The organism is Pseudomonas sp. MPR-R2A5 (assembly GCF_058793055.1).
In genome coordinates, this window is sequence record NZ_JBXAFK010000043.1 from 1 (window position 1) to 57671 (window position 57671).

Consider the following 57671-nt stretch of genomic DNA (forward strand, 5'->3'; position numbering starts at 1 on the left):
AGTGCTGACTCGCTCATGATGATGGCCTCCAAAAACAAAACACCCTGCGAAAGCGTAGCCCTCGCAGGGTGTGGGGGGGACCATCTCATTAGCCCGCAGTGTGGGCGGGCGAAAAACCAACGAAGAGCGTTAGGCGAGGTGACGCTCAGCTACCGCGATAGGTGGAGTAGCTGTAAGGCGAAATCAACAAGGGCACATGGTAGTGATCCTGTTCGGCGTTGATGCCGAAGCGCAACACCACCACGTCGAGGAAAGCCGGCTCCGGCAGTTGCACGCCCCGGGCGCGGTAATAATCGCCGGCACTGAATTGCAGCTGGTACACGCCGCTGCGGTAGTCATCACCTTGCAGCAGCGGCGCGTCGCAACGACCGTCGCTGCTGGTCAGGGCGGTGGCGAGCCGTTCAAGCTTCTCGCCCTCGACGCGGTACAGCTCAACCTTGATTGCGCTGCCGGGGCAGCCATGTGCGGCGTCCAAAACGTGTGTGGTCAAGCGTCCCATGGCGTTTGTGCGCCTCCCGAAGTCAGTAGAAGAGGAAACCGCACTTTTTCAGGGCATCAAAAAAGTCGGCGACGGCTGATTAAGACACTTTTTAAAAAAATTGTACACAATAAATATCACAACGCTTTTGATCCCCCCGCCGACATTGCTCGACGAGTCGATTCGTCAGTAATCCTTGCTTTTAAACGACCTTTTGTCCATTAGCTGACCAGTCAGGCAAGTTTCTTGCTACACCCTTGAAGGAGAGCGATGCGGAAAAAATGCAGAAATGCAGGCTTACAAAGTTGGCAATAAGTTGTATACAATCACTCATCGCTGTGACGCCACCCAGTCTTTTCACTGCCCGGCCGCCACACCTATTGCTACCACGAACAAGAAGGAAGACTGCAGTGAGCGCTGACTACCCACGCGACCTGATCGGTTACGGCAGTAACCCTCCTCACCCCCACTGGCCGGGCAAGGCACGCATTGCGTTGTCTTTCGTACTCAACTACGAAGAAGGCGGCGAGCGCAACATCTTGCATGGCGACAAAGAGTCAGAAGCCTTCCTCTCGGAAATGGTCTCGGCCCAGCCGCTGCAGGGCGAGCGCAACATGAGCATGGAGTCGCTGTACGAATACGGCAGCCGTGCCGGCGTGTGGCGCATCCTCAAGCTGTTCAAGGCGTTCGACATTCCGCTGACCATCTTCGCCGTGGCCATGGCCGCCCAGCGCCACCCGGATGTGATCCGCGCCATGGTCGAAGCCGGCCACGAGATCTGCAGCCACGGCTACCGCTGGATCGACTACCAGTACATGGACGAGGCGCAGGAACGCGAGCATATGCTCGAAGCTATCCGCATCCTCACCGAACTGACCGGCGAACGCCCCCTGGGCTGGTACACCGGGCGCACCGGCCCGAACACACGGCGGCTGGTGATGGAGGAAGGCGGCTTCCTGTACGACTGCGACACCTACGACGACGACCTGCCCTACTGGGAACCGAACAACCCCACCGGCAAGCCGCACCTGGTGATCCCCTATACCCTGGACACCAACGACATGCGCTTCACCCAGGTGCAGGGGTTCAACAAGGGCGATGACTTTTTCGAGTACCTCAAGGACGCCTTCGACGTGCTGTATGCCGAAGGTGCCGACGCGCCGAAGATGCTTTCCATCGGCCTGCATTGCCGCCTGATCGGCCGCCCTGCCCGTCTGGCCGCCTTGAAGCGTTTTCTCGAATACGCCAAGGGTCATGAGCAGGTGTGGTTCGCCCGCCGTGTCGACATTGCCCGCCACTGGCAGGAAACCCACCCCTATACGGGAGTGGCGAAATGACCACGTTCCAGACCCTGAAACCTTCGACCTTGAGCCGCGACGCATTCGTCAAAGCCTTCGCCGATATCTACGAACACTCGCCATGGGTGGCCGAAAAAGCCTATGACCTGGGCCTGGATGCGTCGATCGACCAGATCGAAACCCTGCACCAGCGCATGAGCGATATCCTGTTGAGTGCTGATCACCAGAGCCAATTGGCGTTGATCAACGCTCACCCGGACCTGGCAGGCCGTGCGGCCGTCCAGGGCCAGTTGACCGAAGCCAGCACGAATGAACAAGCTGGCGCCGGTATTCACCAATGCACGGCCGAAGAGTTCTCGCGCTTCACCGAGCTGAACGATGCCTACAAGGCCAAGTTCAAGTTTCCCTTCATCATGGCGGTAAAAGGCAGCAACCGGCACCAGATCCTGGCCGCGTTCGAAACGCGCATCCACCACTCGGCAGACACCGAGTTCAACTGCGCACTGGCCGAGATCAACAAGATCGCGCTGTTCCGTTTACTGACCCTCTAAACGACCATCCCCAGCCACTCTATCTAAGGCAGACAAGAAGAATGAAAGCTTACGCTGTACCTTTCGAGAAGTTCGTCAACCTGGCCGACGCCCGCCTGGGCACCAAGATCATCTCCGTCACCGATGACTGGTTCGCCGACGCCAACCGCCTGTTCCAGCCGACCCCGGCCGTGTGGAAGGAGGGCGTTTTCGATGACAACGGCAAGTGGATGGACGGCTGGGAGTCGCGCCGCAAGCGCTTCGAAGGCTACGACAGCGCAGTGATCCGCCTGGGCGTACCGGGTTCGATCAAGGGCGTGGACATCGACACTTCATTCTTCACCGGCAACTACCCGCCGTCGGCGTCCCTGGAAGCCTGCTTCCTGGCCTCGGGCGAGCCTGACGACAACACCCAGTGGGTAGAAGTACTGTCGGCCGTCGAGCTGCAAGGCAACAGCCACCACTACCACGAAATCAGCAACGACCAGGCGTTCAGCCACCTGCGTTTCAACATCTACCCGGATGGCGGCGTGGCCCGCCTGCGTGTGTACGGCGTGCCGTTCCGCGACTGGTCCGCAGTGGGCGATAACGAACAGGTCGACCTGGCTGCCGCCTTGAATGGTGGTCGCGCCCTGGCCTGCTCCGACGAACATTTCGGCCGCATGAGCAACATCCTCAACCCGGGCCGTGGCATCAACATGGGCGATGGTTGGGAAACCGCGCGTCGTCGCACGCCAGGCAATGACTGGGTGATCGTCGCGCTGGGCCACCCCGGCGAGATCGAGAAAATCATCGTCGACACCCTGCACTTCAAGGGCAACTACCCGGACACCTGTTCGATCCAGGGCGCGTTCGTCAAGGGCGGTACCGACAGCCAGATCGAAACCCAATCGCTGTTCTGGCGCGAACTGCTGCCGTCTCAAAAGCTGGAAATGCACGCCGAACACACCTTCGCCGAGCAGATCAAGGCGCTGGGGCCAATCACCCATATCCGCCTGAACGTGTTCCCGGATGGGGGCGTAAGCCGCCTGCGTGTGCTGGGTAAAGTTTCGAAGTAAGCAGTGAACCTCTGTGGCGAGCGGGCTTGCCCCGCGTTGGGCTGCGAAGCAGCCCTGAAACCAGGCACCGCGTTGTATCGGTAGAAACGCGCTGACTTGATGGGGGCTGCTTCGCAGCCCAACGCGGGGCAAGCCCGCTCGCCACATGAACTGAATGACACAACACAGAATCCGGATAAGAAGACAGCCATGCGCACACTGATGATCGAACCGCTGACCAAAGAAGCCTTCGCCCCTTTCGGAGACGTTATCGAAACCGACGGCAGCGATCACTTCATGATCAACAACGGCTCGACCATGCGCTTTCACAAGCTGGCAACGGTAGAAACCGCACAGCCTGAAGACCACGCAATCATCAGCATCTTCCGCGCCGACGCGCTGGATATGCCGCTGACCGTGTGCATGCTGGAGAGACACCCGCTGGGCAGCCAGGCCTTCATTCCGCTGCTCGGCAACCCCTTTCTGATCGTGGTCGCGCCACTTGGCGATGCACCTGTATCAGGCTTGGTCCGCGCCTTCGTCACCAACGGCAGGCAGGGCATTAATTACCATCGCGGCGTCTGGCACCACCCGGTGCTGACGATCGAAAAGCGGGATGACTTCCTGGTGGTTGATCGCAGTGGCACAGGCAATAACTGCGATGAGCATTTTTTCAAAGAGGATGAGCGGTTGATCCTCGCCCCCCACCAATAAGAGAAGGCCGGATCACCCGACAACAAGGGTGACAGGCGAGAGGTAAAGACTGTGGAAGCACATCTGTTGGAATGGCTGAACCTTAGCGTGCGCTGGGTTCACATGATCACTGGCGTCGCCTGGATCGGCGCTTCGTTCTACTTTGTCTGGCTGGAAAACAACCTCAACCGCGTCAACCCCAAGAGCGGCCTGGCCGGCGACTTGTGGGCGATCCACGGTGGCGGTATCTACCACCTGGAAAAATACAAACTGGCCCCGCCAACCATGCCGGACAACCTGCACTGGTTCAAATGGGAAGCCTATTTCACCTGGATGTCGGGCGTCGCGCTGTTGTGCGTGGTGTTCTACCTCAACCCGACGCTGTACCTGCTCGCCCCCGGCAGCAGCCTGAGCGGCACCGAAGGCGTATTGCTGGGCATTGGCTCGCTGTTCGCCGGCTGGTTCATCTACTCCTTCCTCTGCGACTCGGCCCTGGGCAAGCGCCCTGCCCTGCTCGGTTTCATCCTGTTCGTGCTGTTGATTGGCGCCGCGTACGGTTTCAGCAAAGTGTTCAGCGGCCGTGGCGCGTACCTGCACGTGGGTGCGGTGATCGGCACCATCATGGTCGGTAACGTATTCCGCATCATCATGCCGGCCCAGCGTGCGTTGGTGGCAGCGATCGCGGAGAACCGCACGCCCGACCCGGCCCTGCCGGCCAAGGGTTTGCTGCGCTCACGGCACAACAACTACTTCACCCTGCCGGTGCTGTTCATCATGATCAGCAACCACTTCCCGAGCACCTACGGCAGCCAATACAACTGGCTGATCCTCGCGGGTATCGCGGTGGCAGCGGTGTTGGTGCGGCACTATTTCAACACCCGGCATAACAGCCAGAAGTATGCCTGGACCTTGCCGGTGGGGGCGTTGGCGATGATCTCCCTGGCCTACGTGACCGGGCCCAAGCCCGTGGCAGAAGTGGCCAAGGCACCCGCCGCGATCGAGTACCAACCGTTGCCGGAAACCGCCTTGGGCGGCGGCGTGAAATCCTCCGCGCCAGCCGCCCCCGTCGCGGCACCCGCCCCCGCCCAGGCGACGATTGATTTCGACAAGGTGCATGGGGTGATCCAGGAACGCTGTGCGGTATGCCATTCGGCCAAGCCCACCAGCCCGCTGTTCAGCACCGCACCGGCAGGCGTGATGTTCGATACACCGGCGCAGATCCAGCAACAGGCGGCGCGTATCCAGGCGCAGGCCGTGGCGAGCCAGATCATGCCGCTGGGCAACATCACCCAGATGACCCAGCAGGAGCGCGATTTGATCGGCACCTGGATCAACCAGGGGGCGCGCACCAACTGACGGATTCACATAGTTCCAATGTGGGAGGGGGCTTGCCCCCGATGGCGGTGCATCAGTCACAGATACGTTGAATGACACACCGCTATCGGGGGCAAGCCCCCTCCCACATTTGGACATGCCGTGTTTTGAAGATTGCGTTCCACACAACACAACAATAAAAAGATCCGAGGTGTTGCATGACCGAGTTAGTCGAACCGCAGATTCCTGCCGCACCCGCCATGGTGCGGCTGCCCCTCTTGCAACTGATTCTGGTAGGCCTGCAACACGTCTTGCTGATGTACGGCGGCGCCGTCGCGGTCCCCCTGATCATTGGCCAGGCCGCCGGCCTGAGCCGTGAAGAAATCGCCTTCCTGATCAACGCCGACCTGCTGGTGGCGGGTGTCGCGACCATGGTCCAGTCGTTCGGCATCGGCCCCCTGGGGATTCGCATGCCGGTGATGATGGGCGCCAGTTTCGCCGCGGTCGGCAGCATGGTCGCCATGGCCGGCATGCCGGGTATCGGCTTGCAGGGGATCTTCGGCGCGACCATCGCCGCCGGGTTCTTCGGCATGCTCATCGCGCCATTCATGTCCAAGGTGGTGCGCTTCTTTCCGCCGTTGGTAACCGGCACCGTGATCACCGCCATCGGCCTGTCGCTGTTCCCTGTGGCAGTGAATTGGGCAGGCGGTGGCAGCGCCGCCGCGACCTTCGGCTCGCCCATCTACCTGGCCATCGCCGCACTGGTGCTGGCCACTATCCTGCTGATCAACCGCTTCATGCGGGGCTTCTGGGTGAATATCTCGGTGTTGATCGGCATGGCGCTCGGCTACGGCTTGTGCGGCCTGCTCGGCATGGTCGATCTCAGCGGCCTGGCCCAGGCGCCATGGGTACAGGTAGTGACACCGTTGCACTTCGGCATGCCCACATTCGAGCTGGCGCCGATCCTGTCAATGTGCCTGGTGGTCGTGATCATCTTTGTCGAATCCACCGGCATGTTCCTCGCCCTGGGCAAGATCACCGGCCAGGACGTGACCCCGAAGATGCTCCGCCGTGGCTTGCTGTGCGATGCCGGCGCATCGTTCTTCGCCGGGTTCTTCAACACCTTTACCCACTCCTCGTTTGCGCAGAACATCGGCCTGGTGCAGATGACGGGCGTGCGCTGCCGTTCGGTGACGATCATGGCCGGCGCCTTTCTGATTGTGCTCAGCCTGTTGCCCAAGGCCGCCTACCTGGTGGCGTCGATTCCGCCAGCAGTACTCGGCGGCGCGGCGATTGCCATGTTCGGCATGGTGGCGGCCACCGGGATCAAGATTCTCCAGGAAGCCGATATCGCCGACCGTCGCAACCAGTTGCTGGTGGCTGTCAGCATCGGCATGGGCCTGATCCCGGTGGTGCGCCCGGAGTTCTTCGCACAACTGCCGTTGTGGATGAGCCCGATCACCCACAGCGGGATTGCCATGGCGACCCTCAGCGCGCTGGCGCTGAACGTGCTGTTCAATATCCTCGGCGGCGCAGAGCGCCCCGCCGTCGCCCATACGCATTGATGCCTTTGTTAGTCCAAAAATAACAACAGACAAGGAACATCCCATGCATACCATTCACCTGGGGCCGGCCATGTGCCGTGCCCCATTCTCGCCCCTTGCGCGCTCTAACAGCGCACTTGAGCCAAGGCTTTGGAGCCAGTATTCTCCGCGCCCGCTCGAATCGACTCAAAAAAAAACAGCGAATGTAAAAGCTGACTGCAAGGCCAACTTATCCCGGCCCTGCAACAGCGACCAATGTGCACAAACATCCCCTGAATTCGACTGCATTCCGTGCAGCCGACGGGGATTTTTTGGTTTTTCAAACACGTTGGCGCAGCTCTTGCTAAAAGCATCAAAGCTGACCGAATAGACGATTTTTGCAGCGAACCAAAAGGCGCCACACCAGAGCGCCTGCGTAGAAGAAAAACCATAAAACTTTAACTCGGGAGCAACCGAATGAAACCTATGTTCAAGGGCCTGATGCTGGCGGGATCGCTGCTGGCCGGTGGCCAAGCCGTGGCCGGTGACTTGTTGCAGTGGCAGAACAACAGCCTGACTTACCTGTGGGGCAAGAGCTTCACGGTTAACCCGCAGATCCAGCAAACCGTCACCTTCGAACATGCCGACGCATGGAAGTACGGCGACAACTTCTTCTTCCTCGACCGCATCTTTTATAACGGCAAGGAAGATGGCAACGTCGGCCCGAGCACTTACTACGGCGAGTTCAGCCCACGCTTGTCGTTCGGCAAGATCCTGGACAAGGACTTGTCCTTCGGCCCGATCAAGGATGTGTTACTGGCCTTCACTTATGAGTTCGGCGAAGGCGATAACGAATCGTACCTGCTCGGCCCTGGCTTCGACCTGAACATCCCAGGCTTCGACTACTTCCAGCTGAACTTCTACCAGCGTCAGACCGAAGGCAATCGCCCGGGTGACGGCGTATGGCAGATCACTCCGGTATGGGCGTACACCCTCCCCGTTGGCAACTCCGACATCCTGATCGACGGTTTCATGGATTGGGTGGTGGACAACGACAAGAACGCCCGTGGCACTTACCACGCCAACCTGCACTTCAACCCACAGGTCAAATACGACCTAGGCAAGGCGCTGCATTGGGGCGATAAGCAGTTGTATGTGGGTTTTGAATACGACTACTGGAAGAACAAGTACGGGATCGAGGATTCCGGGGCGTTCAAGACCAACCAGGACACGGCGAGCTTCCTGGTCAAGTATCACTTCTGACCGAACATCGCAGGTCAAAATGTGTCAGGGGCAAGCCCCAATGCCAGTCAGTTAAGCGTACAGCGCCTTCTGTAGGAGCGATAACTGACTGGTATTTGGGCTTGCCCCTCCCACATTCAGATAGGCGGCAGGCCTAAGAACCGGGTGATTTCTTCACGCTTGGCCAACGCATCTTTCCTGCCCAATTCAATCAACTCGCTGCAATACCCCGCTTCGAACAACAAGTAACTCAGCACCCCTGCCCCACTCGTCTTGGTCGCCCCCGGCCCGCGCAGGAACAGGCGCAATGCCGCGGGCAATTCCTGACGATGCCGCGCCGCGATTTCATCGATCGGCTGGCTCGGCGCAATCACCAGCACGTCCACCGGGGCCAGGCCGCGGGATGCGCTGTCGGCAGGCTGGAAATGGCTGAACTGGTTCAAACGCTCCAGCAACTCGATATCACTTTCCAGGCTGTCGATGAACGTGCTGTTGAGCATATGCCCGCCAATCTGCGCCAGGGTCGGTTGCTGGCCCGTGAAGACGCGCGGTGTCGCCGCCTCGTTGCCCCGTGGGTTGCCACTGACCCCCACCACCAGCACACGGCTGGCCCCCAGGTGCAAGGCCGGACTGATGGGTGCCGACTGTCGCACGGCGCCATCGCCGAAATATTCCTGGTCGAGTTTCACCGGGGCAAACAGCAAGGGGATCGCCGAACTGGCCAGCAGGTGTTCAACCGTCAGTTGGGTCGGCACGCCGATACGGCGGTGGCGCAACCAGGCGTCGATGGTGCCGCCGCCCTGATAGAAGGTCACCGCTTGTCCGGACTCATAGCCGAAGGCAGTCACCGCCACCGCGTGCAGATGCTTCTCGCGGATGGCCTCATCGATGCCCTCCAGGTGCAGCTTGTCGTGGAGCAGCTCGCGCAGCGGCGAGCTGTTGAGCAGCGCCACCGGCACTTGGGCACCCAGGCCCAGCAGGCTGTGAAAACAGAAACGGCTGGCCTGGTGAATCACCCCCGGCCAGTCGCTGCGCAGCACCCGATGGCTGCGAAAGCCCTGCCAGAACGCGGTAAGACGCTGGATCGCCGCCGTGAAGTCCATGGCGCCGCTGGCCAGGCTGACCGCATTGATCGCCCCGGCCGAGGTGCCGACGATGACCGGAAAAGGATTCGGCGCCCCCAGTGGCAGCAACTCGGCAATCGCCGCCAACACCCCCACCTGATACGCCGCTCGCGCTCCGCCGCCGGAAAGAATCAAGCCTGTGACCGGTTCAGCTGGGCGCATTGCATCACTCCATGTGGGGCCAACAGGGGAAGGTCAGGTGTTATCGACGACGTTTTTCGTACAGCTTGGGTTCGCCCGGTGGCCGGCTCTTGAAGCGGCGGTGGGTCCACAGGTATTGCTCGGGGCATTCACGCACCGAGGCTTCGACCCAGCGGTTGATGCGCAGGCAGTCGACTTCGTCGCTTTCGCCCGGGAAGTCGGTCAACGGCGGGTGGATCACCAGGCGGTAACCGCTGCCATCGGCCAGGCGCTCCTGGGTGAACGGCACCACCAGCGCCTTGCCCAGCTTGGCGAACTTGCTGGTGGCGGGCACGGTGGCGGCCTGGATGCCGAACAGCGGCACGAAGATACTTTGCTTGGCGCCGTAGTCCTGGTCCGGCGCGTACCAGATGGCGCGGCCGGCGCGCAGCAGCTTGAGCATGCCGCGCACGTCTTCGCGCTCGACGGCCAGGGAATCGAGATTATGCCGCTCGCGACCACGGCGCTGGATAAAGTCGAATAAGGGGTTGCCGTGCTCGCGGTACATGCCATCGATGGTGTGCTTCTGTCCCAGCAAGGCTGCGCCGATTTCCAGGGTAGTGAAGTGCAGGGCCATGAGGATCACGCCCTTGCCATCCAACTGCGCCTGCTTGAGGTGTTCCAGGCCCTCGACGTGAGCCAGGCGCGCCAGGCGCTGGCGCGACCACCACCAGCTCATGGCCATTTCAAAGAACGCGATGCCGGTGGAAGCAAAGTTTTCCTTGAGCAGCTTTTTGCGCTCCGCGGCGGATTTTTCCGGGAAGCACAGCTCCAGGTTGCGCGCGGCGATGCGGCGACGCTCGCCGGCCACGCGGTACATGCCCGCACCCAGCAGGCGACCAATGGCCAGCAACGCGCGATACGGCAATTGAGTGATCAGCCACAGCAGGCCGAGTCCCAGCCATAACAGCCAAAAACGCGGGTGAAAAAATACAGCACGAAAACGCGGGCGATCCATTACAGATTCCGGTAAAGACAAGGGCCGCGCATTCTACAACGGTTCGACTCGGCTTGCGGCCAGTGGATGTTCTCGTTATAAGTCTCGACACTTTTCGTGACAAGCCGCTTTTGCCGACCATGAGCCAAACCGAACCGCTAGACCAAGATCCCGTGTTCCAGCTGAAAGGCAGCATGCTCGCCATCACCGTGCTGGAACTGGCCCGCAATGACCTCGATGCCCTGGACCGCCAGCTCGCCGCCAAGGTCGCCCTGGCGCCGAACTTCTTCAACAATGCCCCGCTGGTGCTGGCCCTGGACAAGCTGCCGGCCGGCCAAGGCGCGATCGACCTGCCCGGCCTGATGCGCGTATGCCGCTCCCATGGCTTACGCACCCTGGCGATTCGTGCCAGCCGTATCGAAGACATTGCCGCCGCCATCGCCATTGAACTGCCAGTACTGCCACCGTCCGGCGCACGCGAGCGTCCACTCGATCCGACGGAAGGTGAAGTGAAGAAAAAACCGGAAAAACCGGCGGAACCGACGATCAAGCCGACAAAGATCATCACCTCCCCCGTACGCGGCGGGCAGCAGATTTACGCCCAGGGCGGCGACCTGGTGGTGATCTCATCGGTCAGCCCCGGCGCGGAACTTCTGGCCGACGGAAACATCCATGTATACGGCCCGATGCGCGGACGTGCGCTCGCCGGTATCAAGGGTGACACCAAGGCACGTATTTTTTGCCAGCAATTGACCGCTGAACTCGTGTCCATCGCAGGCCAGTACAAGGTTTCAGAAGATTTGCGCCGCGATCCGCTGTGGGGGGCTGGTGTACAGGTCAGCCTGTCGGGCGATGTGTTGAACATCATCCGTCTTTAACGGATACTGCCGCATTTTCCAAGCATCTCTAGACTCTGATAGCACAGCGAAACTGGCAAGACTTGCGTAGGAATAATTGGAAGTTGGCGTTTCCCCTCCGGGAACCCCATCTTTTCCCTACAAAGGCTGTCCGCCTGCAGCGAGTTCCAAGAGATGTTTTTCAGGGGCTGAAAAGTCCTTTTTCCTTAGGGGTGAAACACCTTGGCCAAGATTCTCGTGGTTACATCCGGCAAGGGTGGTGTGGGTAAGACCACCACCAGCGCCGCTATCGGTACCGGCCTCGCACTGCGCGGCCACAAGACAGTCATCGTCGACTTCGACGTCGGTTTGCGTAACCTCGACCTGATCATGGGCTGCGAACGCCGCGTGGTGTACGACTTCGTCAACGTCGTCAATGGTGAAGCCAACCTGCAACAGGCCCTGATCAAGGACAAACGCCTTGAGAACCTGTATGTACTGGCCGCCAGCCAGACCCGTGACAAAGACGCACTGACCAAGGAAGGCGTCGGCAAAGTCCTCGCCGAGCTGAAGGAAACCTTCGAATACGTGGTGTGTGACTCCCCGGCCGGTATCGAAACCGGTGCTCACCTGGCGATGTACTTCGCCGATGAAGCCATCGTGGTGACCAACCCGGAAGTGTCCTCGGTACGTGACTCGGACCGTATGCTGGGCCTGCTGGCCAGCAAGTCCAAGCGCGCCGAAGAGGGTCAGGACCCGATCAAGGAACACCTGCTGCTCACCCGCTACAACCCTGAGCGTGTCAGCAACGGCGAAATGCTCGGCGTTGAAGACGTGAAGGAAATCCTTGCAGTGACCCTGCTGGGCGTGATCCCGGAATCCCAGGCAGTTTTGAAGGCATCCAACCAAGGCGTGCCGGTGATTCTTGACGACCAGAGCGACGCCGGCCAGGCGTACAGCGATGCGGTCGATCGTCTGCTGGGCAAGACCGTGGAACATCGCTTCCTCGATGTTAAGAAGAAGGGATTCTTCGAGCGTATCTTTGGAGGCAACTAAACAATGAAATTTCTCGACTTCTTTCGCGCCAACAAAAAGCCAAGTACCGCGTCGGTAGCGAAAGAGCGTCTACAGATCATCGTGGCGCACGAACGCGGCCAACGCAGTACACCGGACTACCTGCCAGCCTTGCAGAAGGAATTGGTAGAGGTGATCCGCAAGTACGTCAATATCGGCAACGATGACGTGCATGTCGCCCTGGAAAACGACGGCAGCTGCTCGATTCTGGAACTCAATATCACCCTGCCTGATCGTTGATCGAAAGGGCGGTCGCCACGGCGGCTCCGTCACCCTGATGCCTTTGCGGGCATCGGGTGGTCGAGCCGCCGTTGGCGTTTGTTACGAGGCTGTTTAATGCCGTTGTCCAACATCCATATTCTTCATCAGGACGATGCCGTCCTGGTGGTGAACAAGCCGACTTTGCTGCTCTCGGTGCCTGGCCGCGCCGATGACAACAAGGATTGCCTGATCACCCGCCTGCAGGAAAACGGCTACCCCGAAGCCCGCATCGTCCATCGCCTGGACTGGGAAACCTCGGGCATCATCCTGCTGGCCCGGGACGCCGATACTCACCGCGAGCTGTCTCGCCAGTTTCACGATCGCGAAACCGAAAAAGCCTACACTGCCCTGGCCTGGGGCCAGCCGGCACTGGACAGCGGCAGCATCGACCTGCCCCTGCGCTATGACCCGCCGACCAAGCCGCGGCATGTGGTCGACCACGAATTCGGCAAACATGCGCTGACCTTCTGGAAGGTGCTGGAACGTTGCGGCGACTGGTGCCGCGTCGAGTTGACGCCGATCACGGGGCGTTCCCACCAGTTGCGGGTGCACATGCTGTCCATCGGCCACCCCTTGCTCGGCGATGGCCTGTACGCCCATGAACAAGCCCTGGCCGCCTGGCCACGCCTGTGCCTGCACGCGAGCATGCTGAGCTTTACCCACCCGCAAAGCGGCGAGCGTTTGCGCTTCGAGTGCCCAGCCCCGTTCTAAAGCTGCAAACACAGTAAATGTGGGAGGGGGCAGCCCCCGATTGCGGAGTGTCAGTCACTGTATTTGTTGACTGGGCCACGGCAATCGGGGGCAAGCCCCCTCCCACATTTGTGCTGTGCACTTCTTGCCATCGGACGGTAAACTCCGCGCATTGCTGTCTGGAGCTATTTATGCGCGAAGCGTTGAATCAAGGCCTGATCGACTTCCTCAAGGCCTCCCCTACTCCTTTCCATGCCACCGCGGCCCTGGCCCAGCGCCTCGAAGCCGCCGGTTTCCAGCGTCTCGACGAGCGCGAAACCTGGGCCACCGAAGCCAACGGGCGCTATTACGTCACCCGCAACGATTCCTCGATCATCGCCTTCAAGCTCGGCCGTCACGCGCCACTGCAAGGCGGCATCCGCCTGGTTGGCGCCCACACTGACAGCCCGTGCCTGCGGGTCAAGCCGCAGCCTGAGCTGCAACGCCAGGGCTTCTGGCAGTTGGGTGTGGAAGTCTACGGCGGTGCGCTGCTGGCGCCGTGGTTCGACCGCGACCTGTCCCTGGCCGGGCGCGTCACCTTCCGCCGCGACGGCAAGGTCGAAAGCCAACTGATCGACTTCAAGCTGCCCATCGCGATCATCCCCAACCTGGCCATTCACCTGAACCGTGAAGCCAATCAGGGCTGGGCGATCAACGCCCAGACCGAGTTGCCGCCGATCCTCGCGCAGTTTGCCGGCGATGAACGCGTGGACTTCCGCGCCGTGCTCACCGAGCAACTGGCCCGCGAACACGGCTTGAATGCCGATGTGGTGCTCGACTACGAGCTGAGCTTCTACGACACCCAGAGTGCTGCCGTGATCGGCCTGAACGGCGACTTCATCGCCGGCGCGCGCCTGGACAACCTGCTGTCGTGCTACGCCGGCCTGCAAGCCTTGCTCACCAGCGAGACCGATGAAACCTGCGTGCTGGTGTGCAACGACCACGAAGAAGTCGGTTCCTGCTCGGCCTGCGGTGCCGACGGCCCGATGCTGGAACAGACCCTGCGCCGCCTGCTGCCTGAAGGTGATGAATTCGTACGCACCATTCAGAAATCGCTGTTGGTTTCAGCCGACAACGCCCATGGCGTGCACCCGAACTACGCCGAGAAGCATGACGCCAACCACGGGCCCAAGCTGAATGCGGGCCCGGTGATCAAGGTCAACAGCAACCAGCGCTACGCCACCAACAGCGAAACCGCCGGTTTCTTCCGCCACCTGTGCATGGCCGAGGAAGTCCCGGTACAGAGCTTCGTGGTGCGCAGCGACATGGGCTGTGGCTCGACCATCGGCCCGATCACTGCCAGCCACCTGGGCGTGCGCACCGTGGACATCGGCCTGCCGACGTTTGCCATGCATTCCATCCGCGAGCTGTGCGGCAGCCATGACCTGGCGCATTTGGTCAAAGTACTCGGCGCGTTCTACGCCAGCCACGACCTGCCCTGATCCAAAGGCTGAATGCAGTTAAACAGGTGGGAGGGGCGGTGCGATGATTCGACTTGCCCCCTCCCACATTTGGCTTCGCGTACACCTGATCTATATCACCTGCATTTCCCACAATCCCACCTAGACTTGTCACTATTCCCACTCTGACAAGGCCATCGCCTCATGATCACCATGTCCTCCTTCCACGCCATGCTCATCCCTATCCTGATCGGCATGATCATGCTCGCGGTTGGTTTTAACTTTCGTGACAAGCCCCTGGGTGTGTTCGGCATGTGGATCGGCATGCTGTTGATCCTGGGCACCGTGGTCTACAAGATCCTCGCCAAACTGGCCGAATGACAAATGCACTCGCATTGGGCATAGCGGCCTCGTACACTCGGTCAACTCGTCGTTTCCAAGGTTGACCGCCTCCGTGCTTTCCCGTCTGTTCGCTCTGCCCTGCTACCTGCTGATCGCCCTGCTCACGCTGCTGCCGCTCGCACCTGCCCAGGCCGTGAGCTTGCCCGGCTTGCTGAGCAGCACCAACAAGACCCAACCCCAGGCCGATGTGCCCCTGGGGCAGTCGTTGGACGAGGTGATCAAGACCCTGGAAAACGACCAGCAGCGCACCCAACTGCTGAGCGACCTGAAGAAGCTGCGCGAAGCCACGCAAAAAGCCCAGCCGGCCGCCGAACAAGGCGTGCTCGGGTTGATCGGCAGCACGCTGTCGGACCTCGAGCAACAATTTTCCGGGGACGACAGCCCGATCAGCCGCTGGTCCAACGAGGTTGACCTGGCCAAGGATGAACTGAGCGCACTGATACTGCCGGCCAATGAATGGCTCCCCATCATTTTCGGTTTCGCCGTGATCCTGGCGGTGTGGAGCCTGCTCGCCGCCGCGTTGATCTGGCTCAGCCACCGCGTGCGCGAGCGCTTCGGCCTGCCCGAGGAATTGCCACAACACCCGCGCACCTGGGACATGCTGCGCTTCGCCCTGCGCAAGCTGGGGCCTTGGCTGATCGCCCTGGTGATCACCGTGTACCTGAGCTATGCACTGCCGTCGTCCCTGGGCAAATCCCTGGCAATGGTGCTGGCCTACGCACTGGTGGTCGGTACGTGCTTCTCGGCGATCTGCGTGATCGCGTTCTCCCTGCTCGACGGCCCGCACCGCCACCGCGCGTTGTATATCCTGCGGCACCAGGCGTTCCGTCCACTGTGGTGGATCGGTAGCTTTGCCGCCTTTGGCGAAGCGTTGAGCGACCCCAGGCTGGTCACGGCGCTCGGCCAGCATTTGGCTCATACCGCAGCGACCGTGGCCAATGTGATGGCTGCGCTGTCCACCGGTGTGTTTATCCTGCGTTTTCGCCGGCCGATTGCGCACCTGATCCGCAACCAGCCGCTGTCCCGACGCCTGACCCGCCGCGCCCTCAGCGACACGATCGAAATCATCGGCACCTTCTGGTTCATCCCGGCCCTGCTGCTGGTGGGTATCTCGCTGTTCGCCACCTTCGTCTCGGCCGGCGACACCAGCACCGCCCTGCGCCAGTCGCTGCTGTGCACCGTGTTGCTGGTGCTGTGCATGGTGATCAACGGCCTGGTCCGACGCCACGCGCTCAAACCGCAACGCGGGCACAAGCGCCATGCGCTGTACTCCGAGCGCCTGAAAAGCTTCGTCTACACCCTGGCCCACCTGGCGGTATGGCTGGCATTTATCGAGCTGGGGCTGCGAGTCTGGGGCTTGTCGCTGATCCGCTTTACCGAAGGCGATGGTCATGAAGTCGCCGTCAAGCTATTCGGCCTGGCGGGCACCCTGCTGTTCGCGTGGCTGATCTGGATTCTCAGCGACACCGCGATCCTCCACGCCCTCACCCGCTCGCGCAAAGGCCTGGCCAATGCCCGTGCGCAGACCATGATGCCGTTGATCCGCAACGTGCTGTTCGTGACCATCTTTATCATCGCGGCCATCGTTGCCCTGGCGAACATGGGCATGAACGTCACGCCACTGCTGGCCGGTGCCGGTGTAATCGGCCTGGCCATCGGTTTTGGTGCGCAGTCGCTGGTGGCGGACTTGATCACCGGCCTGTTCATCATCATCGAGGATTCCCTGGCCATCGATGACTACGTCGACGTCGGTGGCCACCTCGGTACCGTCGAAGGCCTGACCATCCGCACCGTACGCCTGCGCGATATCGACGGCATCGTCCACACCATCCCATTCAGCGAAATCAAGAGCATCAAGAACTACTCGCGGGAGTTCGGCTACGCGATCTTCCGGGTCGCGATCCCCTACAACATGGACATCGACAGCGCGATCAAGCTGATACGCGACGTCGGCCATAAAATGCGCAACGACCCGCTGCAGCGTCGCAATATCTGGTCGCCCCTTGAGATTCAGGGCGTGGAGAGCTTCGAGTCGGGCAGCGCGATCCTGCGCGCACGCTTCAAAACCGCGCCGATCAAGCAGTGGGAAGTGTCGCGGGCGTTCAACCTGTCACTCAAGCGCCATCTGGACGAAGCCGGGCTCGACCTGGCCACGCCGCGCTTGAGTGTGCAGGTGGTGACAGGGGCTGCGGGTGGGCTGGAAAAAGACAAGAACGTATAAGGGGTACAGGCCTGTTGTGGGAGCAGACCTCTGGTGGGAGCGGGTCTGTTGTGGCGAGCGGGCTTGTTGTGGCGAGCGGGCTTGCCCCGCGTTGGGCTGCGAAGCAGCCCCAATCAAGAAGCACTCGGTGTATCAGGTACAACTCAGCGGCTGGTCTTGGGGCCGCTGCGCAGCCCAACGCGGGGCAAGCCCGCTCGCCACAACAAGCCCGCTCGCCACACATCAAGCCAGCCTTCCACATCAAGCCCGCCTTCCACATCCAGCAGGCTTGCCCCAGGTTTTGTGTCAGCCCAGCGCGGCGCCGTCCATCTTCTGGCGCAGGCTCAGCGGGCGCATGTCGGTCCAGGTTTCCTCGATATAGGCCAGGCACTCTTTCTTCAGGCCGCTCTTGCCCACGGTACGCCAGCCTTCCGGCACAGCCTTGTAGTCGGGCCAGATGGAGTACTGTTCTTCATGGTTGACCACTACTTGGAACAGGATGTCGTCGCGGTCAAATACTGAGGTCATTGCGGTTCTCCGTCGCTCAAAGGCTGGCTGCGCACCACGCGCAGCGCTGATATCTGTAGAAACGTACCAAGACGTTGAAAAATTAGAGGCTGGCGACCGCCGCCGCCAATGCACGCCCGAAGATCTCGGCGACGCGGTCGATTTCCACGGCCGTGATCACCAGCGGCGGCAGGAAGCGCACCACGCCGCCATGTCGGCCACCCAGCTCCAGGATCAGGCCGCGCTTGAGGCATTCACGCTGTACCAGCGGTGCCAGTTGGCGATGCACCGGTGGGTGGCCCTGGATATCGAGGGGGCCGTGCGGGTCCACCAGCTCTACGCCGAGCATCAACCCACGGCCACGGATATCGCCCAACTGCGGGAAGTCGCGCTGCAGGAGGCGCAGGTGCTCGCCGAGGCGCTCGCCCATCGCCGCCGCATGGCCGGCGAGGTCATGGTCCTTGAGGTAGCGCATCACCGCCGACCCCGCCGCCATGGCCATCTGGTTGCCGCGGAAGGTTCCGGCATGGGCGCCGGGCAGCCAGGTGTCGAGCCAGTCGCGGTACACCACCACCGCCAACGGCAGGCTGCCGCCGATGGCCTTGGACATCACCACCACGTCCGGGATGATCCCGGCGTGTTCAAAGGCGAACATTTTGCCGGTGCGGCCGAAACCGCTCTGGATCTCATCGACGATCAACGCCACGCCGGCCTGCTCGGTGATACGGCGCAAACCGCGCAGCCAATCGAGATCGGCCGGGATCACGCCGCCCTCGCCCTGCACCACTTCGACGATCACCGCCGCCGGCAACAACACCCCGGCTTCCGGGTCGGTGAGCAGGTTTTCCAGGTAATGCAAGTTGACCCGAACCCCTTGCGCGCCGCCCAGGCCGAACGGGCAGCGGTAGTCGTAGGGGAACGGCAGGAACTGCACGCCATTACCGAGCAACGCCCCCAGGGGTTTCTTCGGACCCAGGCTGCCCATCAGGCTCAAGGCACCCTGGCTCATGCCGTGGTACCCACCCTGGAACGACAACACCGTGCTCCGGCCGGTCGCGGTGCGCACCAGTTTCAACGCGGCTTCCACCGCATCGGTGCCGGTGGGGCCGCAGAACTGGATCTTCGCTTCACGGGCCAATGCTGGCGGCAACAGACCGAACAGGTCCTGCACGAACTGGTCCTTGACCGGCGTCGTCAGGTCGAGGGTGTGCAACGGCAATTCATCGCTCAGCACTTGCTGGATGGCGGCGATCACCACCGGGTGGTTATGCCCCAACGCCAAGGTGCCGGCGCCCGCCAGGCAGTCGATGAAGCTGCGCCCTTCCACATCCTCCACGTAGATCCCCTTGGCGCGCTTGAGCGCCAGGGGGATACGCCGTGGGTAACTGCGGGCATTGGACTCCTGCTGGCGTTGACGGGCCAGCAGCGGCGTTTCTTCGAACTGGTAGAGCGTTTCTGCGGGTGCCGGGCTGACAAGCGCCTGGGCGTCTTCGATACGGCTGGTAGCGACTGACATCTCTCGATCCCTCAATACGCTGATGATGGTGACCAAACTGCCGATCCGTTGGCGTCTGGCCCAAGGGCATGCGCACGGATTTCCTGTTCTGGAAACGCACCAGCGAGAGGAGGATTTAGGAGAAGTGATTGTTGACTGAGGCATGAGGATCAAAATGTGGGCGGGGCAAGTCGAATCGTCGCCCCGCCCCTCCCACCTTTGAACGGTGCGGGGCTTCAAAGCCCAAGGTACTTTTCATTCAAGGCATACAGAATCGCGCAGGTTTCGACATCCAGGAACCCGCAGTAATCCCGCGGCCGAAAGTGCATCTGAAATGCGCGGGTCCTCAGTTCAAACCCATGGCGGTTCTGCGCCGGCTTATAGCCGTAGCGCTGGAATGCCCGCTCCACCTCCACTTCAGGCGGTAAGCCGAGACAGAACCGGCGCTGGTACATGGCTCGCGTCGACTCGTCAAACCACGCCCCGATTCCCGCCTCGAACAAGCGGCGCCACGGCAGCCGGGGCCCCGGATCGCTCTTGCGCCCATAGGCCACATCAGAATGCCCGAGCACGTCGGTCGGCCCGATCTGTGGGTAACGCTCGAGAATGTCACGCAGCAACTCGATCAACACCTCGACCTGCTCCTCGGCGTAACAGGGAAAGGTAAACCCACTGGCGTCATCCCGCGCCTGATTGACGATTTCGATGCCAATCGAGCGACTGTTGAGGTTATCCCGCCCCCCCCATTGGCTCACCCCGGCATGCCAGGCACGCTTGTCCTCGTCCACCAGGCGAAACACGCGCAATTCGTCATAGCCGGCCGTGCGGTAGCCGGGCTCATCGGGGTCGGGCAGCAAGTAATGCGCACTGACCCCGTTCCGGGTCAGGGTGTGCAAGGAGGAGGCGAAGGGTGCCGCGGTGTAATGCAGGATCACTTGGCGCACAGGTTCGCCATTGCGTTCGTTGAAGTCCCGGGAGGGAAAACTGGTATCGATCACCAACATAAGAGCTGTCCTTTTCAACACAGGCCGAGTCATTCAGCCCGTTCAAGCGCAAAAAAATTACCGCCATCCTGAAGGGTTGAACCTCAGGAGGGCGGTAACTATGTGTGACACTTGAAAAAAGGGTGATCAGCGCCGCAGGGGCATGCCCAGGTCAACTCGCAGGCCATCCGGCTGGCTGTCGAATGTCAACGAGCACGAACAGCGCTGCACGATCGCTTGCACGATCGCCAGGCCCAAGCCGCACCCTTCGCTGTTGCCATTGCGCCAGAAACGCTGGGTCAGGTATTGCAGGTCTTCGGCGGATATCTGCGTGCCATGGTCACGCACACGAAACACCACCTGGTCGGCGGTGGTGGATACATTGAGTTCCACCCGGGTAGCCGCCGGGGTGTGGCGCAGGGCGTTGTCCAACAGGTTGCGCAGGGCCGCAACCGCCAGGCCCACCGGCATTTCCACCGGGGCACTTGAGAGGTTGTCCGGCAGGATCAGGTCGATCCGCGAATTGTCACCGGCATTCGCGTCCTGGATCGCCAGCCGTGCAACCTCCTCGGCACTGGATTGCATGCCATCGTCAAACGACAGGCTGCCCTCCACCCGCGCCAGCAGCAGCAATTGTTCGAGGGTGCGGTGCAGACGGTCGGCGCCCTCCTCGGCGTGGGCCAGGGACTGGTCGCGGGCAGCGCCCTCGGTCATGCGGGCCACTTGCAGGTGGGTCTTGATCGCCGTCAGCGGGCTGCGCAACTCGTGGGCGGCGTCGCCGGTGAGGCGGCGTTCGCGCTCGATGGTCTTGGCGATGCGTTGCAACAGTTGGTTTTGCGTGTCGAGCAGCGGCTTGAGCTCGCTGGGCAGCGGGTGGATCTGCAACGGCTCAAGGGAGTCGGCACTGCGGCGCATCAACGCGTCACGCATGCGGTTGAGCGGCAGCAGGCTCTGGCCGATGCCCAGCCACAGCAGGCACAAGCAGCCCAACAGGGCCACGCCCACCGGCACCGAGGCCGCCAGCAGGATCGACAGGTTCAAGGCTTCCCGCTCCACCTGGCGGTCGGCGGTGGTGATGAACAGGTCGCCACGGGCCAGGGTGAAGCTGCGCCACGCCGCGCCGTCGATGATCTGGTCACGGAAACCACTGCGGTGGGATTCCAGGCCCTGGTCAGGGGTAGTGTGGCTGCGCGCCAGCACCTCACCGCGCAAGGAGCTGACCTGGCATGCCATGCCCCCCGGCACGTTGAGTTGTTCGGCACTGAAATGCTTGCCCTCGGCGGTGCTCGCCAGGCCGGGCATTTGCTCCATCAAACCAGCGACCATGCGCGCGGACGCCACCAGGCGCTGGTCGAGGGAAAACATCATTTGGTTGCGCAGATCATTGAGCATCCAGGCAGCCGCCAGGGCCCAGATCAGCACAAAGGCGGCGCCGAGCTTGAACGTCAGCCGCAGTCGCAGGCTCATCACGAAACCTTCTCTCCCGTCTCGGCCGGGCCGCCATCCGCCGGCCCCAGGCGATAGCCCAGGCCGCGCACGGTCTCAACGATGCCATTGCCCAATTTGCGCCGCAGGTGGTGGATGTGCACGTTGAGCGCGTTGCTCTCCAGCTCGTCGTTGAAACCGTAGACGCTGTCCTTGAGCTGCTCGCTGGAGAGCACTCGGCCTTTGTTGTGCAGCAGGGCTTGCAGCAACGCTTGTTCGCGGCGCGACAAGTCCACAGGCTGCCCGCCCAGGAAGGTCTCGCGGCTGCTGGGGTTGTAGGTCAGTTGGCCATGCTCGATCAGGTTGACGCTACGCCCGGCCACCCGCCGCAGCAGAGTTTGCAGGCGCGCGGCGAGTTCGCGCAGGTCGAAGGGCTTGAGCAGGTAGTCGTCGGCACCGGCCTGCAGGCCGTCGACGCGGTTGGTTACCGAGTCGCGCGCGGTGAGGATCAGCACCGGGATCTCCAGGCCCTGGCTGCGCTGTTGCTGCAACAGCTTGAGGCCGTCTTCGTCGGGCAGGCCGAGGTCGAGCACCATGATGTCGAAGGTAGCCGCCTTGAGCATCGCCCGCGCCGCTGCCGCCGAGGCCACGCGCTCGACCGTAAAGCCCTGGGCGCCGAGGCCGGCCACGATGCCGCTGGCGATCAGTTCGTCGTCTTCACAGACCAGTACGTGCATGCTGAACCCTTCATGAAAGATGGGGGTGATTAAAAGTGCTGCGGATTAAGCAGCGATTATGCCGCGAAAAGAAGCCCCCTCAGACATTCCCTACACTTTAGAATAGCGCCCGGTTAATCATCGGTTAATCAACACCACACATTGTGTGCCTCACTTGCATCGAACTAAGGCTTGACCATGCGGCATTTGTTTATCGTTCTGCTGGCGTTATTCGCAGGGTTCGTCCAGGCCGCGCCGGGCAACCCATTCGAGACCAAACCCGACTTCCTCCCGGTGGGCAAAGCCTTCACTTTTACCTCCGAACGCCTGGAGTCCGGTGAAACCCAGTGGTATTGGCAGATCGCCGACGGCTATTACCTGTACCAGCAGCGCATGAAGTTCGACGGCCTGGCTGAAAAGCCGCCGCTGCCCCAAGGCGAAGCCCATAGCGATGAGTTCTTCGGCGAGCAGCAAGTGTATCGCCAGGGCCTGGAAGTGAAGATCCCCGCCGGGACCACCGGCAAGGTCAAGCTGGGCTGGCAGGGCTGTGCCGATGCCGGCCTGTGCTACCCGCCGCAGTCGATCACCGTGGACCTGGGGGGCAACCCCGCCGTGGCCGCTACCGCCGAAGCCCAGGACCAGAGCCTGGCCAGCGGCCTGCAACAACGCAGCCTGGGCTGGAGCCTGCTGGTGTTCTTTGGCCTGGGCCTGCTGCTGGCGTTTGCCCCTTGTTCATTGCCGATGTTGCCGATTCTCGCCGGGTTGGTGGTCGGCAGCGGTGCCAGCCCGCGTCGTGGCTTTGCCCTGGCCGGCAGTTATGTCGTGTGCATGGCGCTGGTGTATGCCGCGCTGGGCGTAGTCGCCGCCCTGCTCGGCAGTAACCTCGCCGCGCTGCTGCAAACCCCGTGGATTCTGGGCAGCTTCGCTGCGTTGTTTGTGATCCTGGCCCTGCCGATGTTCGGCTTCTTTGAACTGCAACTGCCGGTGGCCCTGCGCGACCGCCTGGACAACGTCAGCCGTAACCAGAGTGGCGGCAGCCTGATCGGCGCCGGAGTACTCGGCGCCCTCTCCGGCCTGCTGGTCGGCCCGTGCATGACCGCGCCCCTGGCCGGTGCGCTGCTGTATATCGCGCAAAGCGGCAATGCCCTGCACGGCGGCCTGATCCTGTTCGCCATGGGCATCGGCATCGGTGTGCCGCTGTTGCTGCTGGTGACCGTGGGCAACCGCTTCCTGCCCAAGCCGGGCACCTGGATGAATGTGCTCAAGGGGATCTTCGGCTTCCTGTTCCTGGCCACCGCCATACTGATGATTCGTCCGGTCGTCGATGAAGCCCTGTGGCTGGGCCTGTGGGGTGTACTGGCCTTGGCCATGGCCTATTGCGGCTGGCGCCTGGCACAGGATTTCGGGCGTGTCGCCATGCTGTCCGGCGCCGGTTCCGTGGTACTGGGGTTGTGGGGCGGCCTGCTGCTGGTGGGCGCGGCAGGTGGCAGCGATGACCTGTGGCAACCGTTGAAGGTCTACAGCGGCTCGCGCGCTGTCGCCGGCCCTACCGCCCACGACGCGTTCATGACCATCAACGACCCAGCCGTGCTGCAAAGCCAGCTCGACAGCGCCAAGGCCCAGGGCCAATGGGTGCTGGTGGACTACTACGCCGACTGGTGCGTGTCGTGCAAGATCATGGAGAAACAGGTATTCGGCAAACCCGAAGTCCTCGACGCCCTGAAGGACGTGCGCCTGCTGCGCCTGGATGTCACCGCCGACAACGCCGCCAGCCGCGAGCTGCTCGGCCGTTACAAGGTGCCAGGGCCGCCGAGCTTCGTGTGGATCGGCCCTGACGGCGAAGAACGGCGTGCCCAGCGCATCACCGGCGAAGTGGATGCCGCGGCCTTCCTGCAACGCTGGACCCAGACCCGGGGCGCCCTCTGATGCTGACCCTGACCATCGGCACCTTCGCTATCGCCCTGAATCACATCCTGCTGATCAGCGCGCTGATTCTCGCCACCCTGGTGGGCTGGCGCGTGGCCAAGCGTGGCGGGGAAAACCCCGAGTCGGTGCTGTTCAGCCTGTTCCTGCTGGGCATGCTCAGCGCGCGGGTCAGCTTCGTACTGATGTATTGGAGTTACTACAGCAACGACCCGCTGCAGATGGTCGACCTGCGCGACGGCGGCTTTCTGGCCTGGCCGGGCGTGATCGCGCTGATCCTCGGCGCGCTGCTGTACGGCTGGCGCCGCCCGGCCCTGCGCAAGCCGCTGAGCGCCGGGGTAATCACCGGCCTGGTGTTCTGGGGCATGACCAGCCTGTCCCTCAGCGTGTATGAAAAAGGCACACGACTGCCAGACATCACCTTGCGCAACGCCAACGGCGAGGTGGTGCAATTGGCCGACTATCAAGGCGGGCCGCTGGTGATCAACCTGTGGGCCACCTGGTGTCCGCCCTGCCGTCGCGAAATGCCGGTACTGGAAAGCGCCCAACGCATGCGCCCCGACGTGACCTTCCTGTTCGTCAACCAGGCCGAGAGCATGCAAAGCGTCAGCACCTACCTGGCCACCCAGGGCCTGAACCTGGACAACGTGCTGTTCGATGCCAGTGGTCGCCTGGGCCAGGCCGTGGGCTCCATGGCCTTGCCGACCACGCTGTTCTACCAAGCCGATGGACGCCTGATCAACAGCCACCTCGGTGAACTGTCCCAGGCCAGCCTGGCCCGTGCCATGGAACCCTTCGACTCCGCCCCCGCCGCCACGGCCCCCTCAAGGAAACCGACATGCCCCGCCTCCGCCACCTGCTGACCCTGCTGCCACTGAGCCTGGCCGCCACCCTGGCCCAGGCCGAAGACTGGCCGGCACCGATCAAACAGATCGAAGCCAAGGGTGCCAAGATCATCGGCAAATTCGATGCACCCAGCGGCCTCACCGGCTACGCCGCGCAGTATCAGAACCGTGGCATGGCCCTGTACCTGACCGCCGACGGCAAAAGTGTGATCGCCGGCAACCTGTACGACGCCCAGGGTAATGACCTGAGCAGCGCGCCCCTGGAAAAACTGGTGTACGCGCCGATGGCCAAGGAAGTCTGGGCGAAGATGGAAAAGAGCCACTGGATCCAGGACGGCGACAAAAACGCCCCCCGCACCGTCTACCTGTTCAGCGACCCCAACTGCCCGTACTGCAACATGTTCTGGGAACAGGCGCGGCCATGGGTGAAAGCCGGCAAGGTGCAGCTGCGACATATCATGGTGGGGATTATTCGCGAGGACAGCCCAGGCAAATCCGCTGCGCTGCTGGCCAGCAAAGACGCGCCCAAGGCCCTGGAAGAACACGAAGCCGCCGGTAAAGGCAGCAAGCTCAAGCCGCTGGAGAAAATCCCGGCGGATATCCAGGCCCAACTCAATGCCAATATGCAGTTGATGGATGACTTGGAGTTGTCGGCAACCCCGGCGATTTTCTACCTGGATGACAAGGGTGGCTTGCAGCAACAGCAAGGCGCGCCGTCGCCGGATAAGTTGGTGAAGATTCTTGGACCGAAATAAGCCGCGCCTGGGCTGACGCCATCGGGAGCAAGCCCCTCCCACACTCGAGCCCCTTCCTTCAGGATGAACCCGGTCACTGTGGGAGGGGGCCTGCTCTCGATGAGGCCCGAGCAGGCTGCGAAAATTACAAGCCTTCCAGCTCCGCCATCAAATCACTCAAGCGATCCACCTTCTGCGCGCTGATCTCATTCGCCGCCAGCCCATCGATGTACTCGGCCAACGCCGCCACCGTGCTGCACTCGAACATCGCCCGCAGCGGCACATCCCGTTGCAGGGTTTTCTGCACCCGCGAGGCAATCTGCGTGGCCAGCAACGAATGCCCGCCCAGTTCGAAGAAGTTGTCCTGTACCCCTACCCTTTCAACTTTCAGCACCTCGGCCCAGATCGCGGCCAAGGTGGCTTCAAGTGCGTTGCGCGGCGCCAGGTAGTCCTGGCTGTGCAATTGGCCGATCTCCAGGGTGGGCAGGGCCTTGCGGTCGAGCTTGCCGTTGGCGTTGAGCGGCAGGCGGTCCAGCCATAGCCAATGCAGCGGCACCATGTACTCCGGCAGTTCGGCGCGCAGGCGTTGCTTGATGCGGTCCAGGCGCTCGCCTGGGTTCAAGGTTTCATCGGCGGCCACCAGGTAGCCGACGAGGTGTTTGCCGTTGCCCCCCTCCTGCACGCCGACGGCCGCGTCGCGCACGTCCGATTGTTCGTGCAGGCGTGCTTCGATTTCCCCCAGCTCGATGCGGTAACCGCGAATCTTCACTTGGTGGTCGATACGCCCGACGTACTCCAGCACGCCATCGCTGCGACGGCGTGCCAGGTCGCCGGTGCGGTACAAACGCTCGCCCGCCGCGCCGAAAGGGTTCGGCACAAACACTGGGGCGGTGCGCAACGGGTCGCCGACATAGCCACGCCCCACACCGGTACCGGCTACGCACAACTCGCCTACCGCGCCTTGGGGCACCAGTTCCAACGCACCGTCCAGCAGGTACAAGCGGTTGTTGTCGGTCGGCGTCCCAATCGGCAGGTAAGTGCCACGGGTCGAGGCCAGGTCGACGCGGAAGAACGCCACGTCGTCCGAGCATTCTGCCGGGCCATAGGCGTTCACCAGCCCGATCTGCGGATAACGCAGCAACCACTGGTGCGCCAGCTCCGGCGGCATGGCCTCGCCGGTGGGCAGCATCCAGCGCAGGCCATCGAGGCTGATGCGCTCCTCGGCCAGCATGCCCTGGATCAGCGACGGCACGCTTTCCAGCACCGTGATGCCTTGAGTCTGAACATGCGCCAGCAAGCCTTGGGGATCGTGGGCGATGGTGTTCGGCACAATATCCACCCGCGCCCCGAACAGCGGCGCGGCAAGGAATTGCCACACGGAAATATCGAAGCTTTGCGAGGCCGTCTGGGCGATCACATCCGTCTCGCTCAGTTGCAGGTAAGGCACTTTGCTCAACTGGTTATTGAGCATGCCGCGCTGCTCGACCATCACCCCTTTGGGCAAACCGGTGGAGCCCGAGGTGTAGATCACGTAGGCGAGGTTGTCCGGTGCGCTGTAGACACCAGGGTTGGCACCCCGGGACGGCACTTCCTCCCATACCAGCAACTGACAGTCAAAACCATCCAGCAACGCGATGGCCTGCTCGCGGCACGCCTCGGTGCACACCAGCAACGGCGTACGGCTCAGGTCGATGATGCTGCGCAAACGCTGGCTCGGCAGGCCGGGGTCCAGCGGCAGGTAACCGGCACCGGCCTTGAAGCTGCCGATGATCATGCCCAGCAAGTCAAGGCTACGCTCGGCCAGCAACGCCACCGGTTGGTCCAGGCCGACACCCGCCGCGATCAGCGCGTGACCGAGCCCGTTACTGCGACGGTTCAATTCGTCATAGGTCCACTGTCGGTCCAGGCAACTGGCGGCAATGCGCTGTGGATGGGCGGCGACCTGCGCTTCGAACAGTTCGACATAACTGCGTTCCAGCGGGTAGTCATGCTCGCTCTGATTGCAGCCGTCCACCAGGAACTCGCGCTCCTGTTCGCCCATCAACGGCAGGTCGGCCATGTCGCCATGGAAACCCTGTACCAGCGCCAGCAGCAGGCGCTTGAACTCACCGAGCATGCCCTGCACGGTGGTTTCGTCGAAGTAGCGCTGGTCGTAGGACAGGTGCAACCCCAGGTCATCACCCGGATAGCACACGGCCGTCAGCGGGAAGTTGGTGTGGGTGCGGCCGGAGTCCGAGGTGGCATTCAGGCTTTGTGCGCGATCCAGTACCGAGACTTCCACCGGGGCATTTTCAAACACGAACAGGCTGTCGAACAGCGGCTGGCCCTTGGGCAACTCGCTGTGTTCCTGGATCGTGACCAGGGGCAGGTATTCGTACTCGCGCAGTTGCATGTTGCTGTCGAGCAGAGCGCTCAACCACTGGCGCACGCTGCAACGCTGGTCGTCCTCGGGCACCTTCACCCGCAGGGCGATGCTGTTGATAAACAGGCCGACGGTGCGTTGCATCTCGGGCATGTCCACCGGGCGCCCAGCCACGGTGACGCCGAACAGCACGTCACGATCGCCGCTCAAGCGGCGCAGCACCAACGCCCATGCAGCCTGGGCGAAGGTGTTGACGGTGAGTTGATGGGCCTGCGCCAACTCGCGCAGCTGCGCACCGTCGCGGGCCTCGAGACGGGTGTAGCAGTCGCCCACCACCATGCCACCGCTATGGCCGGCATGTTCACGCAGGAATGGCCGGTCGCTCGGGATCGGCGTGGTGCGCTCGAAACCTTGCAGGTTCTGCTGCCACCACTGGCGTGCTTCGCTCAGGTTCTGGCGTTGCAGCCAGGCAATGTAGTCGCGATAACGCGGCGGCGTGGCCAGTTGTGCCTCGCGCCCTTCGCCCAGGGCCATGTAGATCTCGAAGAAGTCATTCATCAACAACGAGCGGCACCACGCATCGATGAGGATGTGGTGGTTGCTCATCATGAACCAGTAGCGCTCGGCGCCGACGCGGATCAGGCGCAGGTGGAACGGCGCCTGGTTGAGCAGATCGAAACCGGCTTCGCGCTCCTTCTTGAGCAGCGCTTGCAGACGCGGCTCCTGCTCGCTTTCTGGATCAGCACTCCAATCCAGGTACTCAATCGGCGTACTGCCCGGCTGATGGATCACTTGCAGCATGTCTTCGCCAACGTTCCAACAGAACGAGGCACGCAAGGCTTCATGCCGGGCGATCACCGCCTGCCAGGCCTGGGCGAAACGCTCAGGGTCCAGGGTGCTGTCGATGCGGTAGCGGTCCTGCATATAGTAGAGACCCGTGCCCGGTTCCAGCAGGGTGTGCAGCAGCAAACCCTCCTGCATTGGCGTCAGCGGGTAGACGTCTTCGATGACGCTGGCGGGTACCGGCAAGCTGTCCAGTTGCGCCTGACTCAAGTGCGCCAGGGGGAAGTCCGACGGCGTGAAACCGCCAACATCGTCCCTGAGGCAGTGCGCAATCAGGCTGCGCAGTTCGGCCAGGTAGGCATCGGCCAGAGCCTGGAGAGTCTGCCGATCGAAGCGTTCGCGGCTGAAGGTCCAGCGCAGCACCAGCTCACCGCCGTACACCTGGCTGTCGATGCTCAGTTCGTTGGGCAACGGTGCATCCGGGTCATGGGCCAGGCCGGCCGACTCGTCCAGCGGGTGGAACAGCGCATCGGCGCCAAAGCTCTGGTCGAATTGACCGAGGTAGTTGAAGGTGATGCCGGCGCTGGGCAGCCCGGCCAGGGTCTGCTTGCACAGGTCGTCCGCCAGGTAACGCAGCACGCCATAGCCGAGGCCCTTGTGGGGGATGCCGCGCAGTTGCTCCTTGATCGCCTTGATCGAAGCGCCCTGCTCCGCCAGTGGGGTCAGGCGCAGCGGATAAGCACTGGTGAACCAGCCGACGCTACGGGTCAGGTCGATATCATCGAACAGGGTTTCACGACCATGGCCTTCCAGCTGGATCAGCGCCGAATCATGCCCACTCCAGCGGCACACCACACGGGCCAGCGCGGTCAACAGCAGGTCATTGACCTGGGTGCGGTAGGCGCTGGGGGCCTGTTGCAGCAACTGGCGGGTGTGTTCGGCATCCAGGCGAACGCTGACGGTATCCGCATCCCGATTACGCAGCGCGCCTAGAGGACGCGTCACCGGCAATGCCACGGCCGGGCCGGCCAATTGAGCCTGCCATACCGTCAATTCCTCGCGCAGGGATTCACTGTGGGCATAAGCCTGCAAGCGCGCAGCCCAGTCACGCAGGGCGCTGGTCTTGGCCGGCAGGCTGACGGACTGGCCTTCGCTCAGTTGGCGATAGACGTTTTGCAGATCCTCCAGCAGCACCCGCCACGACACGCCATCGACCACCAGGTGATGGATAGCGATCAGCAGGCGCTGTTGCCCTTGCGGGCCATCCACCAGCAAGGCGCGCAACAGCGGGCCGTGCGCCAGGTCGAGGCTGCGCTGGGTCTCGGTGAACAGCGCGGTGCACTGCGCCATATCGTGCACGTGCGCCTGCATCAGCACGCCGCCCTGGGGCACGGCCAAGTGCTCGGCGTGCCATTGCGCGTCGCGCTGGCTGAAGCTCAGGCGCAGCGCGTCGTGGTGTTCCAGCACCGCCAACAGCGCTTGCTCCAGGCGATGGGGCTCGAGCAGTTGCAGGGGCTTGAGGACAAGCGCCTGGTTCCAATGCTGACGTTCGGGAATCGGGGTATCGAAGAACCACTGCTGGATGGGCGTCAGGCCCGAGCTGCCGGTGAGCACGCCCTGCTCGGCCGTCACTTGCTCGACGAGCGTGGCAACCGCCGCCAGGGTTTGCACGGTCTGGTGCTGGAACAGGTCGCGGGGGCTGAAGTGAATCCCCGCCTGCCGCGCACGGCTGACCACCTGGATCGACAGGATCGAGTCGCCGCCCAGTTCAAAGAAGTTATCGTCCAGGCCGACTTGCGGCACGTTCAACACGGCGCACCAGATCGCGGCCAGGGTGCTTTCCAACGGGTTGCGCGGGGCCACGTACTGTTGGCGATTGGCCTCAGGGTCCGGTTGCGGCAAGGCACGCCGGTCAAGTTTGCCGTTGGCGGTCAACGGCATGCTGTCCAGCACGATCAGGTGCGCGGGCACCATGTAGTCCGGCAGTTGCGCCTTGAGATGCGCCTTGAGCGCATCGCGTAATGCGCCGTGCTCGGCATCGCTGACCAGGTAGGCCACCAGCTGTTTGCCGCTGGGCGAATCCAGCGCCAGCACCACGGCCTCGCGTACGGCGTGGTACTCCAGCAGGCGGGTTTCGATCTCGCCCAGTTCGATACGGAAGCCACGAATCTTCACTTGATGGTCGATCCGCCCCAGGTACTCCACCAGACCATCGGCGCGTTGGCGCACCAGGTCGCCGGTGCGGTAAAGACGCCCGCCGTCACGCGCGAAGGGATCGGCCACGAAGCGTTCGGCGGTCATGCCCGGACGCTGGTGATACCCCTGGGCCAGGCCGGCGCCACCGACGTACAACTCACCGGTCGCACCTTGCGGCACCAAGGCCAGGTCGGCGTCGAGAATGTACGCCACGCGGTCCCCGATGATGCTGCCGATCGGTACGCTGCCGGCGCCCTCCTCCAACTGCTCGGGCGCGAGGCTGGCCAGCGGCATCACCACGGTTTCGGTCGGCCCATAGGCGTTGAAAAACACCTGCGGCTGAAACGCCGCACGGATGCGCTGCAAGTGTTCGCCGGTCAACGCCTCGCCACCGGTGATGCACATGCGCACCGGCAACGTCTGCTGCTGGGTCGCCAGCCATTGCGCCAACTGGCTGCCGTAGCTCGGCGTAAAGCCGAGGATATTGATGCGATGGGTACGGATCAGCGCGCAGATCTCTTCTGCATCCCACTGGCCCTGGGCCCGCAATACCACCCGCGCACCGCAGAGCAACGGCACCAGCAAACGTTCGGTAGCGGCGTCGAAGTTGATCGAATAGAAGTGCAGTTCGCAGTCGTCCGGGCGCATGCCGAAGCGCTCGATCACGGCCTGGCAGTGCATGGCGATTTCGCCGTGCGACACCACCACGCCCTTGGGCTTGCCGGTGGAACCGGAGGTGTAGATCAGGTAGGCCTGGTGCTGCGCCAGGCTGATAAAGGGCAGTTCATCGGCCGGGTAATTCTCCAGCACCGGAAGGTCATCTTCCAGGCACCAGCAGGCCACGGTCGCCGGCAGTTCACCCAGGGCTTCGAACATCGCTGCATCGCTGAGCAGCAGGCCAATGCCGCTGTCTTCGATCATGTAGTGCAGGCGGTCCAGCGGGTATTCCGGGTCGAGCGGCACATAGGCACCGCCCGCCTTGAGGATCGCCAGCAGGCCGATGATCATTTCCAGGGAGCGCGGCAACGCCAGGCCGACGCGTACCTGCGGGCCGACACCACGCTCGCGCAGCATCCAGGCCAGGCGATTGGCGCGGGCGTCCAGCTCGCGGTAGCTGAGGGTAACGCCGGCGAAGGTCAGCGCGGGCGCATCGCCACGGGCTTTTACCTGTTGGCTGAACAGCGTGTGAATGCACTGATCAAGGCGGTGCTCGCCCGCTTCGACGCCCAGGCTGTCCTGCAACGCGCGCTGTTCCGTGGCGCTGAGCAACGGCAATTCGCTCAGACGCTGCTCGGGGCTGGCGATCAGCGCTTGCAACAGATTGCGCCAATGCTCGGCCATCCGCGCAATGCGCGGCTCATCGAACAAGTCGGTGCTGTAGGTCAGGCAGCACCCCAGGCGATGGTCAAGGTCGGTGACTTCCAGGTTGAGGTCGAACTTGGTCGCGCGCGCATCGTTGGCCAGGTACTCGACCGTCATGCCGGCCAGTTGGCGGCTCTGCTGGAACTCCCAACGCTGCACGTTGCACATCACCTGGAACAACGGGTTGTACGCCGCACTGCGCGGCGGTTGCAAGGCTTCGACCAGATGGTCGAACGGCAGGTCCTGATGGGACTGGCCCTCGATCACGGTGTGACGCACCTGTTCGAACAACTCACCCACGGTCATCTGCCCATTGAGCTGGCAACGCAGCACCTGGGTATTGAGGAACGCGCCGATCAGCCCTTCGCTTTCCGGGCGGATGCGGTTGGCCACGGGGGCGCCGATGCGCAAGTCGGTCTGGCCGCTGTAGCGGTAGAGCAACACGGCCAGGGTGGCGGTCATGGTCATGAACAGGGTCAGGCCGCGTTCGGCGTTGAAGGCGCGCACGCGGGCCGCCAGGTCATCGCTCAATTCGAAACGGTACAGCTCGCCACGATGGCTTTGTACCGGTGGCCGTGGGCGGTCGCCGGGCAGTTCCAGCAGCGGGTGCTCATGACCCAGTTGCGCGGTCCAGTAATCCAGCTGGCGTTGGCGTTCGCCGGCTTCCAGCCATTGGCGTTGCCACACGCTGTAGTCGAGGTATTGCACGGGCAACGGCGCCAGCGGCGAGTAGCGCTCGTCGATAAAGGCTTCGTACAACGCGCTGAGTTCACGGGCAAAGATGTCCATGGCCCAGCCTTCGGTGACGATATGGTGCAGGGTCAGCACCAGGTAGTGCTCCTGCTCACCGGCCTTGACCAGGCACGCGCGCAGCAGCGGGCCGGTTTCCAGGTTGAACGGTGTGTGGGCTTCATGGTCGGCCAGCTGCTGCAAGCGTTGCTGGCGCTCGGTTTCGCAGAGCGCCGAGATGTCCTGCCAGCCCATGCGCACGCCGGACTGCGGCGCGACCTTCTGATAGGCCACGCCATCGACACTCGGGAAGGTGGTGCGCAAGGTTTCATGGCGCATGATCAAGGCTTGCAACGCCGCCTCGAAACGCCCCACATCCAGCACCCCGCGCAGGCGCGCCATGCCGCCGACGTTGTAGGCCGGGCTGTCCGGCTCCATCTGCCAGAGGAACCACATGCGCTGCTGGGAGTAGGACAACGGCACCGGTTCGCTGCGGTCGACCTTGGCGATGGTGGTTTGTTGGTTGCGTTGCCCCGACGCCTGGATCAGCCCGACCTGTTCAGCAAAAGCGCCCAACTCGCTGGCTTCGAACAACGTGCGCAACGGCAGCTCGACGTCACAGGCCTGGCGGGTACGGGAGATGATTTGCGTGGCCAGCAGCGAGTGGCCGCCCAGGGCGAAGAAGTCATCGTGCAGGCCGATCTTCGGCAGGCCAAGGACCTCGCGCCAGATCGCGGCGATCTGCTGTTGCAGCGGCGTTTCAGGCTCGACGTGCTCACGGGTTTGCCACACCGGCTCCGGCAAAGCGCGGCGGTCGAGCTTGCCGCTCGGGCTCAGAGGCATGGCGTCCAGACGCATCAGCAGGGCGGGCACCATGTACTCCGGCAGCTCGGCGGCCAGGGCATTTTTGACCTGCTGTTCGTCCAGCTCGGCATGGGCGGTGTAGTAGCCGATCAACTGTGCGTCACGCACCAGCACCACGGCCTGGGCGATGCCGTCCAGGGCGAGCAGGCGCGCTTCGATTTCTTCCGGCTCCACCCGGAAACCGCGGAGCTTGACCTGTTGGTCGAGACGGCCGAGGTACTCAAGCACACCGTCGGCGCTCCATCGGGCGCGGTCACCGGTGCGGTACAGGCGCGCACCTTGGTGGTCGGCGACAAAGCGCTCAGCGGTCAACCCAGGACGACCGAGGTAACCCCGCGCCAGGCCAATGCCACCGATGCACAGCTCACCCGGCACGCCAACGGGCACGGGGTTGAGCTGCTTATCCAGCACGCGACAGATCACATTGCCCAGCGGGCGGCCAATCGGCGAGCGCTCGCCATCCTCCACGCGGCAGTGCCAGTGCGTCACGTTGATCGCGGTCTCGGTCGGGCCATAACGATTGTGCAATTGCACCGCCGGCAACTGCGCCAATACGCGGTTGCGCAGCTCGGCGGGCAAGGCTTCACCACCGGAGAACAGGCGGCGCAGGCTGGTGCATTCGGCCACCAAGGGTTCATCGATAAACAGCTGCAACAGCGGCGGCACGAAGTGCAGCGTGGTCACGCCGTGTTCCTGGACCAACTGCGCGATACGGTGCGGATCACGATGCTCGCCAGGTCCAGCCAGCACCAGGCGGCAGCCGGTGATCAGCGGCCAGAAGCATTCCCACACCGACACGTCGAAACTGATCGGCGCCTTTTGCATCAGCACATCCGTGTGGTTGAGCTGATAGGTGGCTTGCATCCATTGCAAGCGTTCGGCCAGGGCCGCATGGGTGTTGCCCACGCCCTTGGGCTGGCCGGTGGAGCCGGAGGTGTAGATCACGTAGGCGAGGTTGTCACCCTCCAGGTGCAGGCCCGGGGGCTGGGTCGGCCAACTGTCGAGGTGCAGGCTGTCCATGGCGATCACGCACACGCCATCGGCCGTCGGCAGGTGTTCGAGCAAGGCGGTCTGGGTCAACAGCAGGTGCGCGCGGCTGTCCCGGAGCATGTAGGCCAGGCGCTCGGCGGGGTAGTCCGGGTCCAGCGGCACATAGGCACCGCCGGCCTTGATGATCGCCAGCAGGCCGATCAGCAACTGCGGCGACCGCTCGGCAGCGATGGCCACGCACACGTCCGGGCCAACGCCTTTGTCGCGCAGGTAATGGGCCAGGCGGTTGGCCTGGGTATGCAGTTGGGCGAACGTCAGGCTGCCGTCCTGCCAGACCAGCGCGGTGTTATCAGAGACAGAGGGGTTGAGCAGTTCGGGCAGCCATTGTTGAGCGGGGGCACACGGCGCCTGGCTCCACGCTTGCTGTTCGTCCTGCTGCATCAGCTTGAGGTCGCCGAGGGCACGCTGCGGATGCTCGCAGATCGCGTGCAGCAGGTGGATGAAGTGTTCGGCCAGGCGCTGGATCGTCGCAGGCTCGAACAGTTCATCGGCGTAGTCGAACGACAGGCCCAGGCGCCCATTGCGGTCTTCTTCAGTGTGCAGTTGCAGGTCGAACTTGGCTTCGCGGCTGTGCCACGGCAGCTCGTCGGCAAGCATGCCCGGCAGGCGGCGCAAGACACTCAGGTCGCGTTGCTGGTGGTTGAACATCACTTGGAACAAACCCTGTTCGCGGGCCTGCGGGAACGCCTCCAGCAGTTGTTCAAAGGGCAAGTCCTGATGCGCCTGGGCGCCCAAGGCGGCCTGGCGTGTCGCGGCCAATAGCTGGTTGAACGGCAAACGCCCGTCCAGTTCGGCGCGCAGCACCAGCGTGTTGATAAAGAAACCGACCAGGCCCTGGGTTTCCTGGCGTGGGCGGTTGGCGTTGGGCACGCCAATGCGGATATCGCGCTGGCCACTGTAGCGATAGAGCAAGGTCTGGAACGCCGCCAGCAACAGCATGAATGGCGTGGACTCATGGGACTGGGCAGTCTGGCGAATCGCTTCGCTGAGGCTGGCGCCCAGGCGCACGCTGTGGCGTGAAGCAGTGTGGCGTTGCTGCGCCGAGCGCGGGTGGTCGGTGGCCAGGCTCAAGGCCGGATGCTCCTCCCCCAGTTGCGCTTTCCAGTACGCCAGTTGGCGCTGGCCTTCGCCTTCGGCCAGCCATTGGCGTTGCCAGCTTGCGTAGTCGGCGTACTGCAAAGCCAGGGGTGGCAACGCCAGGGTTTGGCCCTGGGCAGCGGCGGCATACAGTCGCGAGAACTCGTCGATGAGCAGATTCAGCGACCAGCCGTCAGCAATGATGTGGTGCAGCGTCACCAGCAGTTGATGATCTTCATCCTCCAGGCGTACCAGGGTCACCCGCAGCAGCGGGCCGTTTTCCAGGTCGAACTGGGTACGCGCTTCGTCCTCGCGGATCTGTTGCGCGCGGGCGTCACGTTCGGCGGCGGGCAGGTGGCTGAGGTCGATGACGTGCAGATCGAAATCGCTGTTGGCGTCCACACGCTGGAAGGCTTGGCCATCGCGCTCATAGAAACGTGTGCGCAGGGCTTCGTGGCGCTGGATCAAGTGCTGGAAGCTGGCACGTACCGCGTCCTCATCCAGCTCGCCACGCAAACGCAGGGCGCCGGGGATGGTGTAGGCGCTGCTCAGGGGATCCAGTTGCCAGGTGATCCACAAGCGATTCTGGGCCAGGGATTGGGGCAGGTCTTCGTCGCGCGATAGGGTGTGGATCGCGCCTTGGGCAACGCCACCGTCCTGTTGCAATTGCGCGATATGCGCGGCAAAGCCTTCCAGGGTCGGGGCTTCGAACAGCATGCGCAGGTTCAGCTCCAGGCCGAGGTCTTCGCGCAGGCGCGCGACCACCTGGGTGGCGGTGATGGAGTTGCCGCCGAGCAGGAAGAAGTGATCGTCGGCCGCCACGCTCGCCACGTGCAACTGTTCGCACCAGATCGCCGCGATCCGGCGTTGCAACTCCGCCCCCTGCGCCGCATTAGGCGCCGGCGCATGCAGGTCGGGGAACTGCGCATAGCTATCGAGGCTGCCATCGGCATGACGCACCGCGCAGGCCGCGCGTTGCAGCTTGCCGCTGGAGGTCTTGGGCAAGGCACCGGGGTTGAGCAGCAGCACCACGCACGGCGCCTCTTGGTAGGCCTCGGCCACGGCCTGGCGGATGGCTTTGATCAGCGCTTCAGGCGGCAAGATCTTCTGCACGCTGCGGCTGATTTCCGCCGCAATGCCAATACCTTCCTGGCCCTGATCATTCACCGCGAACGCCGCAACGCGACCCTTGCGCACCACTTCCACTTCGCGCTCGATGGTCTGCTCGATGTCCTGGGGATACAGGTTGTGCCCGCGCACGATCAGCAGGTCTTTCAGGCGGCCGGTGATGTACAGCTCGCCCTCGCGGATAAAGCCCAGGTCACCGGTGCGCAGCCAGGTGCGGCCGGCGTGCTGTACGAAGGTCTTGGCGCTGGCTTCGGGGTTGCGCCAGTAGCCATGGGCGATGCTCGGCCCGCTGGCCCAGATTTCGCCGACGCCGTTGTCGGCCAGTTCGCTCAAGGTGTGCGGGTCGACGATCAGCACCCCATGGTCCGGCTGGCTCGTGCCGCAACTCATGATCGCACTGCCCTGCCCTGGTTCGGCGCGGTTGGCGGCCAACGCCTGTTCGTCGACACGCAGCGCGGGGATGCCATGGCCACGGCGGCCACCGGCGACAAAGAGGGTCGCTTCGGCCAGGCCGTAGGAGGCGAAGAAGCTGTTCGCGGTGAAACCGCAACGGGCGAATTTCTCGGCGAAGCGTTCCAGGGTGTCGAGGCGGATCGGCTCGGAGCCGGAATAGGCCACGCGCCACTGGCTCAGGTCGAGACGCGCCAACGCCGACTCACTGACCCGCTCACTGCATAAACGGTAGGCGAAATCCGGGCCGCCGCTGATGGTACCGCCGTACTCGCTGATCGCTTCCAGCCAGCGCAGCGGACGGCCAAGGAAGTACGCCGGCGACATCAGTACGCAGGGCACGCCGCTGAAAACCGGTTGCAGCAGGCCGCCGATCAGGCCCATGTCGTGGTACAGCGGCAGCCAGCTGACGATCACATCGTCCGGGTTCACGTCGATGCCGAAGCCTCGGCGGATCAGCACTTCATTGGCAACCAGATTGCCGTGGCTGACTTGTACACCCTTCGGCAACGCGGTGGAGCCAGAGGTGTATTGCAGGAAGGCAATGTCGTCGGGTTGCAGGTCGGGGGCGCGCCAGCTGTCCGCGATTTGTGCGTCCAGGGTGTCGACACTCAACACCGGCGGCGCGTTTTCGAGCTGCGCCAAGCCATCGCCGAGGCTGGCGATGGTCAGCAGCAGGCGCGGCTCGGCGTCGGCGATGATCGACAGCAGGCGCGCCTGGTGATGCCGGCGGGTGGACTCCGGCGGGTAGGCCGGCACTGCAATGATGCCGGCGTACAGGCATCCGAAGAACGCCGCGACATAGTCCGGGCCGCTGGGGAACAGCAGCACCGCACGCTCGCCCAACGTTGCGTTGGCCTGGAGGGCGGCGGCGATGGTGCGGGCGCGCAGGTCCAGGTCGCGGTAACTGAGCACGATGCTCTGTTCGGCGGACTCGGCGAGAAAGCGCAGGGCCACTTGGTCCGGGGTCTGCTCGGCACGCTGTTGAAGGGACTGGACCAGGGTGCGGGGAAGTTCGAAGGCGTCCATCTTGGGGTTCCTGCCTGAAATCGGCTTACGGGAAATTCGGGAATGGGAGGGGGCGTTCAGCCGGCGGCCAGTTGCCGCGCCGTGCCATTGCGCCAGCGGGCCAGGTGCTCGTCGGCATAACGCCGCAGGCAGCGCAGCACGGCGCTTTCGTGCTGCACGAGAAAGAAGTGGTGGCCGTCGAACATATCCAGGGAAAAGCCACTGGCGGCGTCGGCCTGCCAATCGAGCAATTGGTCGGCGCGCACACTGTCCTGCTTGCCGCCGAACACATGGATCGGCATGTCCAGCGGCGTGCGCTGGCCATAGGTGAAACTGCCGCACAGCAGGAAATCGGCGCGCAGGATCGGCAGCATCAATTTCATCAACTCGGGATTGGCCAGGGCTTCTTCGGCGGTGCCTTGCAGTTCGCGCAGGCGGGCGATCAGTTGCTCATCGGTCTTTTCAATGGCGTATTCACTGACATCACGGCGCGCGGGCCCGGCGGTGCCGGAGGCGAACAATGCCAGCGGCGCAGGCACATGGCGCTCGTTCAGCGCATGCGCCAGCTCGAAGGCCAGCAGGCCACCCAGGCTGTGACCGAACAGCGCGTAGGGGCCGTCCAGGTCGCGACTGATTTCATCCGCCAACTGCGCGGCCAATACCTTGATATCACGCTGCAACGGCTCGTCCATGCGCATGCCACGCCCGGGCAACTCCAGCGGGCACACTTGCAACCACTCCGGCAGGGCGCGGCGCCAGCGCACGTAGACCATGGCGCTGGCCCCTGAATAAGGCAGGCAAAACAGGCGCAGTCGAGTCGGCGCACTCATCGCCGGTGGCCCCCACACTGAATCACGCTGTATGCACGATAGAAACCCATCTCGCCCTCCTGCGGGTGCTGATCCTTGGCCGTTTTACTAACGGACCTGTCACCCAGAAGAACGGACGGCACCGGCAAATAATTAGTCGCCGGGGGCGAGCGAGACGTGGCTCACACCTTCCGCAAAGGCATAAGATTAGTTCGCCTTCTCATTTGACAATCATTATCATTAAGCATAATTTGTTGCCCGATGTGTAGGAGGCCTCAGCAAGGACGCCCTCCCCTAACCTCTTTAGCGACAAGGTGATTTCCATGACGGAACAAGTATCCACAGGCAGGTGCGACTCACCGCTGCTCCAGGCATTCGTCGACAATCGGCTGATCCTGGTAAAGATCGCAGCACGAATTACCGGGTGCCGCTCCCGGGCCGAAGATGTGGTGCAGGACGCCTACTTCCGGCTGCAATCGGCACCGACGATCACCTCATCGTTCAAGGCCCAGTTGAGTTACCTGTTCCAGATCGTGCGCAACCTGGCGATCGATCACTACCGCAAGCAAGCCCTGGAGCTCAAGTACTCGGGCACGGAAGAGGAAGGCTTGAATGTGGTGATTCATGGCGCATCACCGGAAACCACCCACATCAATTTCAACACCCTGGAAAACATCGCCGACGCCCTGACGGAGCTGCCCCAGCGCACCCGCTACGCATTCGAGATGTACCGCCTGCACGGCGTGCCGCAAAAGGACATCGCCAAGGAACTGGGTGTGTCGCCAACCCTGGTGAACTTCATGATCCGTGATGCGCTGGTGCATTGCCGCAAAGTGTCGGGCAACCATAGCGATACGTTTGCGCGGCGGGTCTGACTGAGGCCACCCCCACCCTGGCCAAGGTCAGGGCACGGCCATCACATCAATGCGATACGGCTCGAAAATCTTCAACATCTCGCCGTTATCGCGTAAACGTTTGAGCAGTTCGGCAAACGCCGGCCCGCTGATCGGCGCCTTGGGTCGCAGCAAGGCGTAATGGTGGTACACCTGATCAATGCGCTCCGACACCATCAACTGCCCCGCCATCTCGGCATTGCGCACCATGAAGTCACTCAGGTATGAGCGCGTGACCAGCGCGATATCGGCACGGCCACGGGCGACCATCAGCAGGTTGCTGTCATGGGAGTAGGTCAGCGTCGCGTTGAAGTGCTCGGCCATGTACCTGGGGTCGGCGTTGAAGTTGGCGAAGGCGTAGTGATAACCGCTGAACACCGCCAGGCGCTTGCCGGTCAGGTCGTTGAAATAGCTTTGATCGCGGTCGGGTTCATGCTGGGCGACGAACACTTCGGCATCTTCAAGCCCCATGTCGACACTGGTGTGGGGAATCTTCTGCCAGCCCCAGTCCGGGTTTTCGAAGATCGCCATGTCCACCCGGCCTTGCTCGAAATCCCGGAAACGCCGGGGGATGGAGGTGGGGACCAGCACAAATTGGTAGTCCGCCTGCGCGGCGTTCAGCGCTTCCACCAGTTGCGGCAGCAAACCGGTGTCTGCGCCCTGCTCAGGACGTACGGTGTAGGGCGGGAAATGCGCGGCGCCAATCCTCACCAATTGCGCGGCCGAAGCTGGCATCCACCCTGCGGTGCCCAGTGCCCATAAAGAAAGTCCTGCAGCCAGCCGCCATGGCGAAAACATCGAGGCACACACCGTTCACTATTCTGATGGCGATAAGCTAGGCGTTTTTGTCTGGCGAGACAACTTTTCCACCGCCAAATTAACAGCTTGCGCCTTAATCGGCCTTCAACACCATCAACAAAGCCTCTTCGGCCAATTGTTCAAGGGTCAGGCTGCCCTCGGCACGGAACCAGGTGGTGGTCCAGGACAAGGCTCCCGTGAGAAAGCGCCGGGCAATAAACACATCGCCCTTGATATAGCCGGCGGCCTTGGCCTCGCCCAGCACCTGCAACCAGAGTTGCTCATACACATCACGCAGGGCCAGCACCTGGGCCTGGCCTTCGGCCGACAGCGAGCGCCATTCGTATACCAGCACCGCCATCGCCTCGCCGCTGCCGCCCATGATCGACTGCAATTCGCAGCGAATCAGCGCCAACACACGCTCGCGCACGTTCGTCGCCTCTTCCAGCGACGCCCGCATCAACGCGGTGTTGTAGTGGATGGTTTCCTCCATCACCGCGCGCAGGATCTCATCCTTGCTCTTGAAGTGATGAAAGATGCTGCCGGACTGAATGCCCACGGCGCTGGCCAGGTCGCGCACGGTGGTGCGTTCGAAGCCCTTGTTGCGAAACAGGTGAGCCGCGGTTTGCAGCAACTTGCCCCGGGCACTGTCGGGGTCGGTCAATTGGCCGCCGTCGACCATGGTGCGCATCACCCGCAGGGCTTTGTGCTCATCCATGCTGCTCTCCTCTACTTCTTTGACGTCTTGGGCGGCAATTTAGGCCGTGGCCGCCACCCAAGCAAGCGCTTGGCTAAAACTTGTATCCGAAGTTTACAAACCAAGCGCTTGCTTGGTAGGATCGAAGCCAGCCATTCGAGGAAGGATTTCTCATGAGCAAGACGGTTCGTATCGGCTGCGCCAGTGCCTTCTGGGGCGACACCTGCACTGCCGCTGCCCAGTTGGTGCACGGCGGCAAGCTGGATTACCTGGTGTTCGACTACCTCGCGGAAGTCACGATGTCGATCCTGGCCAGCGCCCGGATGAAAGATCCCCAGGCCGGCTACGCCACGGACTTTGTCGAGGTCCTCGCGCCGTTGCTGGGCGATATCCAGCGCCAGGGCATCCGCGTGATCAGCAATGCCGGCGGGATCAACCCGCACGCCTGCGCCGCCGCCCTGCAAGCGGCCTGTGACAAGGCCCACGTGCCACTGAAAATCGCGGTGCTGCTGGGCGATGACCTGCACGCCCAACTCCCGCACCTGCAAGGCATCACTGACATGTTCAACGGCGCGCCCCTGCCGCCCCTGTGCGTGTCTGCCAACGCCTATCTGGGCGCACCGGGCATTGCCCAGGCGCTGAAGCTGGGCGCCGATATCGTCATCACCGGCCGGGTGGTCGACAGCGCGGTGGTCAGTGCGGCATTGGTGCATGAATTCAACTGGTCCTGGCAGGATTACGACCGCCTCGCCCAGGCCGCCCTGGCCGGGCATATCATCGAATGCGGCGCCCAGTGCACCGGCGGCAACTTCACCGACTGGCGCGACGTGCCGGACTACGAACACATCGGTTTCCCCATTGTTGAAGTCAGCGCCGACGGCCAGTTCACCGTCAATAAAGTCGAAGGCAGCGGCGGGCTGATCAGCGAACTGAGCGTGGCCGAACAACTGCTCTACGAAATCGGCGACCCCCGCGCTTACCTATTGCCTGACGTGATCTGCGATTTCAGCCAGGTCAAATTGCAACAGCAAGGCAAGCACAGCGTGCGCCTGCATGGCGCCAAGGGCTTGCCGCCCACCGATCACTACAAAGTCAGCGCCACCTACCCCGATGGTTTTCGCTGCACCGCCAGTTGCCTGATCGCCGGGATCGACGCGGTGGCCAAGGCCGAGCGGGTCAGCCAGGCGATCATCCACAAGACCTCGGAGCTGTTCAGCCAACAAGGCTGGGCGCCCTACACCGAGGTGAATATCGAATTGCTCGGCAGTGAAGCCACCTACGGCGCCCACGCCCAGCGCCATGACTGCCGCGAAGTGGTGGTGAAGATCGCGGTGCGGCACCCGAGCAAGCAGGCACTGGCGCTGTTCGCCCGCGAGATCGCCCAGGCGGCCACCGGCATGGCGCCGGGGCTGACCGGCATCGTCGGTGGGCGGCCGACGGTGTATCCGCTGATTCGACTGTTTTCATTCCTGGTCGATAAGTCTGCGTGTGCGTTGCTCATCGACGTCCAGGGCCAGCGTCACACCTGCGAACTGCCCACCCGCGATGCGCTGGGCACGCCCTCCGCCCCCGTCGACCCGCCCATGCCCGAGGGCCGTGCCGACGCCAGCGTGCCCCTGGTGAAACTCGCCGTGGCGCGCTCTGGCGACAAGGGCAACCACAGCAATATCGGGGTGATCGCCCGCGACCCGGCGTACCTGCCGTGGATCGCCGAGACCCTGACCCCAGCCGTGGTCGTCGACTGGATGAGCCACGTGCTCGACCCGCTCCACGGCCGTGTCGAACGCTGGTACCTGCCGGGCAGCCACAGCCTCAACTTCCTGCTGGAAAATGCCCTGGGCGGCGGCGGTATCGCCAGCCTGCGCATTGACCCGCAAGGCAAGGCCTTTGCCCAGCAACTGCTGGAAATCCCCATCGCCGTGCCGCAACACATCGCCGATCAATGCCAATAAAAGGAATGTCGCCGTGGCCTTCGACTCGATCTTCAAAGCCAACCTGTTCCAGGGTCACACCGTGATTGTCACCGGCGGCGGCAGCGGCATTGGCCGCTGCACCGCCCATGAACTGGCAGCCCTCGGTGCCCAGGTGATCCTGGTCGGGCGCAAGCCGGAAAAACTGCAAAAGGTCGCGGCGGAAATTGCCGAAGACGGCGGCAGCGCCCACGGGCTGGCCTGCGATATTCGCGATGAAGAGGCGGTGAAAGCGCTGGTCACGCAGGTCCTCAATGACCACGGCCCGATCCATGGGCTGGTCAACAACGCCGGCGGCCAGTACCCGTCGCCGCTCGCGTCGATCAATCAAAAAGGCTTCGAAACCGTACTGCGCACCAACCTGGTCGGCGGCTTCCTGATGGCGCGCGAGGTGTTCAACCAGTCGATGAGCAAACACGGCGGCGCCATCGTCAACATGCTCGCGGACATGTGGGGCGGCATGCCCGGCATGGGCCATTCGGGTGCGGCGCGTGCGGGCATGGACAACTTCACCAAGACCGCAGCATTCGAATGGGGTTACGCCGGGGTGCGGGTCAACGCGGTAGCGCCGGGCTGGATTGCCTCCAGCGGCATGGACACCTACGAAGGCGCGTTCAAGGCCGTGATCCCGACCCTGCGCGAACACGTGCCGCTCAAGCGCATCGGCACCGAGTCGGAAGTGAGTGCGGCCATCGTGTTCCTGCTCAGCCCCGCCGCGGCCTTCATCAGCGGCAGCACCCTGCGCATCGACGGCGCCGCCAGCCTGGGCAACCGCGCCTGGCCGCTGCACAAGGCGCACCCACCGAGCGCGCCGTTCAATGGTTTCCACCGCGCGTACCTGCCGGACGTGCTCAAGGCGGAGCAATAAACCATGCCCGTGATTGAAAGCTCGATCGATGCCCACAGCCCGCAGTTCGCACAGAACCGCGAAGCCCTGCTCGCCACCATCGCGCAGTGGCGCCAGTTGGAAGATGCCCTGCTCAGCAAGGCCCAGGAGGCCAAGCCCAAGTTCGACCAACGTGGCCAACTGCTGCCCCGCGAGCGCCTCAACCGGCTGCTGGACCCCGGCGCGCCGTTCCTGGAACTGGCCAGCCTCGCCGGCTACAAGCTCCACGACGACAAGGACGGCAGCGCGGCCGGTGGCGGTTTGATCGCCGGCATCGGCTACGTCAGCGGTGTGCGCGTGCTGGTGGTGGCCAACAACAGTGCGATCAAGGGCGGCACCATTTCGCCTACGGGTTTGAAAAAATCCCTGCGCCTGCAACAGATCGCCATGGAGAACAAGCTGCCGGTGGTGACCCTCGCTGAAAGCGGCGGTGCCAACCTCAACTACGCGGCAGAGATTTTCGTCGAAGGCGCACGCAGCTTCGCCAACCAGGCGCGCATGTCCGCCATGGGCCTGCCCCAGATCACCGTGGTACACGGCTCGGCCACGGCGGGCGGCGCCTACCAGCCGGGGCTGTCGGATTACGTGGTGGTGGTGCGCGGTAAGGCCAAGCTATTCCTGGCTGGGCCGCCGCTGCTCAAGGCAGCGACCGGCGAAGTCGCCAGCGACGAGGAACTGGGCGGTGCCCAAATGCACGCGCAAACCGCAGGCACCGCCGAATACCTGGCTGAAAACGACGCCGACGGCATACGCATCGTGCGCGAGATTGTCAGCCTGCTGCCTTGGAATGATCGCCTGCCGCCTGCGCCCAAGCGGGCTTATCAGGAGCCGCTGTACCCGGCCGACGACTTGCTGGGACTGATCCCCGACGACCCGAAAAAACCCTATGACGTGCGCGAAATCCTCGCACGCCTGGGCGACGGTTCGAACTTCCTGGAGTTCAAGGGCGAGTTCGACCCCCACACCGTCTGCGGTCACCTGCACATCCAGGGGCGGGCCGTCGGCGTCATCGGCAACAACGGCCCGATCACCCCCAAGGGCGCCAGCAAGGCCGCGCAGTTTATCCAGCTGTGCGACCAGAGCCGTACGCCGCTGCTGTTCCTGCACAACACCACCGGTTTTATGGTCGGCACCGAGTCGGAGCAACAAGGCGTGATCAAGCACGGCGCCAAGATGATCCAGGCCGTGGCCAATGCACGCGTCGCTAAACTCACCCTCGTGGTCGGCGGCTCTTACGGCGCCGGCAACTATGCGATGTGCGGACGCGGCCTCGACCCACGCTTTATCTTCGCCTGGCCCAACAGCCGCACCGCCGTGATGGGCGGCGCGCAAGCCGGCAAGGTGCTGCGGATTGTCACCGAGGCCAAACAACTGAAGAACGGCCTGGTGCCGGACCCCAAGGTGCTGGATATGCTGGAGCAAGTCACTGCACAGAAGCTCGAGAGTCAATCCACCGCGCTGTATGGCAGCGCGAACCTGTGGGATGACGGGCTGATCGACCCACGGGATAGCCGCACGCTGCTGGGGTTTCTGCTGGATATCTGTGATGAAGCCGAAGTGCGGGAGTTGCAGCCGAACAGCTTTGGCGTGGCGCGTTTCTAACCGGAGAATAAGCACAATGATCTTCACCCAGGAACATCAGGAACTGCGCCGCACCGTCCGCGCCTTCGTCGACCGCGAGATCAACCCCTACGTCGACGAATGGGAAAAAGCCGGCCGCTTTCCCATCCACGACGTCTTCCGCAAGGCCGGCGACCTCGGCCTGCTGGGCATTTCCAAGCCCGAGCAATTCGGCGGAATGGGCCTGGACTACAGCTACTCGATCGTCGCCGCCGAAGAGTTCGGCACCATACGCTGCGGTGGCATCCCCATGTCCATCGGCGTGCAGACCGACATGTGCACCCCCGCCCTCGCCCGCTTCGGTTCCGACGAATTGCGCGACGAATTCCTGCGCCCGGCCATCAGCGGCGAACAAGTGGGCTGCATCGGCGTCTCGGAAACCGGTGCGGGTTCCGATGTGGCCGGGCTGAAGACCCATGCGCGCAAGGACGGCGACGACTACGTGATCAACGGCAGCAAGATGTGGATCACCAATTCCCCCAGCGCCGACTTTATCTGCCTGCTGGCCAACACCTCCGACGACAAGCCGCATATCAACAAGTCGCTGATCATGGTGCCGATGAACACCCCGGGCATCAGCGTCAGCCCGCCCTTGGAAAAACTCGGTATGCACAGCTCCGAGACCGCCCAGGTATTTTTCGATGGCGTGCGCGTGCCGCAGCGTTATCGCATCGGCCATGAGGGGGCCGGCTTTATGATGCAGATGCTGCAATTCCAGGAAGAACGCCTGTTTGGCGCGGCCAATATGATCAAGGGCCTGGAGTACTGCATCGACAGCACCATCGACTACTGCAAAGAGCGCCAGACGTTCGGTAAGGCGCTGATCGACAACCAGGTGATTCACTTTCGCCTGGCTGAACTTGCCACCGAAATCGAATGCCTGCGCGCCTTGGTCTACCAGGCCACCGAGCAATACATCAAAGGCCAGGACGTCACGCGCCTGGCCTCCATGGCCAAGCTCAAGGCCGGGCGCCTGGGCCGTGAAGTCAGCGACAGCTGCCTGCAATATTGGGGTGGCATGGGCTTTATGTGGGACAACCCGGTGGCCCGCGCCTATCGCGATGTGCGCCTGGTATCGATTGGCGGCGGTGCCGACGAGATCATGCTGGGCATTATCTGCAAACTGATGGGCACCCTGCCGGGGAAAAAACCATGAACACCCTGCTGCTCGAACCGCATAACGGGGTGCTGCATATCACCCTCAACCGGCCGGAAAGCCGCAATGCAATGAGCCTGGAAATGGTCAATGAACTGCGCGCGGTGCTGGCGGGGTTGGACAGCCAGGTGCGCGCGGTGGTGATCAGTGGCGCAGGCGGACACTTTTGCGCCGGTGCCGATGTGAAGGATCTGGTCAGCGCAGGCGATCAATTGCAGGCGCTGAACCGGGCTTTTGGCGCTTTGCTGCAAGACGTGGAAGCCGTGTCGCCAGTGGTCATCGTGGTGCTGCAAGGCGCAGTGCTGGGCGGTGGGTTCGGGTTGGCCTGCGTGAGTGACATCGCGATTGCCGATCACCAGGCGCAGTTCGGTTTGCCGGAGACCAGCCTGGGGTTGCTGCCGGCACAGATTGCGCCGTTCGTGGTCAAGCGTATCGGCCTGACCCAGGCGCGGCGACTGGCACTCACCGCCGCACGCTTTGATGGACTGGAGGCTGAACGGCTGGGGCTGGTGCACTTCACCGAGCGCGATCCGCAGGCGTTGGCGGAGCGTTTGGATGAGGTATTGGGGCAAGTGCTGCGCTGCGCGCCAGGCGCCAACGCGCGCACCAAGGCGCTGTTGCTGGCCAGTGCGGAGCAGCCGTTGGGGCCGCTGCTGGACCAGGCGGCGCAGTGGTTTGCCGAGGCGGTGACCAGTGAAGAAGGGATTGAGGGGACGCAGGCGTTTGTGCAGAAGAGAAAGCCTGGGTGGTGCAAGTGACTTGCCCCCGATGAGGCCGGAACAGACACCGCATAACCCAAGGGATAATCCAATGCCCCAGCTCACCAAGATCCTGATCGCCAACCGCGGCGAAATCGCCTGCCGCATCCAACGCACGGCCCAGGCAATGGGCTACCGCACCGTCGCCGTCTACAGCGACGCCGACGCCCAGGCCCTGCACGTGCAGATGGCCGACGAAGCGGTGCACATCGGCCCCGCCCCGGTACAACAGTCCTACCTCAATATCCCGGCCATCCTCGCGGCCGCCGAAAAGACCGGCGCCGACGCCATCCACCCCGGCTACGGCTTCCTCTCGGAAAACCCCGACTTCGCCCGCGCGTGCCGAGACGCCGGCCTGATCTTCATCGGCCCCAGCGTCGAGGCCATCGAACTGATGGGCAGCAAGCGCCTGTCCAAACTCGCCATGCTGGAGGCTGGCGTGCCCTGTATCGCCGGCTACCAAGGCAGCGCCCAGGACGACGCCACCTTGCAGGCGCAAGCCCAGCGCATCGGCTACCCGCTGATGATCAAGGCCAGCGCCGGCGGTGGGGGGCGTGGCATGCGCCTGGTGCACGATCCCGCGTCCTTGCTGGACAACCTCCACACCGCACGTTCGGAAGCCCGCAATGCCTTTGGCAGCGACGAGTTGATCCTCGAGCAGGCGCTGATCGACCCGCGCCACGTCGAGATCCAACTGTTCGGCGACAGCCACGGCAACCTGGTCTATCTCGGCGAACGCGACTGCTCGATCCAGCGCCGCCATCAGAAAATCATTGAAGAAGCGCCGTGCCCGGTGATGACGCCCGAACTGCGCCAGGCCATGGGCGAAGCGGCGCTCAAGGCCGGGCGCGCAGTGAATTACGTGGGCGCCGGTACCGTGGAGTTCCTGCTCGACCGCAACGGCCAGTTCTACTTCCTGGAAATGAACACGCGCCTGCAAGTGGAGCACCCGGTTACCGAGCTGATCACCGGGCTCGACTTGGTGGACTGGCAACTGCAAGTCGCCGCCGGCCTACCGCTGCCGCTGCTGCAATCACAAGTGACGCTCAGCGGCCACGCCATGGAAGTACGCCTGTATGCCGAGGACCCGGCCCAGGGCTTTTTGCCGCAGACCGGCGAGGTGCTGCGTTGGGAGCCGGCCCCCGGCATCCGGATCGATCATGGGTTGTGCACAGGCGAAAAGATCAGCCCGTTCTACGACCCGATGCTCGGCAAACTCATCGCCCATGGTGCCACCCGTGAAGAGGCACGGCGCAAACTGCTGCGGGCGGTGCAAGACACGGTGCTGCTCGGGGTTGCGAGCAATCAGCGGCTACTGGCCGACCTGCTCGGGCATCCGGACTTTATCCAGGGCGACGTCAGCACCGGGTTTATCGCCAAGCACTTCAGCACTATCCCGCCCGTGACCGCCAGCGCAGAACAGATCGCCCTGGCTGCCACACTGTTCTACCAACGCAGCGCCGCCGAGCATCGCCGGGACCTGGCAGGCTGGCGCAACAACGCCACTGTCCCCTGTACCTACCAACTGAGCGTCAACGATGCCGTTCACCACGTCACCCTCAGTGTGCTGGCCGATCACCGGCTGCACATCGATGGCGTCGACATCCAGGACCTTCGCACCGACGGCCGCTGGGCCACCCTGGTGATCAACGGCATTCGCCGCCGCCTCGCCTACCACCTTGACGGCGCCCATGCCTGGTTGCCGGGTGTCAGCGTGGTTGACCGCACACAGCAGGTCGCGAGCCGCCAGGCCCAGGCCAACAGCGGCACGCTCAAGGCGCCGATGGACGGTGCCATCGTCGATGTGCGTGTCCAGGCCGGTGACTGCGTCAGCAAAGGCCAGCTGTTGCTGGTGCTCGAAGCGATGAAAATGGAGCACCCGCTGAAAGCCGGCATGGATGGCGTGATCAAGGACGTGCAGGTGATCGCCGGAGACCAGGTGCGCAATCGCCAGGTGCTGCTGGAGATCGAATAAGCCCGGCCTCAATCAAAAACAGCGCGGAACTACGCGACCGGGCTACGCTCTATCCCCATCAGGAAGGGAAGAGTACGGGAACCTGCACCATGCATCATTGGCTGATTATTGACCTTGAGGCCACAACGGATGACGGCGGCTGGCCCGTGACGGAGATGGAAGTCATCGAGATCGGCGCGAGCCTGGTCAATCGCCAGGGCCGCGAACTGGACCATTTCCAGCGCTTTGTGCGGCCTCTGCGGCGCCCCTTGCTGACGCCGTTCTGCCGCAAGCTGACCCATATCACCCAGGCGAACATCGACGGCGCCGCGCCCATCACCGAGGTGTGGCCGCTGTTCGAGCGCTGGCTGGGCCAGCATCAACCCCGCCTGGAGGGCTGGGCCAGTTGGGGTGACTACGATCGCCAGCAATTGGAACTGGAATGGCAGCGTCATGGCCTGAGCAGCGCCCTCGCCCACACGCCCCACGTCAACCTCAAGCAACGCTTCGCCAAGGCGCGGCGCCTGGACAAACCCCTGGGGCTCAATGGTGCCCTGCAATTGGCGGGGATGCAGTTCCATGGCCAGCAACACCGGGCGCTGGAAGATGCGCGCAACACCGCCCGCCTGCTGCCGCTGATTTTGCCGGTCTAGGCAGCTCCCCTGCCCTTGGGCATACTGGCCGACCTTTCCAGACCCTTTTCCGAGGATTCGCCCATGTTTAAAGTCAACGAGTACTTCGACGGCACCGTCAAGTCGATCGCTTTCGGCACCGCAGAAGGTCCGGCGACCATTGGTGTCATGGCCCCGGGTGAATACGAATTCGGCACCGCCCAGCGTGAAATCATGCACGTGGTGTCCGGCGCCCTGACCGTCAAGCTGCCCGACAGCAGCGACTGGGAAACCTTCGCCGCCGGCAGCCAGTTCAACGTACCGGCCAACAGCAAGTTCCAGCTGAAAGTCGCCGTGGACACCGCTTACCTATGCGAATACCGCGGCTAAGCGCTCCTGCCGCGTAAAAAAATGCCCGTCTCGCAGGAGACGGGCATTTTTTATGGGCGGGCGATCTATTCGAGGATAGTCACCGGCATGCCGACTTCCAGGCGACCGACGCCATCGTTGACCAGGTTCTGGCCGAACATCGCGCCGTTCTCCGTCTTGCGATAGGCCTCCAGCGTGACGAAGGGTTCGCGGTCGGCACTGCGCTCGCCGGTCCTGGGGTCAATGGTGGTGAGAATGCAACGCGAGCAAGGCTTGACCACGCGAAACTCCACGTCACCGATGCGCAGGCGTTTCCAGCCGTCCTCGGCGAAGGCATCGCCGCCTTCGATCACCAGGTTGGGACGAAAACGCAAAATTTCCATGGGCCGCCCCACCCGCGCGGACAGGTCGTCCAGGGAGGCCTGGCCGATCAATAACAGCGGGTAGCCATCGGCAAAGGCCACTTGGTCACCCTCCTGGCCATACCCCGCCTCGGTGTAACGGGCGCGCTCCAGCGGGAGGTGCACCAGCCGGGTCGACTTGCCGATAAAGTCACTGACCCAGGCGGCGGCCTGATCGCCGGCATCCGGTACGCGCAGGGTGTCACGCCAGATGGTCACGCCGCGCAACTCGGCATCACGGCCGGGCAGCGCGATTTCCAGCGGCGTGTGGCCGGGCGCGCTCAGGCTGAGGCCACCTGCGCTGTTCCACAGCGCCGACAGCTGGCTCATCTTCGCCACGGCCCGCTGGGTGAGGAACCGCCCACTGGCTTCATCCACCAGCATCCAGCGTCGATCCCCAGCCAGCCCGAGTTTATCCAGGCCGATCTGCTGAAGGGGTTCGGCCTTGCCGGACTTCAAGGGGTAACGGTACAGCGCGCTGAGACGAAGCATGGGCCTGCGTTCCTGAGGGGCAAAGACGTCACCCTAAGGTCAGGCGGACACTTCGTCCAGCATCAAGCGTTCGCGCACGACGTCCACCAGTTTGTCCGGCTGGAATTTGGAGAGGAAGTTGTCGCAGCCGACCTTCTTCACCATCGACTCGTTGAAGCTGCCTGACAGTGAAGTGTGCAGGACCACATACAGGCTCCGCAGGCGTGGGTCGTTGCGAATTTCGGTAGTGAGGCGGTAGCCATCCATCTCAGGCATTTCGGCGTCGGTGAAGATCATCAGCAGCTTGTCGGTCATCACCTGGCCGCTGTCGGCCCAGCCCTTGAGCATGTTCAGGGCCTTGAGCCCGTCGCTGGCGATGTGCATTTTCACCCCCAGTTGGCCGAGGGTGTCGCGCAGTTGCGACAGGGCCACATTGGAGTCGTCCACCAGCAGCACTTCACGGCCACGGGCGCGTTCCAGTACCGGATCATCGAGTTTCTCGCGGGAGACCTTGGCGTTGTACGGCACGATCTCGGCCAGGACTTTTTCCACGTCGATGATTTCCACCAACTGGTCATCCACCTTGCTGATGGCCGTGAGGTAATGCTGGCGACCGGCGCTGGTCGGCGGTGGCAGGATGGCTTCCCAGTTCATGTTGACGATGCGGTCGACGCCGCCCACCAGGAACGCCTGCACCGAGCGGTTGTACTCGGTGACGATGATGGTGCTGTTCGGGCCCGGCACCAGCGGGCGCATACCGATGGCCTGGGACAGGTCGATAACGGGCAGGGTCTGGCCGCGCAGGTTGACCACCCCGCACACAAAAGGATGGCGCTGGGGCATCAGGGTCAGCTTGGGCAGTTGCAACACTTCCTGCACCTTGAACACGTTGATCGCGAACAACTGCCGACCCGCCAAGCGAAACATGAGGATCTCCAGGCGATTCTCACCCACCAGTTGCGTGCGTTGATCTACCGTGTCGAGAATGCCGGCCATTAAAAGCTCCTGATGCGCTAAGGGTTATGCAGTTGACTGAAGCAGGTCGCGATTAGCACCGACGATACGCGCCCCTTCTGGATCACGTGGCATCTTGAGTTCTTCACGAGCAAGCTCGCTCCTACGCTAGTTATCGGCGGCAAACGCCAGACCTTGACCCCGTTAAAATGCCACGTAAATCCATTGATGTCACACTGACATCATGCTTTACTGCGCTGGCCTCTCCATTCGGCAAGGCAGCGACATCGCGCGACATCCAAATCGGCGCGAGGTTCCGCTGCGTAAGGGATTCCCCTATGCACAATCAGGCCCAACCTGATATTCGCGATATCTAATAGCCATTAATGTGACGCCATTCTCATTGCATGAATGGAGTCAGGCTTTTGTTTGCCATCGCAAGTCCACGGCCTACTGGCCTTCCAGACATTCACGTCGCGGCAACCGAAGTTGTGCAAATGAACTCAACTGCGGGCCGCGTACTCGGCTGTCGCCCGTATTTAGATAACGGTCCTACTGAAATCTCAGAAGCGACCTACAGATTTCAGTCATCTTTCAGCGATAGTTTTACGCCATTCACTTGGTGCGACATCTCATCACCCGACCTTACGTTGTGGAGACTTGCATGATGAATAGCGCAAACGAATGGCAAACCACACTTCCCGAGTTCCTGCTTGAGGCCGAAACGCTGCTGACCAAGTCGGAAGAATGCCTGAGCCACCTGCATCTGATTCGCAACGACAGCGATGCCATCGACTGCATGACGGTCAGCCTGACCCAACTGGCCGAGAAGGCCGACAGCCTGGCCCTGCGGGCGATCAGCGAGTTCTCCCGGCACATCCAATACCTGATCGCCAATGCGGAAAACCCGCTGCAACTGCACGATCAAGCCCTGAAGGCCTTGCACGATTGCTTGACATTACTGGCATGGCAATTGGAGTTGATTGATACCAGAACCGGCGAACTGACACTGGATGAAAGTGAACAAACGACATTGATTGCCACGGTGACACTGCAAATCCCGCAAAAGGACTACAGCTATAAACCGCAGCAACGTTTGCATCACACCTCCTGAGTCCAGCCAGGTCGCTTTTAATACGTGAGTTAGCTAAAAACGACAGACGCAACTCATCGGCCTTGATTGACCTGCAGGCGAAAAGATATCAATTAGCCACTAACTGTAATAACGATACAATCCAACTTAAACAATACAACCCTCCATTGTTTGGACACGGATACTTACCGGCCAGACCGTTTGCCTGAATTATGACTCAACGGTGTCAGGCGCCAGGCGACCAACGGTAAGAGTGGTGGTACTATGCCCCCGCTCGAAGTCACTCAACTTCATCATGTACAAAAACGATTCGGCCACGCATTCCAAACAGAGCCCCGTCAGCCGCCATGACCGGTCTTATCGCAGCGAACCCTCATTGGCTCCATCCGTTATGTACGCCAGCCTCAAGTCACTCATCGCAAGGTCCGTGTCCCGCAGCCATGCACGGCGCCTGATCCTTGCCCTGTGCCTGTGCTCGTCGCTGCTCAGCCTGTGGGCCTATATTCGCGCCGACACCCTGCCGCTGGCGGTGCTGCTGTTCAACCTGGCCACGCTGGCGTTGGTGGGGTTGCGTCAATGGAGTTCGCGCAAATCCATCAAGTTCCAGCCTCAGGAACTGGCCGAACGCCTGCTGCAAGTGCAGGAAAACGAGCGCCACCGCCTCAGCCGCGACCTGCATGACGATATCGGCCAATTGCTCACGGCTGCCAAGCTGCAAAGCGAATGGCTCAAGCGTCGCCTGCCGGACGACCTGCAAGGCCAATGCGCGGTGCTGTGCAACACCCTGAATGAAACCCTGGCCAAGGTGCGCGACGTCTCCGCGATTCTCAACCCGCGCCAGTTGACCAGCCTGGGCCTGGAAGCCAGCCTGCGGGCACACTTGCTCAAGACCCTGGAAAACACTCAGGTGCACTGGAGCCTGGAATGCCATCAACGCCTGACCGGCATTCCGGAAGAAATGGCCGTGGCGGCGTTTCGTATCACCCAGGAAGCCGTGACCAACATGCTGCGCCACGCCCAGGCCCGCAACCTGCTGGTACGCCTGCAACGCCTGCCCGAAGGGTTATCGCTGTTTATCAGTGATGACGGCCAGGGTTTCTCGCCCGCCAGTAACCCCGGCCTGGAAGGCCAACGGGGTATGGCGGGTATGTCCGAGCGGATTGATCAACTGGGGGGCACCTTGTCCGTCAGCAGCCAGCCTGGCAAAGGGACCCGGATCGACGCGCTTTTCCCCTGGGCGCCCCGCGCCCTCGAACGGGCCAGTTCCCCTAAGGTTCTCGAGTGATCTGCAATTTACTCCTGGTGGATGACCACGCACTGATCAGGGCCGGCGTACGCGCGCTGATCCTGGATATACCCGGCTATGCGGTGGTCGGCGAGGCCAGCGACGGTGCACAGGTGCTGGAGGCGTTCAGCGCCTTGCAGCCCGATATCGTGCTGCTGGACCTGTCGATGAAACACACCGGCGGCCTGGACGCGTTGCAACAGTTAAAAGCTGCCTACCCGGCGAGCAAGGTGCTGATCCTGTCGATGCACACCGACCCGGAGCTGATCATGCGCGCGCTGGAGTCCGGCGCCCATGGCTACCTGCTCAAGGACACCACCGCCAACGAACTGGAGCACGCCCTGCTGGCCCTGCGCAACAATGAGCGCTACCTGAGCCCGGCGATCGCCCATACGGTGATCAACCAGGCGCTGGTGCGCAACCAGGGCCCGGTTTCCTCCGTCGCCCAGAACCACAACCTCACCGCGCGACAGCTGGAAATCCTGCGCCTGATCGTGCGCGGCAAGTCCACCCGCGAAATCGCCCACGGCCTCGGCCTGAGCATCAAGACCGTGGAGGCGCACCGCTCACAGATCATGAAGCGCCTGCAGATTTTCGATGTGGCGGGCCTGGTGTTATTTGCCGTGCGCGAGCAGATCATCAGCCTGGACGACTAGGGGCGAGCCCAGCGGCAAGTGCACGCGCAACGCCTTGGGCAGCGCGCAAAAGCGCAAATCGTCGCCCTTCAGCGGTTCGCCATCGAGATTGATGTACAACCCCTCGGCCTGTTTGATCTGAACCCACGGCAGGCGCGCGCGCACGAACATGGTGTCCAGGCCCCAGCCATTGTTCATCAGCTCACGCAAGGTGCCGACCACTTCCTGGGGCGCCGGCAGGATGCTGACGTCGAGCAACCCGTCATCAGCCAACGCTTCAGGGCATAACACATGCCCGCCGCCCGCCTGGCGCCCGTTGCCGATACCCAGCGCGAGCAGTTCGCCCTTCCAATGGAAACCCGGGCCTTCCAGCTCGCCATACGCCGCCTTCAATTCGCTGAAGCGCGACAGGCCGGTGAACAGGTAGGCGGCGCCACCGAGGATTTTTTTCAGGTCTTCGGAGGTGTTCGCGGTGACCTGGCTGCCAAAACCGCCGGTGGCCATGTTCAAGAACATTTGCCCACCAACCTGGCCGAGGTCGATCGCCCTGGCCGGTACATCCAGCAGCGCCAGGGCCTGCGCAGGCTCCAGCGGCACGCCGGCGGCCTTGGCAAAGTCATTGGCGGTGCCCAGCGGCATCAGCACCAGGCTGGCGTCGGTCCTGGCCAGGGCCATGGCTTCGGCCACGTCGCGCAAGGTGCCGTCGCCGCCGCCAGCGATGATGTGGGTATAGCCGTCGGCCAGGGCTTCCTTGACCAGGCGCTGGGCGTCGCCGCCCTCCCACGTGACCCGCACGGCCAGCTCCCCGCCCTGCTCACGCCGGCTCATTACAGCGGCGCGCACGTCCTCGTTGAGGGCTTGCTTGCCGTGGAGGATCAACAGGGCCTTGGGGGTGGTCATGGGGGGAAATCTCCGCGTTCAAAGGGCTTGAAGGATGTTGACCTTTGAGGAGGAGAAAAAAGTCATTGGGATTGGAAATTAATTGACCGGGTGGATTGGCGAGTACGCTCAGCTCCTGTGCAACTTACTCATCAACTGCGCCTCAGCCTGGGTCAACCCACACGACTGCGTCAGTTCATCCACCGTAGCCCCCATGCCCACCAGCTTCGCGGCCTGGGCAAAGGAAAGACTCGACGGATCACGCTGCTCGATCTGCGCCAGCTTGTCCGGCAGGGGAGCAAGGATCGCGCGCAGTTCATGCACTTCGTCTCCGACCCGTACCGCACTCTGCTGGAAGTGATCAACGCGCTTGACCAGCTCCAGCACGCGCCGATCACGCACGGCATCGCGCTCGGCCTGTTGCATGGCCGATTCGCGTTGCTGGCGCAGGTGGCGCAGCAGGAATGCCAACGTCCCGGCCCACAACAGGGCCAGGACAATCACCGCTGCTTCAAGGAACAATCAGATGCTCTCCAG

The 57671-nt window shown here is 62.8% G+C and carries 46 protein-coding genes (1 of these 46 running past the window's edge); 29 read left to right on the top strand and 17 right to left on the bottom strand.

Going from position 1 to position 57671, the window contains the following annotated elements; genetic code table 11:
• Positions 1-145 precede the first annotated feature (145 nt).
• Positions 146-499, bottom strand: coding sequence for a hydroxyisourate hydrolase (uraH, locus tag AC1Q6I_RS25720; RefSeq protein WP_102625758.1), 354 nt, complete (start codon positions 497-499; stop codon positions 146-148).
• Between the two features lie 389 nt (positions 500-888).
• Between uraH and puuE the strand changes: the two genes are divergently transcribed.
• From puuE to AC1Q6I_RS25755, 7 genes are all read left to right on the top strand, one after another.
• Positions 889-1815, top strand: a complete 927-nt coding sequence (gene puuE, locus AC1Q6I_RS25725) for an allantoinase PuuE (protein WP_024076646.1) — start codon at positions 889-891, stop codon at positions 1813-1815.
• Positions 1812-2327: a 2-oxo-4-hydroxy-4-carboxy-5-ureidoimidazoline decarboxylase gene (gene uraD, locus AC1Q6I_RS25730; RefSeq protein WP_102625759.1), complete on the top strand. Its 516-nt coding sequence runs from the start codon at positions 1812-1814 to the stop codon at positions 2325-2327. Before puuE ends, uraD begins: the two co-directional genes overlap by 4 nt.
• 41 nt (positions 2328-2368) lie before the next feature.
• Positions 2369-3364, top strand: coding sequence for an allantoicase (gene alc / locus AC1Q6I_RS25735; protein WP_024076648.1), 996 nt, complete (start codon positions 2369-2371; stop codon positions 3362-3364).
• A gap of 189 nt (positions 3365-3553) precedes the next feature.
• Positions 3554-4057 carry an ureidoglycolate lyase gene (locus tag AC1Q6I_RS25740; RefSeq protein ID WP_024076649.1) on the top strand — a complete coding sequence of 168 codons (504 nt, stop codon included), beginning with the start codon at positions 3554-3556 and terminating at the stop codon, positions 4055-4057.
• A 51-nt stretch (positions 4058-4108) separates the two neighbouring features.
• Complete coding sequence (locus AC1Q6I_RS25745) at positions 4109-5392, top strand: urate hydroxylase PuuD (protein WP_102651009.1); 1284 nt, start codon at positions 4109-4111, stop codon at positions 5390-5392.
• A 176-nt stretch (positions 5393-5568) separates the two neighbouring features.
• Positions 5569-6915, top strand: a complete 1347-nt coding sequence (locus tag AC1Q6I_RS25750; protein WP_024076651.1) for a nucleobase:cation symporter-2 family protein — start codon at positions 5569-5571, stop codon at positions 6913-6915.
• Positions 6916-7350: 435 nt separating this feature from the next.
• A complete protein-coding gene (locus AC1Q6I_RS25755; RefSeq protein ID WP_024076652.1) occupies positions 7351-8136 on the top strand; it encodes an outer membrane protein OmpK in 786 nt (261 codons plus the stop codon).
• 116 nt (positions 8137-8252) lie between these two features.
• Here the strand turns inward: AC1Q6I_RS25755 and AC1Q6I_RS25760 are convergent, their stop codons facing one another.
• Both AC1Q6I_RS25760 and AC1Q6I_RS25765 read right to left on the bottom strand, forming a co-directional pair.
• Positions 8253-9401 carry a patatin-like phospholipase family protein gene (locus tag AC1Q6I_RS25760; protein WP_069076727.1) on the bottom strand — a complete coding sequence of 383 codons (1149 nt, stop codon included), beginning with the start codon at positions 9399-9401 and terminating at the stop codon, positions 8253-8255.
• Positions 9402-9441: 40 nt separating this feature from the next.
• Entirely contained in the window at positions 9442-10377 is a 936-nt protein-coding gene (locus AC1Q6I_RS25765; RefSeq protein WP_069076728.1) for a lipid A biosynthesis lauroyl acyltransferase, read from the bottom strand.
• Positions 10378-10496: 119 nt separating this feature from the next.
• Between AC1Q6I_RS25765 and minC the strand changes: the two genes are divergently transcribed.
• The 7 genes from minC to AC1Q6I_RS25800 all read left to right on the top strand — a co-directional run bounded on the left by minC (position 10497) and on the right by AC1Q6I_RS25800 (position 17279).
• The gene (gene minC / locus AC1Q6I_RS25770) at positions 10497-11234 is read left to right on the top strand and encodes a septum site-determining protein MinC (RefSeq protein ID WP_024076655.1); all 738 of its coding nucleotides are present in this window, start codon (positions 10497-10499) and stop codon (positions 11232-11234) included.
• A 201-nt stretch (positions 11235-11435) separates the two neighbouring features.
• A complete protein-coding gene (gene minD, locus AC1Q6I_RS25775; RefSeq protein WP_003175251.1) occupies positions 11436-12248 on the top strand; it encodes a septum site-determining protein MinD in 813 nt (270 codons plus the stop codon).
• 3 nt (positions 12249-12251) lie between these two features.
• Complete coding sequence (minE, locus tag AC1Q6I_RS25780) at positions 12252-12506, top strand: cell division topological specificity factor MinE (protein ID WP_003175252.1); 255 nt, start codon at positions 12252-12254, stop codon at positions 12504-12506.
• A 96-nt stretch (positions 12507-12602) separates the two neighbouring features.
• A complete protein-coding gene (locus tag AC1Q6I_RS25785) occupies positions 12603-13238 on the top strand; it encodes an RluA family pseudouridine synthase (protein WP_003192838.1) in 636 nt (211 codons plus the stop codon).
• A gap of 170 nt (positions 13239-13408) precedes the next feature.
• Entirely contained in the window at positions 13409-14698 is a 1290-nt protein-coding gene (locus AC1Q6I_RS25790; RefSeq protein ID WP_024076656.1) for a M18 family aminopeptidase, read from the top strand.
• 162 nt (positions 14699-14860) lie between these two features.
• Entirely contained in the window at positions 14861-15037 is a 177-nt protein-coding gene (locus tag AC1Q6I_RS25795) for a hypothetical protein (RefSeq protein WP_017845812.1), read from the top strand.
• A gap of 73 nt (positions 15038-15110) precedes the next feature.
• The gene (locus tag AC1Q6I_RS25800; protein WP_024076657.1) at positions 15111-17279 is read left to right on the top strand and encodes a mechanosensitive ion channel family protein; all 2169 of its coding nucleotides are present in this window, start codon (positions 15111-15113) and stop codon (positions 17277-17279) included.
• A gap of 285 nt (positions 17280-17564) precedes the next feature.
• On the opposite strand, the gene AC1Q6I_RS25805 is transcribed toward AC1Q6I_RS25800, so the two are convergent.
• The 5 genes from AC1Q6I_RS25805 to AC1Q6I_RS25825 all read right to left on the bottom strand — a co-directional run bounded on the left by AC1Q6I_RS25805 (position 17565) and on the right by AC1Q6I_RS25825 (position 22405).
• On the bottom strand, positions 17565-17786 hold the full coding sequence (locus tag AC1Q6I_RS25805; protein ID WP_024076658.1) for an MbtH family protein: 222 nt from the start codon (positions 17784-17786) through the stop codon (positions 17565-17567).
• Between the two features lie 82 nt (positions 17787-17868).
• Positions 17869-19281: an aspartate aminotransferase family protein gene (locus AC1Q6I_RS25810; protein ID WP_024076659.1), complete on the bottom strand. Its 1413-nt coding sequence runs from the start codon at positions 19279-19281 to the stop codon at positions 17869-17871.
• 215 nt (positions 19282-19496) lie between these two features.
• Positions 19497-20264, bottom strand: a complete 768-nt coding sequence (locus AC1Q6I_RS25815) for an N-acetylmuramoyl-L-alanine amidase (RefSeq protein ID WP_024076660.1) — start codon at positions 20262-20264, stop codon at positions 19497-19499.
• A 126-nt stretch (positions 20265-20390) separates the two neighbouring features.
• Entirely contained in the window at positions 20391-21710 is a 1320-nt protein-coding gene (locus tag AC1Q6I_RS25820; protein ID WP_041160988.1) for an ATP-binding protein, read from the bottom strand.
• Positions 21710-22405, bottom strand: a complete 696-nt coding sequence (locus tag AC1Q6I_RS25825; RefSeq protein ID WP_102625756.1) for a response regulator — start codon at positions 22403-22405, stop codon at positions 21710-21712. The genes AC1Q6I_RS25820 and AC1Q6I_RS25825 overlap by 1 nt, the downstream gene beginning before the upstream one ends.
• Positions 22406-22582: 177 nt before the next feature.
• On the opposite strand from AC1Q6I_RS25825, the gene dsbD reads away from it, so the two are divergent.
• Genes dsbD through dsbG form a run of 3 tightly spaced genes read left to right on the top strand, consistent with a single transcriptional unit; the run spans position 22583 to position 25907 of the window.
• Positions 22583-24310: a protein-disulfide reductase DsbD gene (gene dsbD, locus AC1Q6I_RS25830; RefSeq protein ID WP_069076731.1), complete on the top strand. Its 1728-nt coding sequence runs from the start codon at positions 22583-22585 to the stop codon at positions 24308-24310.
• A complete protein-coding gene (locus AC1Q6I_RS25835; RefSeq protein ID WP_102650800.1) occupies positions 24310-25170 on the top strand; it encodes a TlpA disulfide reductase family protein in 861 nt (286 codons plus the stop codon). Before dsbD ends, AC1Q6I_RS25835 begins: the two co-directional genes overlap by 1 nt.
• Complete coding sequence (gene dsbG / locus AC1Q6I_RS25840) at positions 25146-25907, top strand: thiol:disulfide interchange protein DsbG (RefSeq protein ID WP_024076665.1); 762 nt, start codon at positions 25146-25148, stop codon at positions 25905-25907. Before AC1Q6I_RS25835 ends, dsbG begins: the two co-directional genes overlap by 25 nt.
• A 124-nt stretch (positions 25908-26031) precedes the next feature.
• Here dsbG and AC1Q6I_RS25845 read toward each other — a convergent pair whose 3' ends face one another.
• Together AC1Q6I_RS25845 and AC1Q6I_RS25850 are read right to left on the bottom strand one after the other, a co-directional pair.
• Complete coding sequence (locus tag AC1Q6I_RS25845; protein ID WP_102624828.1) at positions 26032-38916, bottom strand: non-ribosomal peptide synthetase; 12885 nt, start codon at positions 38914-38916, stop codon at positions 26032-26034.
• Between the two features lie 56 nt (positions 38917-38972).
• Positions 38973-39725, bottom strand: coding sequence for a thioesterase II family protein (locus tag AC1Q6I_RS25850; protein WP_024076667.1), 753 nt, complete (start codon positions 39723-39725; stop codon positions 38973-38975).
• 302 nt (positions 39726-40027) lie between these two features.
• Between AC1Q6I_RS25850 and AC1Q6I_RS25855 the strand changes: the two genes are divergently transcribed.
• Complete coding sequence (locus AC1Q6I_RS25855; RefSeq protein WP_024076668.1) at positions 40028-40579, top strand: RNA polymerase factor sigma-70; 552 nt, start codon at positions 40028-40030, stop codon at positions 40577-40579.
• Between the two features lie 27 nt (positions 40580-40606).
• Here AC1Q6I_RS25855 and AC1Q6I_RS25860 read toward each other — a convergent pair whose 3' ends face one another.
• Both AC1Q6I_RS25860 and AC1Q6I_RS25865 read right to left on the bottom strand, forming a co-directional pair.
• The gene (locus AC1Q6I_RS25860; RefSeq protein ID WP_024076669.1) at positions 40607-41395 is read right to left on the bottom strand and encodes a substrate-binding periplasmic protein; all 789 of its coding nucleotides are present in this window, start codon (positions 41393-41395) and stop codon (positions 40607-40609) included.
• 94 nt (positions 41396-41489) lie between these two features.
• Entirely contained in the window at positions 41490-42113 is a 624-nt protein-coding gene (locus AC1Q6I_RS25865) for a TetR/AcrR family transcriptional regulator (protein WP_024076670.1), read from the bottom strand.
• Positions 42114-42265: 152 nt separating this feature from the next.
• Between AC1Q6I_RS25865 and AC1Q6I_RS25870 the strand changes: the two genes are divergently transcribed.
• From AC1Q6I_RS25870 to ppnP, 8 genes are all read left to right on the top strand, one after another.
• Positions 42266-44044 (top strand): acyclic terpene utilization AtuA family protein, encoded by a 1779-nt coding sequence (locus AC1Q6I_RS25870; protein ID WP_102624827.1) that lies wholly within the window; start codon positions 42266-42268, stop codon positions 44042-44044.
• A 13-nt stretch (positions 44045-44057) separates the two neighbouring features.
• Entirely contained in the window at positions 44058-44930 is an 873-nt protein-coding gene (locus AC1Q6I_RS25875; RefSeq protein WP_024076672.1) for an SDR family oxidoreductase, read from the top strand.
• Between the two features lie 3 nt (positions 44931-44933).
• Positions 44934-46550, top strand: a complete 1617-nt coding sequence (gene atuC, locus AC1Q6I_RS25880; RefSeq protein WP_102624826.1) for a geranyl-CoA carboxylase subunit beta — start codon at positions 44934-44936, stop codon at positions 46548-46550.
• A gap of 16 nt (positions 46551-46566) precedes the next feature.
• Positions 46567-47724 (top strand): citronellyl-CoA dehydrogenase, encoded by a 1158-nt coding sequence (gene atuD / locus AC1Q6I_RS25885; RefSeq protein ID WP_102624825.1) that lies wholly within the window; start codon positions 46567-46569, stop codon positions 47722-47724.
• Positions 47721-48482 carry an enoyl-CoA hydratase/isomerase family protein gene (locus AC1Q6I_RS25890; RefSeq protein ID WP_024076675.1) on the top strand — a complete coding sequence of 254 codons (762 nt, stop codon included), beginning with the start codon at positions 47721-47723 and terminating at the stop codon, positions 48480-48482. The genes atuD and AC1Q6I_RS25890 overlap by 4 nt, the downstream gene beginning before the upstream one ends.
• A 52-nt stretch (positions 48483-48534) precedes the next feature.
• Complete coding sequence (locus AC1Q6I_RS25895; protein WP_102624824.1) at positions 48535-50457, top strand: acetyl/propionyl/methylcrotonyl-CoA carboxylase subunit alpha; 1923 nt, start codon at positions 48535-48537, stop codon at positions 50455-50457.
• 89 nt (positions 50458-50546) lie between these two features.
• A complete protein-coding gene (locus AC1Q6I_RS25900; RefSeq protein ID WP_024076677.1) occupies positions 50547-51089 on the top strand; it encodes a 3'-5' exonuclease in 543 nt (180 codons plus the stop codon).
• Between the two features lie 63 nt (positions 51090-51152).
• Positions 51153-51437: a pyrimidine/purine nucleoside phosphorylase gene (gene ppnP, locus AC1Q6I_RS25905; RefSeq protein ID WP_003226701.1), complete on the top strand. Its 285-nt coding sequence runs from the start codon at positions 51153-51155 to the stop codon at positions 51435-51437.
• Between the two features lie 65 nt (positions 51438-51502).
• On the opposite strand, the gene AC1Q6I_RS25910 is transcribed toward ppnP, so the two are convergent.
• Together AC1Q6I_RS25910 and AC1Q6I_RS25915 are read right to left on the bottom strand one after the other, a co-directional pair.
• Positions 51503-52309 carry an MOSC domain-containing protein gene (locus AC1Q6I_RS25910; RefSeq protein WP_102624823.1) on the bottom strand — a complete coding sequence of 269 codons (807 nt, stop codon included), beginning with the start codon at positions 52307-52309 and terminating at the stop codon, positions 51503-51505.
• Positions 52310-52348: 39 nt separating this feature from the next.
• Positions 52349-53284: a chemotaxis protein CheV gene (locus AC1Q6I_RS25915; RefSeq protein WP_024076679.1), complete on the bottom strand. Its 936-nt coding sequence runs from the start codon at positions 53282-53284 to the stop codon at positions 52349-52351.
• 622 nt (positions 53285-53906) lie between these two features.
• Between AC1Q6I_RS25915 and AC1Q6I_RS25920 the strand changes: the two genes are divergently transcribed.
• The 3 genes from AC1Q6I_RS25920 (at position 53907) to AC1Q6I_RS25930 (ending at position 56276) form a co-directional block, all read left to right on the top strand.
• Positions 53907-54356 (top strand): hypothetical protein, encoded by a 450-nt coding sequence (locus AC1Q6I_RS25920; protein ID WP_024076680.1) that lies wholly within the window; start codon positions 53907-53909, stop codon positions 54354-54356.
• Positions 54357-54726: 370 nt separating this feature from the next.
• Positions 54727-55620, top strand: coding sequence for a sensor histidine kinase (locus AC1Q6I_RS25925; protein WP_024076681.1), 894 nt, complete (start codon positions 54727-54729; stop codon positions 55618-55620).
• Complete coding sequence (locus AC1Q6I_RS25930; protein ID WP_024076682.1) at positions 55617-56276, top strand: response regulator transcription factor; 660 nt, start codon at positions 55617-55619, stop codon at positions 56274-56276. The genes AC1Q6I_RS25925 and AC1Q6I_RS25930 overlap by 4 nt, the downstream gene beginning before the upstream one ends.
• On the opposite strand, the gene yegS is transcribed toward AC1Q6I_RS25930, so the two are convergent.
• The 3 genes from yegS to AC1Q6I_RS25945 form a co-directional block, all read right to left on the bottom strand.
• Positions 56235-57155, bottom strand: coding sequence for a lipid kinase YegS (yegS, locus tag AC1Q6I_RS25935; RefSeq protein WP_069076741.1), 921 nt, complete (start codon positions 57153-57155; stop codon positions 56235-56237). The two genes, AC1Q6I_RS25930 and yegS, sit on opposite strands and share 42 nt — an antisense overlap.
• A 108-nt stretch (positions 57156-57263) precedes the next feature.
• Positions 57264-57656, bottom strand: coding sequence for a DUF2802 domain-containing protein (locus tag AC1Q6I_RS25940; protein ID WP_024076684.1), 393 nt, complete (start codon positions 57654-57656; stop codon positions 57264-57266).
• Positions 57657-57671, bottom strand: the 3' portion of a protein-coding gene (locus AC1Q6I_RS25945) for a chemotaxis protein CheW (protein ID WP_024076685.1). The gene runs 474 nt beyond the window's last position; 15 of the gene's 489 nt are visible here — the last part of the coding sequence; its start codon lies off the right edge, out of view; it ends in the stop codon at positions 57657-57659.

Coding starts and splice junctions, on each gene's coding strand:
- uraH (WP_102625758.1), bottom strand. CDS start 499: ATGGGACGCTTGACCACACACGTTTTGGACGCCGCACATGGCTGCCCC.
- uraD (WP_102625759.1), top strand. CDS start 1,812: ATGACCACGTTCCAGACCCTGAAACCTTCGACCTTGAGCCGCGACGCA.
- alc (WP_024076648.1), top strand. CDS start 2,369: ATGAAAGCTTACGCTGTACCTTTCGAGAAGTTCGTCAACCTGGCCGAC.
- AC1Q6I_RS25740 (WP_024076649.1), top strand. CDS start 3,554: ATGCGCACACTGATGATCGAACCGCTGACCAAAGAAGCCTTCGCCCCT.
- AC1Q6I_RS25750 (WP_024076651.1), top strand. CDS start 5,569: ATGACCGAGTTAGTCGAACCGCAGATTCCTGCCGCACCCGCCATGGTG.
- AC1Q6I_RS25755 (WP_024076652.1), top strand. CDS start 7,351: ATGAAACCTATGTTCAAGGGCCTGATGCTGGCGGGATCGCTGCTGGCC.
- AC1Q6I_RS25760 (WP_069076727.1), bottom strand. CDS start 9,401: ATGCGCCCAGCTGAACCGGTCACAGGCTTGATTCTTTCCGGCGGCGGA.
- AC1Q6I_RS25765 (WP_069076728.1), bottom strand. CDS start 10,377: ATGGATCGCCCGCGTTTTCGTGCTGTATTTTTTCACCCGCGTTTTTGG.
- minC (WP_024076655.1), top strand. CDS start 10,497: ATGAGCCAAACCGAACCGCTAGACCAAGATCCCGTGTTCCAGCTGAAA.
- minE (WP_003175252.1), top strand. CDS start 12,252: ATGAAATTTCTCGACTTCTTTCGCGCCAACAAAAAGCCAAGTACCGCG.
- AC1Q6I_RS25785 (WP_003192838.1), top strand. CDS start 12,603: ATGCCGTTGTCCAACATCCATATTCTTCATCAGGACGATGCCGTCCTG.
- AC1Q6I_RS25790 (WP_024076656.1), top strand. CDS start 13,409: ATGCGCGAAGCGTTGAATCAAGGCCTGATCGACTTCCTCAAGGCCTCC.
- AC1Q6I_RS25795 (WP_017845812.1), top strand. CDS start 14,861: ATGATCACCATGTCCTCCTTCCACGCCATGCTCATCCCTATCCTGATC.
- AC1Q6I_RS25805 (WP_024076658.1), bottom strand. CDS start 17,786: ATGACCTCAGTATTTGACCGCGACGACATCCTGTTCCAAGTAGTGGTC.
- AC1Q6I_RS25810 (WP_024076659.1), bottom strand. CDS start 19,281: ATGTCAGTCGCTACCAGCCGTATCGAAGACGCCCAGGCGCTTGTCAGC.
- AC1Q6I_RS25815 (WP_024076660.1), bottom strand. CDS start 20,264: ATGTTGGTGATCGATACCAGTTTTCCCTCCCGGGACTTCAACGAACGC.
- AC1Q6I_RS25820 (WP_041160988.1), bottom strand. CDS start 21,710: ATGAGCCTGCGACTGCGGCTGACGTTCAAGCTCGGCGCCGCCTTTGTG.
- AC1Q6I_RS25825 (WP_102625756.1), bottom strand. CDS start 22,405: ATGCACGTACTGGTCTGTGAAGACGACGAACTGATCGCCAGCGGCATC.
- dsbD (WP_069076731.1), top strand. CDS start 22,583: ATGCGGCATTTGTTTATCGTTCTGCTGGCGTTATTCGCAGGGTTCGTC.
- AC1Q6I_RS25835 (WP_102650800.1), top strand. CDS start 24,310: ATGCTGACCCTGACCATCGGCACCTTCGCTATCGCCCTGAATCACATC.
- dsbG (WP_024076665.1), top strand. CDS start 25,146: ATGCCCCGCCTCCGCCACCTGCTGACCCTGCTGCCACTGAGCCTGGCC.
- AC1Q6I_RS25845 (WP_102624828.1), bottom strand. CDS start 38,916: ATGGACGCCTTCGAACTTCCCCGCACCCTGGTCCAGTCCCTTCAACAG.
- AC1Q6I_RS25850 (WP_024076667.1), bottom strand. CDS start 39,725: ATGAGTGCGCCGACTCGACTGCGCCTGTTTTGCCTGCCTTATTCAGGG.
- AC1Q6I_RS25855 (WP_024076668.1), top strand. CDS start 40,028: ATGACGGAACAAGTATCCACAGGCAGGTGCGACTCACCGCTGCTCCAG.
- AC1Q6I_RS25860 (WP_024076669.1), bottom strand. CDS start 41,395: ATGTTTTCGCCATGGCGGCTGGCTGCAGGACTTTCTTTATGGGCACTG.
- AC1Q6I_RS25865 (WP_024076670.1), bottom strand. CDS start 42,113: ATGGATGAGCACAAAGCCCTGCGGGTGATGCGCACCATGGTCGACGGC.
- AC1Q6I_RS25870 (WP_102624827.1), top strand. CDS start 42,266: ATGAGCAAGACGGTTCGTATCGGCTGCGCCAGTGCCTTCTGGGGCGAC.
- atuC (WP_102624826.1), top strand. CDS start 44,934: ATGCCCGTGATTGAAAGCTCGATCGATGCCCACAGCCCGCAGTTCGCA.
- atuD (WP_102624825.1), top strand. CDS start 46,567: ATGATCTTCACCCAGGAACATCAGGAACTGCGCCGCACCGTCCGCGCC.
- AC1Q6I_RS25890 (WP_024076675.1), top strand. CDS start 47,721: ATGAACACCCTGCTGCTCGAACCGCATAACGGGGTGCTGCATATCACC.
- AC1Q6I_RS25895 (WP_102624824.1), top strand. CDS start 48,535: ATGCCCCAGCTCACCAAGATCCTGATCGCCAACCGCGGCGAAATCGCC.
- AC1Q6I_RS25900 (WP_024076677.1), top strand. CDS start 50,547: ATGCATCATTGGCTGATTATTGACCTTGAGGCCACAACGGATGACGGC.
- ppnP (WP_003226701.1), top strand. CDS start 51,153: ATGTTTAAAGTCAACGAGTACTTCGACGGCACCGTCAAGTCGATCGCT.
- AC1Q6I_RS25910 (WP_102624823.1), bottom strand. CDS start 52,309: ATGCTTCGTCTCAGCGCGCTGTACCGTTACCCCTTGAAGTCCGGCAAG.
- AC1Q6I_RS25915 (WP_024076679.1), bottom strand. CDS start 53,284: ATGGCCGGCATTCTCGACACGGTAGATCAACGCACGCAACTGGTGGGT.
- AC1Q6I_RS25920 (WP_024076680.1), top strand. CDS start 53,907: ATGATGAATAGCGCAAACGAATGGCAAACCACACTTCCCGAGTTCCTG.
- AC1Q6I_RS25925 (WP_024076681.1), top strand. CDS start 54,727: ATGTACGCCAGCCTCAAGTCACTCATCGCAAGGTCCGTGTCCCGCAGC.
- yegS (WP_069076741.1), bottom strand. CDS start 57,155: ATGACCACCCCCAAGGCCCTGTTGATCCTCCACGGCAAGCAAGCCCTC.